This window comes from Nocardia sp. NPDC058633 (genome assembly GCF_042717045.1).
Classification (GTDB): Bacteria; Actinomycetota; Actinomycetes; order Mycobacteriales; family Mycobacteriaceae; genus Nocardia.
This window is the reverse complement of sequence record NZ_JBHXRA010000016.1, coordinates 135341-189464: the sequence shown is the minus strand read 5'-3', so window position 1 is coordinate 189464 and position 54124 is coordinate 135341. Positions and strand designations below refer to the sequence as shown.

General features: G+C 66.5%; 52 protein-coding genes and 4 tRNA genes (1 of these 56 only partly in view). 27 read left to right on the top strand and 29 right to left on the bottom strand.

What is annotated here, in order from left to right; genetic code table 11:
- Positions 1 to 125 precede the first annotated feature (125 nt).
- Entirely contained in the window at positions 126 to 719 is a 594-nt protein-coding gene (locus tag ACFWUR_RS22150) for a DUF4190 domain-containing protein (protein WP_378909233.1), read from the bottom strand.
- A 130-nt stretch (positions 720 to 849) separates the two neighbouring features.
- On the opposite strand from ACFWUR_RS22150, the gene ACFWUR_RS22145 reads away from it, so the two are divergent.
- Entirely contained in the window at positions 850 to 1623 is a 774-nt protein-coding gene (locus ACFWUR_RS22145; RefSeq protein WP_378909231.1) for a queuosine precursor transporter, read from the top strand.
- Between the two features lie 98 nt (positions 1624 to 1721).
- On the opposite strand, the gene tgt is transcribed toward ACFWUR_RS22145, so the two are convergent.
- The 5 genes from tgt to ACFWUR_RS22120 all read right to left on the bottom strand — a co-directional run bounded on the left by tgt (position 1722) and on the right by ACFWUR_RS22120 (position 7866).
- Complete coding sequence (gene tgt, locus ACFWUR_RS22140; protein ID WP_378909230.1) at positions 1722 to 2966, bottom strand: tRNA guanosine(34) transglycosylase Tgt; 1245 nt, start codon at positions 2964 to 2966, stop codon at positions 1722 to 1724.
- A 32-nt stretch (positions 2967 to 2998) separates the two neighbouring features.
- The gene (locus ACFWUR_RS22135; RefSeq protein ID WP_378909229.1) at positions 2999 to 4903 is read right to left on the bottom strand and encodes an ABC transporter ATP-binding protein; all 1905 of its coding nucleotides are present in this window, start codon (positions 4901 to 4903) and stop codon (positions 2999 to 3001) included.
- The gene (locus ACFWUR_RS22130) at positions 4900 to 6633 is read right to left on the bottom strand and encodes an ABC transporter ATP-binding protein (RefSeq protein ID WP_378909227.1); all 1734 of its coding nucleotides are present in this window, start codon (positions 6631 to 6633) and stop codon (positions 4900 to 4902) included. The genes ACFWUR_RS22135 and ACFWUR_RS22130 overlap by 4 nt, the downstream gene beginning before the upstream one ends.
- A gap of 83 nt (positions 6634 to 6716) precedes the next feature.
- On the bottom strand, positions 6717 to 7193 hold the full coding sequence (locus tag ACFWUR_RS22125) for an RrF2 family transcriptional regulator (RefSeq protein ID WP_378909225.1): 477 nt from the start codon (positions 7191 to 7193) through the stop codon (positions 6717 to 6719).
- A gap of 76 nt (positions 7194 to 7269) precedes the next feature.
- Entirely contained in the window at positions 7270 to 7866 is a 597-nt protein-coding gene (locus ACFWUR_RS22120; RefSeq protein WP_378909224.1) for a TetR/AcrR family transcriptional regulator, read from the bottom strand.
- 200 nt (positions 7867 to 8066) lie between these two features.
- Between ACFWUR_RS22120 and ACFWUR_RS22115 the strand changes: the two genes are divergently transcribed.
- On the top strand, positions 8067 to 10361 hold the full coding sequence (locus ACFWUR_RS22115) for an MMPL family transporter (RefSeq protein WP_378909222.1): 2295 nt from the start codon (positions 8067 to 8069) through the stop codon (positions 10359 to 10361).
- 179 nt (positions 10362 to 10540) lie between these two features.
- Positions 10541 to 12826, top strand: a complete 2286-nt coding sequence (locus ACFWUR_RS22110) for an MMPL family transporter (RefSeq protein ID WP_378909221.1) — start codon at positions 10541 to 10543, stop codon at positions 12824 to 12826.
- 46 nt (positions 12827 to 12872) lie between these two features.
- On the opposite strand, the gene ACFWUR_RS22105 is transcribed toward ACFWUR_RS22110, so the two are convergent.
- The gene (locus ACFWUR_RS22105; protein WP_378909220.1) at positions 12873 to 13121 is read right to left on the bottom strand and encodes a hypothetical protein; all 249 of its coding nucleotides are present in this window, start codon (positions 13119 to 13121) and stop codon (positions 12873 to 12875) included.
- Positions 13122 to 13238: 117 nt separating this feature from the next.
- Positions 13239 to 13373, bottom strand: a complete 135-nt coding sequence (locus ACFWUR_RS22100; RefSeq protein ID WP_378909218.1) for a hypothetical protein — start codon at positions 13371 to 13373, stop codon at positions 13239 to 13241.
- A 70-nt stretch (positions 13374 to 13443) separates the two neighbouring features.
- On the opposite strand from ACFWUR_RS22100, the gene ACFWUR_RS22095 reads away from it, so the two are divergent.
- Positions 13444 to 14412, top strand: a complete 969-nt coding sequence (locus ACFWUR_RS22095) for a GlxA family transcriptional regulator (RefSeq protein WP_378909217.1) — start codon at positions 13444 to 13446, stop codon at positions 14410 to 14412.
- Positions 14413 to 14428: 16 nt separating this feature from the next.
- Here ACFWUR_RS22095 and ACFWUR_RS22090 read toward each other — a convergent pair.
- From ACFWUR_RS22090 to ACFWUR_RS22080, 3 genes are all read right to left on the bottom strand, one after another.
- Positions 14429 to 14519, bottom strand: a tRNA-Ser gene (locus ACFWUR_RS22090).
- 46 nt (positions 14520 to 14565) lie between these two features.
- On the bottom strand, positions 14566 to 15000 hold the full coding sequence (locus tag ACFWUR_RS22085) for a nucleoside deaminase (RefSeq protein ID WP_378909251.1): 435 nt from the start codon (positions 14998 to 15000) through the stop codon (positions 14566 to 14568).
- 11 nt (positions 15001 to 15011) lie between these two features.
- Complete coding sequence (locus ACFWUR_RS22080) at positions 15012 to 15551, bottom strand: tRNA adenosine deaminase-associated protein (RefSeq protein WP_378909216.1); 540 nt, start codon at positions 15549 to 15551, stop codon at positions 15012 to 15014.
- A gap of 58 nt (positions 15552 to 15609) precedes the next feature.
- Between ACFWUR_RS22080 and ACFWUR_RS22075 the strand changes: the two genes are divergently transcribed.
- On the top strand, positions 15610 to 16557 hold the full coding sequence (locus tag ACFWUR_RS22075; RefSeq protein ID WP_378909214.1) for a prephenate dehydrogenase: 948 nt from the start codon (positions 15610 to 15612) through the stop codon (positions 16555 to 16557).
- Between the two features lie 118 nt (positions 16558 to 16675).
- On the opposite strand, the gene ACFWUR_RS22070 is transcribed toward ACFWUR_RS22075, so the two are convergent.
- Genes ACFWUR_RS22070 through ACFWUR_RS22060 form a run of 3 tightly spaced genes read right to left on the bottom strand, consistent with a single transcriptional unit; the run spans position 16676 to position 20902 of the window.
- Positions 16676 to 17293 carry a putative glycolipid-binding domain-containing protein gene (locus ACFWUR_RS22070; RefSeq protein WP_378909213.1) on the bottom strand — a complete coding sequence of 206 codons (618 nt, stop codon included), beginning with the start codon at positions 17291 to 17293 and terminating at the stop codon, positions 16676 to 16678.
- A gap of 49 nt (positions 17294 to 17342) precedes the next feature.
- A complete protein-coding gene (locus ACFWUR_RS22065) occupies positions 17343 to 19202 on the bottom strand; it encodes an ABC transporter ATP-binding protein (RefSeq protein ID WP_378909212.1) in 1860 nt (619 codons plus the stop codon).
- A complete protein-coding gene (locus ACFWUR_RS22060) occupies positions 19199 to 20902 on the bottom strand; it encodes an ABC transporter ATP-binding protein (RefSeq protein ID WP_378909210.1) in 1704 nt (567 codons plus the stop codon). Before ACFWUR_RS22060 ends, ACFWUR_RS22065 begins: the two co-directional genes overlap by 4 nt.
- Before the next feature lie 451 nt (positions 20903 to 21353).
- Between ACFWUR_RS22060 and ACFWUR_RS22055 the strand changes: the two genes are divergently transcribed.
- Both ACFWUR_RS22055 and ACFWUR_RS22050 read left to right on the top strand, forming a co-directional pair.
- On the top strand, positions 21354 to 22487 hold the full coding sequence (locus ACFWUR_RS22055; RefSeq protein ID WP_378909250.1) for a DNA cytosine methyltransferase: 1134 nt from the start codon (positions 21354 to 21356) through the stop codon (positions 22485 to 22487).
- Between the two features lie 212 nt (positions 22488 to 22699).
- Positions 22700 to 23107 carry a very short patch repair endonuclease gene (locus tag ACFWUR_RS22050; RefSeq protein WP_378909208.1) on the top strand — a complete coding sequence of 136 codons (408 nt, stop codon included), beginning with the start codon at positions 22700 to 22702 and terminating at the stop codon, positions 23105 to 23107.
- Between the two features lie 30 nt (positions 23108 to 23137).
- Here the strand turns inward: ACFWUR_RS22050 and ACFWUR_RS22045 are convergent, their stop codons facing one another.
- Positions 23138 to 23266 (bottom strand): hypothetical protein, encoded by a 129-nt coding sequence (locus tag ACFWUR_RS22045; RefSeq protein WP_378909207.1) that lies wholly within the window; start codon positions 23264 to 23266, stop codon positions 23138 to 23140.
- 147 nt (positions 23267 to 23413) lie between these two features.
- Here ACFWUR_RS22045 and ACFWUR_RS22040 point away from each other — a divergent pair, with 147 nt between their 5' ends.
- Positions 23414 to 24100: a DUF998 domain-containing protein gene (locus tag ACFWUR_RS22040; RefSeq protein ID WP_378909206.1), complete on the top strand. Its 687-nt coding sequence runs from the start codon at positions 23414 to 23416 to the stop codon at positions 24098 to 24100.
- Here ACFWUR_RS22040 and ACFWUR_RS22035 read toward each other — a convergent pair.
- Positions 24087 to 25667 carry an esterase-like activity of phytase family protein gene (locus ACFWUR_RS22035; RefSeq protein ID WP_378909204.1) on the bottom strand — a complete coding sequence of 527 codons (1581 nt, stop codon included), beginning with the start codon at positions 25665 to 25667 and terminating at the stop codon, positions 24087 to 24089. The genes ACFWUR_RS22040 and ACFWUR_RS22035 overlap by 14 nt on opposite strands.
- Positions 25668 to 25752: 85 nt before the next feature.
- Here ACFWUR_RS22035 and ACFWUR_RS22030 point away from each other — a divergent pair, with 85 nt between their 5' ends.
- Together ACFWUR_RS22030 and ACFWUR_RS22025 are read left to right on the top strand one after the other, a co-directional pair.
- Entirely contained in the window at positions 25753 to 26148 is a 396-nt protein-coding gene (locus tag ACFWUR_RS22030) for a RidA family protein (RefSeq protein WP_378909203.1), read from the top strand.
- Between the two features lie 143 nt (positions 26149 to 26291).
- Positions 26292 to 27017 (top strand): maleylpyruvate isomerase family mycothiol-dependent enzyme, encoded by a 726-nt coding sequence (locus ACFWUR_RS22025; RefSeq protein ID WP_378909202.1) that lies wholly within the window; start codon positions 26292 to 26294, stop codon positions 27015 to 27017.
- Positions 27018 to 27334: 317 nt separating this feature from the next.
- Here the strand turns inward: ACFWUR_RS22025 and ACFWUR_RS22020 are convergent, their stop codons facing one another.
- Complete coding sequence (locus ACFWUR_RS22020) at positions 27335 to 28084, bottom strand: hypothetical protein (protein WP_378909200.1); 750 nt, start codon at positions 28082 to 28084, stop codon at positions 27335 to 27337.
- A 1061-nt stretch (positions 28085 to 29145) separates the two neighbouring features.
- Here ACFWUR_RS22020 and ACFWUR_RS22015 point away from each other — a divergent pair.
- The gene (locus ACFWUR_RS22015; RefSeq protein WP_378909199.1) at positions 29146 to 29427 is read left to right on the top strand and encodes a hypothetical protein; all 282 of its coding nucleotides are present in this window, start codon (positions 29146 to 29148) and stop codon (positions 29425 to 29427) included.
- A gap of 6 nt (positions 29428 to 29433) precedes the next feature.
- Here ACFWUR_RS22015 and ACFWUR_RS22010 read toward each other — a convergent pair whose 3' ends face one another.
- The 6 genes from ACFWUR_RS22010 to ACFWUR_RS21985 form a co-directional block, all read right to left on the bottom strand.
- The gene (locus ACFWUR_RS22010; RefSeq protein ID WP_378909197.1) at positions 29434 to 29640 is read right to left on the bottom strand and encodes a hypothetical protein; all 207 of its coding nucleotides are present in this window, start codon (positions 29638 to 29640) and stop codon (positions 29434 to 29436) included.
- A 48-nt stretch (positions 29641 to 29688) separates the two neighbouring features.
- Positions 29689 to 30372, bottom strand: a complete 684-nt coding sequence (locus tag ACFWUR_RS22005; RefSeq protein WP_378909196.1) for an HAD family hydrolase — start codon at positions 30370 to 30372, stop codon at positions 29689 to 29691.
- Positions 30369 to 30716 (bottom strand): hypothetical protein, encoded by a 348-nt coding sequence (locus ACFWUR_RS22000; protein ID WP_378909195.1) that lies wholly within the window; start codon positions 30714 to 30716, stop codon positions 30369 to 30371. The genes ACFWUR_RS22005 and ACFWUR_RS22000 overlap by 4 nt, the downstream gene beginning before the upstream one ends.
- A 334-nt stretch (positions 30717 to 31050) precedes the next feature.
- Positions 31051 to 31123: transfer RNA gene (locus ACFWUR_RS21995), tRNA-Arg, on the bottom strand.
- 39 nt (positions 31124 to 31162) lie between these two features.
- Positions 31163 to 31252: transfer RNA gene (locus ACFWUR_RS21990), tRNA-Ser, on the bottom strand.
- A gap of 93 nt (positions 31253 to 31345) precedes the next feature.
- Entirely contained in the window at positions 31346 to 32062 is a 717-nt protein-coding gene (locus ACFWUR_RS21985; RefSeq protein WP_378909193.1) for a dienelactone hydrolase family protein, read from the bottom strand.
- Between the two features lie 89 nt (positions 32063 to 32151).
- On the opposite strand from ACFWUR_RS21985, the gene hisC reads away from it, so the two are divergent.
- The 4 genes from hisC to ACFWUR_RS21965 all read left to right on the top strand — a co-directional run bounded on the left by hisC (position 32152) and on the right by ACFWUR_RS21965 (position 36130).
- Entirely contained in the window at positions 32152 to 33228 is a 1077-nt protein-coding gene (gene hisC / locus ACFWUR_RS21980) for a histidinol-phosphate transaminase (RefSeq protein ID WP_378909192.1), read from the top strand.
- A 263-nt stretch (positions 33229 to 33491) separates the two neighbouring features.
- Positions 33492 to 34652, top strand: a complete 1161-nt coding sequence (locus ACFWUR_RS21975; protein ID WP_378909191.1) for a nitric oxide synthase oxygenase — start codon at positions 33492 to 33494, stop codon at positions 34650 to 34652.
- 169 nt (positions 34653 to 34821) lie between these two features.
- Positions 34822 to 35601 carry a DUF2382 domain-containing protein gene (locus tag ACFWUR_RS21970; RefSeq protein WP_378909190.1) on the top strand — a complete coding sequence of 260 codons (780 nt, stop codon included), beginning with the start codon at positions 34822 to 34824 and terminating at the stop codon, positions 35599 to 35601.
- 160 nt (positions 35602 to 35761) lie between these two features.
- Positions 35762 to 36130, top strand: coding sequence for a nuclear transport factor 2 family protein (locus tag ACFWUR_RS21965; protein WP_378909188.1), 369 nt, complete (start codon positions 35762 to 35764; stop codon positions 36128 to 36130).
- Between the two features lie 43 nt (positions 36131 to 36173).
- On the opposite strand, the gene ACFWUR_RS21960 is transcribed toward ACFWUR_RS21965, so the two are convergent.
- A tRNA-Ser gene (locus ACFWUR_RS21960) sits at positions 36174 to 36261 on the bottom strand.
- Positions 36262 to 36343: 82 nt separating this feature from the next.
- On the opposite strand from ACFWUR_RS21960, the gene ACFWUR_RS21955 reads away from it, so the two are divergent.
- Positions 36344 to 37330 carry an NAD(P)H-quinone oxidoreductase gene (locus tag ACFWUR_RS21955; RefSeq protein WP_378909187.1) on the top strand — a complete coding sequence of 329 codons (987 nt, stop codon included), beginning with the start codon at positions 36344 to 36346 and terminating at the stop codon, positions 37328 to 37330.
- Positions 37331 to 37397: 67 nt separating this feature from the next.
- On the opposite strand, the gene ACFWUR_RS21950 is transcribed toward ACFWUR_RS21955, so the two are convergent.
- Positions 37398 to 38600 carry a cysteine desulfurase-like protein gene (locus tag ACFWUR_RS21950; protein ID WP_378909185.1) on the bottom strand — a complete coding sequence of 401 codons (1203 nt, stop codon included), beginning with the start codon at positions 38598 to 38600 and terminating at the stop codon, positions 37398 to 37400.
- Between the two features lie 86 nt (positions 38601 to 38686).
- Here ACFWUR_RS21950 and ACFWUR_RS21945 point away from each other — a divergent pair, with 86 nt between their 5' ends.
- The 6 genes from ACFWUR_RS21945 (at position 38687) to rsgA (ending at position 44295) form a co-directional block, all read left to right on the top strand.
- Positions 38687 to 39265: a bacterial proteasome activator family protein gene (locus tag ACFWUR_RS21945; RefSeq protein ID WP_378909184.1), complete on the top strand. Its 579-nt coding sequence runs from the start codon at positions 38687 to 38689 to the stop codon at positions 39263 to 39265.
- Positions 39266 to 39565: 300 nt separating this feature from the next.
- A complete protein-coding gene (locus ACFWUR_RS21940) occupies positions 39566 to 40393 on the top strand; it encodes an ABC transporter permease (protein ID WP_378909248.1) in 828 nt (275 codons plus the stop codon).
- Positions 40394 to 40405: 12 nt separating this feature from the next.
- Positions 40406 to 41248 carry an ABC transporter ATP-binding protein gene (locus ACFWUR_RS21935; protein ID WP_378909182.1) on the top strand — a complete coding sequence of 281 codons (843 nt, stop codon included), beginning with the start codon at positions 40406 to 40408 and terminating at the stop codon, positions 41246 to 41248.
- 50 nt (positions 41249 to 41298) lie between these two features.
- On the top strand, positions 41299 to 42333 hold the full coding sequence (locus ACFWUR_RS21930) for a glycosyltransferase (RefSeq protein ID WP_378909181.1): 1035 nt from the start codon (positions 41299 to 41301) through the stop codon (positions 42331 to 42333).
- Positions 42334 to 42398: 65 nt separating this feature from the next.
- The gene (locus tag ACFWUR_RS21925; protein WP_378909179.1) at positions 42399 to 42935 is read left to right on the top strand and encodes a hypothetical protein; all 537 of its coding nucleotides are present in this window, start codon (positions 42399 to 42401) and stop codon (positions 42933 to 42935) included.
- A 328-nt stretch (positions 42936 to 43263) separates the two neighbouring features.
- Positions 43264 to 44295 carry a ribosome small subunit-dependent GTPase A gene (gene rsgA, locus ACFWUR_RS21920; RefSeq protein WP_378909178.1) on the top strand — a complete coding sequence of 344 codons (1032 nt, stop codon included), beginning with the start codon at positions 43264 to 43266 and terminating at the stop codon, positions 44293 to 44295.
- 156 nt (positions 44296 to 44451) lie between these two features.
- On the opposite strand, the gene ACFWUR_RS21915 is transcribed toward rsgA, so the two are convergent.
- Both ACFWUR_RS21915 and ACFWUR_RS21910 read right to left on the bottom strand, forming a co-directional pair.
- The gene (locus tag ACFWUR_RS21915) at positions 44452 to 46350 is read right to left on the bottom strand and encodes a glycosyltransferase (RefSeq protein ID WP_378909247.1); all 1899 of its coding nucleotides are present in this window, start codon (positions 46348 to 46350) and stop codon (positions 44452 to 44454) included.
- A gap of 109 nt (positions 46351 to 46459) precedes the next feature.
- Complete coding sequence (locus ACFWUR_RS21910; RefSeq protein ID WP_378909176.1) at positions 46460 to 47008, bottom strand: GtrA family protein; 549 nt, start codon at positions 47006 to 47008, stop codon at positions 46460 to 46462.
- 204 nt (positions 47009 to 47212) lie between these two features.
- On the opposite strand from ACFWUR_RS21910, the gene ACFWUR_RS21905 reads away from it, so the two are divergent.
- Positions 47213 to 48181 carry a glycosyltransferase family 2 protein gene (locus ACFWUR_RS21905; protein WP_378909175.1) on the top strand — a complete coding sequence of 323 codons (969 nt, stop codon included), beginning with the start codon at positions 47213 to 47215 and terminating at the stop codon, positions 48179 to 48181.
- Positions 48178 to 49701: a DUF2142 domain-containing protein gene (locus ACFWUR_RS21900; RefSeq protein WP_378909174.1), complete on the top strand. Its 1524-nt coding sequence runs from the start codon at positions 48178 to 48180 to the stop codon at positions 49699 to 49701. The genes ACFWUR_RS21905 and ACFWUR_RS21900 overlap by 4 nt, the downstream gene beginning before the upstream one ends.
- A gap of 39 nt (positions 49702 to 49740) precedes the next feature.
- Here the strand turns inward: ACFWUR_RS21900 and rfbB are convergent, their stop codons facing one another.
- Complete coding sequence (gene rfbB, locus ACFWUR_RS21895) at positions 49741 to 50742, bottom strand: dTDP-glucose 4,6-dehydratase (protein WP_378909173.1); 1002 nt, start codon at positions 50740 to 50742, stop codon at positions 49741 to 49743.
- Between the two features lie 325 nt (positions 50743 to 51067).
- Between rfbB and ACFWUR_RS21890 the strand changes: the two genes are divergently transcribed.
- Positions 51068 to 51778 (top strand): hypothetical protein, encoded by a 711-nt coding sequence (locus ACFWUR_RS21890; RefSeq protein WP_378909171.1) that lies wholly within the window; start codon positions 51068 to 51070, stop codon positions 51776 to 51778.
- Positions 51779 to 51954: 176 nt separating this feature from the next.
- Here ACFWUR_RS21890 and ACFWUR_RS21885 read toward each other — a convergent pair whose 3' ends face one another.
- On the bottom strand, positions 51955 to 53001 hold the full coding sequence (locus ACFWUR_RS21885) for an alpha/beta hydrolase (RefSeq protein WP_378909169.1): 1047 nt from the start codon (positions 52999 to 53001) through the stop codon (positions 51955 to 51957).
- Positions 53002 to 53244: 243 nt separating this feature from the next.
- On the opposite strand from ACFWUR_RS21885, the gene rfbA reads away from it, so the two are divergent.
- Positions 53245 to 54117, top strand: a complete 873-nt coding sequence (rfbA, locus tag ACFWUR_RS21880; RefSeq protein WP_378909168.1) for a glucose-1-phosphate thymidylyltransferase RfbA — start codon at positions 53245 to 53247, stop codon at positions 54115 to 54117.
- 3 nt (positions 54118 to 54120) lie between these two features.
- Positions 54121 to 54124, top strand: the 5' portion of a protein-coding gene (locus ACFWUR_RS21875) for a dTDP-4-dehydrorhamnose 3,5-epimerase family protein (protein WP_378909166.1). Its footprint extends 548 nt past the window's final position; 4 of the gene's 552 nt are visible here — the first part of the coding sequence; it begins with the start codon at positions 54121 to 54123; its stop codon lies off the right edge, out of view.

Genomic DNA, 54124 nt, shown 5'->3' with positions numbered 1-54124 from the left:
CGTTGCTCCTCGGACAACGAACTTCGCGCACGCATGAAACTGCTCCCCGGAGGTCGGATCTGAATTTCTCAGTCCAACTTCCGGGGAGCAGTTCATTCCGGAAGCGCCCCTGGTGTTTTCGGATGTCAGTAGGTCGTGGACGAATCCAGTCCGCCGGCGATGCCGAGCACGACGAAGAAGAGAATGTAGAGCGTCCAGCCCACGATCGCGGCGACACCGATCCAGATGCCCGCCTGCGCCATCCCCTTACCCTCGCCGCCGCGCTCCTTGATCTGGTTGAGCGCCATCACGCCGAGGATGATGCCGACAATCGCGCCGAGGCCACAGCTGCACAGGCCGACCAGCGAGGAGACGAGCGCGCCGATCGCCAGACCGTTGGTGCCCTGCGGCTGCGGGTACTGCCCGTACGGCTGGTACGCGCCCGCGGCCGGATAGCCGCCGTAGGCGGGCGGCTGCCCGTAGGCGGGCGGCTGCTGCGGATACTGCGGCTGGCTGGGCTGCTGGTATTGCGGCTGCGACGGTGGCTGCTGCGGATACTGCGGCTGCGAAGGTGGCGGCGCCGACTGCTGCGGGTACTGCGGCGACGACGGATAAGGGGAAGGCTGCGACGGCTGGGCGGTCGGATGCTGCGGCACCGAACCCGGCGCGCCGGACTCCGGAGACACGCCGGAGCCGCCGTACTGCTTCCACCACTCGTCGGAATCGCCGGGATTCGTCATAACGACAGCGTACTGGTTCGTTCGAGCGCTGGGGCGCTCGCGGCGGAGCCCGCGGGCCCGCCTCGGTACGGACATATCGGGTTTGCCGGGTCCGGGTGGTGGACAGGGTGTGCCTTGGGAGAATAGGGCCGTGACTGATACGAACTCGCTCGACAAACCCGCCCAATCTGGGCACCCCGCGCCGGAGCATGCGGCATTCGCCCAGGTTGCGCGGGGGTTCTATCCGGTAATCGTCGCCCTGTTCACCGCGACGCTGATCATCTCCAACATCTGCGCCACCAAGGGCGTGGAGTTCTTCACCGACAGTTCGGTGATGCTCGGCCCGATCCAGATCCTGCCGATCGCGACCGACGGCGCCTTCTTCCTGTTTCCCCTGGCCTACATTCTCGGCGACGTGCTCAGCGAGGTCTACGGCTTCCGCGCCACCCGCCACGCCATCTACACCGGTTTCGGCGCGCTGCTGCTGACCGTCGGCTGCTTCTACGTGGCCATCCAGCTTCCCGCCGCCGGCTTCTACGAAAACCAGGAAGCCTTCCGCACCGTCCTCGGCACCACCCCCCAGCTGGTGCTGGCAGGCCTCGCCGGCTACTTCGTCGGCCAGCTCCTGAACTCCGCCACCCTGGTGCTGATCAAAGAACGCACCAAGGAGAAGCACCTGTGGGCCCGCCTGATCGGCTCCACCGTCGTAGGCGAGTTCGCCGACACCCTGATCTTCTGCTCGATCGCCGCCACCGCCATCGGCATCAACACCTGGCAATCGTTCATCAACTACGTCATCGTCGGCTTCCTGTGGAAGACCCTCTGCGAGGTGCTCGTCATGCCGATCACCTACCGCGTCATCGCCTTCCTCAAGAAGACCGAACCCACCTACGCCCCCGCGAAAGCAGCGGCCCTCCACGACTGAGCCCCGCCCCATATCTCCCCCGCCACCCGTGCGGCGGCCACGAAGTGGCCGGTCCGCGGCCGGGTCGCCGACACGCGCGCGCCAGCGGTCGGCGACCCCTACACCTTGATCCGCCCCCGCCACTGCCCCAAGAACTCCTTCTTGAACTCATCGAAATACCCACCCTCGATGCTGCTCCTGATCCGATCGACCAGCCGAATCGTGAAGCGCTCGTTGTGAATCGTGCACAGCGTCGCCGACAGCATCTCCTTGGCCTTGAACAGATGATGCAGATAGGCGCGGGTGTAGTGAGCGCAGGTGTAGCAGTCGCAGTTCTCGTCGATCGGCGTGAAGTCCCGACGGAACCGCGCGGTGTTGATGTTGAACCGCCCTTCGTCGACGTAGATCGCCGCATTGCGCGCCACTCGCGACGGATTGACGCAGTCGAACGTGTCGGCTCCGTTCTCGATCGCCGTGAACATGTCCTCCGGCTCGCTGATTCCCAGCATGTGGCGGGGCTTGGCCTCGGGCAGCTCGTCGCAGCACCAGCCGACGATGGTGCCGAGGTTGTGCTTTTCGAGGGCGCCGCCGATGCCGTAACCGTCGAATTCCGTTCCGCCACTGCCCCGGATCGTCTCCAGCTCCCGACAAGCCTTGCGCCGCAGGTCTTCGTACTGCGCACCCTGGATCACCGCGAACAGCGCCTGATACGGCCGATGCGCGCGTGCGGCGGTGAGTCGTTCGTGTTCGTCGATACAGCGTTGCGCCCATTCGTGTGTGCGCTGCAGTGACTTCTCTTGGTATCCGCGGGTATTCATCAAGGTGGTGAGCTCGTCGAAGGCGAACATGATGTCGGCGCCGAGTTCGTGCTGGATCCCCATCGACACCTCGGGTGTGAACCGATGCTTCGAACCGTCCAGGTGCGACCGGAAGGTGACCCCGTCGTCGTCGACGGTGGCCAGCCGCTCCTTGCCCGCCGCGATCACCTCGTCGGACCGGATGTCCACGGCCTCCATGGCGAGGACCTTCTTGAACCCGACGCCCAGCGACATCACCTGGAATCCGCCGCTGTCGGTGAAGGTCGGCCCCGGCCAGTTCATGAACTTCCCGAGCCCACCCGCTTCGTCGACCACATCAGCGCCCGGCTGCAGGTACAGGTGATAGGCGTTGGCCAGCAGCGCTTGGGCCCCGATCTCCTTCATCGTCTCCGGCAGGACGGCCTTCACCGAGGCCTTCGTTCCCACCGGAACGAAGGCCGGCGTGGCGATCTCGCCGTGCGGGGTCGAGATCACCCCGGTCCGACCATGCCTGCCCCCGTCGAGACGGGTGCCTACTTCGAAGGAGAACTCGCTGCTGTCGGCCACCGCCCCATCGTGCCAGGGCGCGGACGGCGGTTCTATTGGGCTGCGGCGAACTGGGCGTTGTACAGGTTGTAGTACGCCCCGCGCTCGGTGAGCAGCCGTTCGTGGGTGCCGTGTTCGACGATGCGGCCCTTGTCCATCACGACGATCAGGTCCGCGTCGCGAATCGTCGAAAGCCGGTGCGCGATCACGAAACTGGTGCGGTCGCGGCGCAGGGCCGCGGTGGCGTGCTGGACCAGCGATTCGGTGCGGGTGTCGACCGAGCTGGTCGCCTCGTCCAGGATCAGGATCGACGGCTTCGCCAGGAACGCGCGCGCGATGGTGATGAGCTGCTTCTCGCCCGCGCTCACCCCGCCGCCTTCCTCGTCGATGACCGTGTCGTACCCGTTGGGCAGCGAGTGCACGAACCGGTCGACGTAGGCAGCGCGGGCCGCGGCCTGGATGTCGGCTTCCGACGCCGTCGGGTTGCCGTAGGCGATGTTCTCGCGGATCGTGCCCTTGAACAGCCAGGTGTCCTGCAAGACCATGCCGATGCGCGAGCGCAGGTGATCGCGGGTGATCGTGGTGATGTCGACGTCGTCGATCGCGATGGTGCCCGCGTCGAGTTCGTAGAAGCGCATCAGCAGGTTCACCAGCGTGGTCTTGCCCGCGCCGGTCGGACCGACGATGGCCACCACGTGACCGGGATCGGCGACGAGCGAGAGCCGTTCGATGACGGGTGATTCCGGGTCGTAGCCGAAGGAGACCGCCTCGAACTCCACCCGCCCACGATCCACCGGGCGTGAGTTCTGCACGACCGGATCGGCGCTCTGCTCTTCGGCATCGAGGATCTCGAAGATCCGCTCCGCCGAGGCGACCCCGGATTGCAGCAGGTTCGCCATCGCACCGATCTGGGTGAGCGGCTGACTGAACTGGCGCGAGTACTGGATGAAGGCCTGCACTTCGCCGAGCGAGAGGTTGCCGGTGGCTACCCGCAGCCCGCCGACCAGCGCGATGAACACGAAGTTCACGTTCCCGAGGAACATGATGGCCGGCATGATCAGCCCGGAGATGAACTGTGCCTTGAAGCTCGCGTCGTAGAGCTTCTGGTTGCGCTTGTCGAATTCCTCGCCGACCTCGCGGCCGCGACCGAACGCGGTGATGATCTCGTGGCCGGTGTAGGCCTCTTCCACCGACGAGTTCACTTCGCCGGTGAATTTCCACTGGTCCACGAAGTGCGGCTTGGATCGCTTGGCGATCTGCGCGGTGACCACGATCGCGGCGGGCACGGTGAGCAGCGCGATCAGCGCCAGCAGCGGCGAGATCCAGAACATCATGATCAGGATGCCGACCACGGTGAACAGTGAGACCAGCAGCTGGCTCATCGTCTGCTGCAAACTCTGTGAGACGTTGTCGACGTCGTTGGTGACGCGGCTGAGCACGTCACCGCGCGGTGCGGTGTCGAAGTAGCGCAGCGGAAGCCGGTGCAGCTTCTGCTCGACCTCGTCGCGCAGGCGCTTCACCGTCCGGTTGATGACGAAATTGAGCAGGTAACCCTGCAGCCAGCCGAACACCGAGGCGGCCACGTACAGCGCCAGCACCAGCATGAGCACTCGGCCGACGGCGTCGAAGTCGATGCCGGTACCGGGGATCACGTTCATCGCCGAGAGCATGTCGGCGCGCGTGGTCTCGCCCTGGCTGCGCAGCAGTTCGACGGTCTGATCTTTGGTGAGACCCGGCTCGAGCTGCTTGCCGACGAAGCCGTCGAACACCAGGTTCGTCGCCTTGCCGAGCAGGTACGGGCCCAGCGTATTGAGTACGACGGAGGTGATCACCAGCGCGACGATGACGCCGACGGTGAATCTCTCGGGCGCCAGCCTGCTCAGTAGTCGCTTCAGCGACGGACGAAACGACTTGGCCTTCGTCCCCGGCGCTCCGGGAACGGCTCCACCTGGCCTCATCGGGCTTCCTCCACGCTCAGCTGGGATTCGACGATCTCGCGGTACTCCGAGCAGCGCTGCATCAATTGGTCATGGGTACCGATGCCTGCCATCGCACCGTCCTCGAGGACGACGATCTGGTCGGCGTCGCGAATCGTCTGAATTCGCTGGGCAACGATCACCACCGACGCGTCGGCGGTCTCGGGCTCTAGCGCGGCACGCAACCGAGCGTCGGTGGCGACGTCGAGCGCGGAGAACGAATCGTCGAACAGGTAGACGCGCGGTTTGCGCACCAGCGCGCGGGCGATACACAGCCGCTGGCGCTGACCGCCCGACACCGTGGTGCCGCCCTGGGCTACCGGAGTATCGAGACCCCGCGGCATGTCTCGCACGAAATCGGCCGCCTGGGCGACCTCGAGCGCGTGCCAGAGTTCTTCGTCGGTGGCGTCGGGCTTGCCGTAGCGCAGATTGGTCGCGACGGTGCCGGAGAACAGGTACGCCTTCTGCGGCACCAGCCCGATCCCGCCGCGCAGGAGTTCGAGGTCGAGGTGACGTACGTCGGTGCCGCCCACGTAGACCGCGCCGTCGGTGACGTCGATCAGACGCGGGATGAGGTTGATCAGCGTGGTCTTGCCCGCGCCGGTCGACCCGACCACGGCCGTGGTGGTCCCGGGCGCGACCTGGAAACGGATGCCGCGCAGCACCGGCTTCTCCGCGCCGGGGTAGGCGAATTCCGCGAACTGCACGTCGACCGTGGCCGGGTCGCCTTTGAACGCCTGCGGCAGTCGCGCCGGGCGAACCGAGGACTCGGTCTCGAGCACCGCACCGATCCGGTCGGCGGACACGGCTGCCCGGGGGGCCATCATCGCCAGGAAGGAGGCCATCATGACGGCCATCAGGATCTGCATGACGTAGGACAGCATCGCGGTGAGCGAGCCGATCTGCATCGTGCCGTTGTCCACGTGGTGGCCACCGAACCAGATCACTCCGACGGCGGTCAGATTGCTGATCAACATCACGGTCGGGAACATCAGCGCCATCAACTTGCCCACGCGCAGCGATGCGTCGGTGAGCGCGGTATTGGCCATCCCGAAGCGCCAGATCTCCTGGCGCTCACGCACGAACGCGCGCACCACCCGGATACCGGTGATCTGCTCGCGCAACACCCGGTTGACCCCGTCGATGCGCTCCTGCATCTGCCGGAACCCCGGCACCATCCTGGCCACGATCGTGCCCATGGAAATCGCCAGGGCGGGCACCGCGATCAACAGCAGCCACGACAGGCCGAGATCTTCGCGCAGCGCCATGATGACGCCACCGACGCACATGATCGGCGCCATCACCAAGATCGTCACCGACATCACGATGAGCAGCTGGACCTGCTGAATGTCATTGGTCGAACGGGTGATCAGCGACGGCGCGCCGAACATCCCGACCTCCCTGGCCGAGAACGTCTCCACCCGGTGCAGCACGCCACCGCGCATATCGCGACCAGCGCCCATCGCCGCCTGCGCGCCGAAGTACACCGACGCCGACGAAGCCACGATCTGCACGCAGCTGACCGCGAGCATCCACAGACCGGTGGTCCAGATGAAACCGATGTCGCCCTTGGTGACCCCGTTGTCGATCAGGTCGGCATTGAGACTGGGCAGGTAGAGCATCGCGATAACCGAGATCAGCTGGAGTGCGATGACACTCGCCAGCTGGGCGCGGTACGGAGCCAGATAGGTCCGTAGCAGGGAGATCAACATGATGGTCGAAGGCTACAGCGCACGGGTGAGCAGCGCCCCGCACTTTTACCCACCCTGTGGATAACTTCGGGCCTGTGGATAACTCAGGCGCCCGCAGGTGTGCGCGGTGCGCGACGAACCCACGCGCCGGGGTCGGCGACAAGGTCACCGATGAAACCGGGCAGTCGGTCGAGCGCGATGTCGGCGATGGACACGTTCTCCAGCACAGCCCGGATATTGACCCGCAGTGCGATCCACACCTGCTGCAACGGTTCCGCGGCGCCCGGATACCGCACATCCTCGGGGCGCTGCCCGCGTACCGAAGCCAGCGGCGACTCCACCGCGCGGATCACATCCGCCACCGAGATCTCCGTCGCAGGCCTGCCGAGGCGATACCCGCCGTCGGGCCCGCGCCTGCTCAGCACGAGCTCGGCGCGACGCAGTTCGGCCAGCACCGTCTCGAGCACCTTCGGTGGGATCTGCGCGGCGGCGGCGATGGCCTCGGACTTGACGACTCCATCGGCCGCGGCGAGCTCGAGTAGCGTTCGCACCGCGTAATCGACTCTGGCGGTGATATGCACGGTGTCAACCTACGCGGTGCGCCGAACCGGCGCGGTCGGCGGCCGGAGCCCGACCGTCACCACGCGGTCCGTCCGCTCATGCCGCATCGGTACAGGCGGTCAGTACGCAGGTCGCCGCGTCGAGGAGGGTCCGCTCGACGACCTCGTCGGTGGCGCCGGGTGCCAGCTCCGAGGACAACAGCGCCACCCCGAGCACCTCGATCGCCGCCGCGGCCCGTAGCTGGGATTCCTTGCTCGGCTGCGGCCCGGCCAGCCATTGCCGCAGCTCACGGTTGGGTTCCATCAGATCGGGGTAGCGGTCGGCGATGGCGTTGACGATGGCCGCTGTGTCGCGCACGCAGAGCGCGCCCGCGTCGCGGTGGCGGATCATGCCGCGCAGATAGGTGCGCAGGACCGCGCGGATGCCCTCGTCGTTGTAGGGAACAGCGTCGATGTCCTCGACGATGTCGCGCATGTGATCGATGATCGGGTCGATGATCGCGAGGAGCAGATCGAGCTTCGACGCGTAGTGGTAATAGAGCGAAGCCTTCGTGATTCCCACCACATCCGCGACCTCACGCAGGCTCGTCTGCTCGAAGCCTTTGGCGGCGAACAGCGCGACCGCGGCGTCACGGATCGCCTGTTTGGTACCTCCACCTGCGGTGACGGTGTCGGCGATATCTCGGGCGGGCATGGCGGAAATCCTCCCATGATTCGGCGTGACGGATCCGGCGCCCCCAATATTGAGGTTGCTCCTCCACTTAACTACTAGGTAGTCTACCTACCGCACGGTAGGCAGAAAACGATGTTGTGGAGACGGGTCCCGCAGGGGTGGCCCGTGAGTGCTGTCTACGAGCCCTGATCCCACCCGTTCTTCGCGCTAGGAGCACACGCGTGTCCGTATACCTGTACAGATGGGGAAAGTTCGCTTTCCGCCGTAAATGGATTGTCTTGCCGGTCTGGCTGCTGCTGTTGGTGCTGCTCGGCGGCCTCGGCGCCACACTGAGCAAGCCGATGTCCAACGATTTCAGCATGCCCGAGCTCCCGTCGGCCCGCGCCAACGAGATCCTCGACAAGCACTTCGAGGGCATGTCCAAGCAGTTCTCGATGGATGCCGTCACCGGCACCTACGTGATCGGCGCACCGGAGGGCCAGAAGCTCACCGACCCGGCCAACCGGGCCGCGATCGACGCGTTCATCGCCAAGCTCGGCGAGATGTCGATCGTCGATCACGAAACGAAACTGGTCAGCCCGATCGCGGCCACCGAGGAGATGGGCTGCCTCGCCGACCCGGACCCGTCGAAGTGCTCGTCCGCCCCGCTCAACGTGTTGAGCGAGACCGCACCCGACACCGTCGGCGTGCTCAGCGTCCCGTTCACCATCAAGGCGATCACCGACGTGACCGACGCCGAGCGCGACGCCGCCTTCGAGGTCGGCGCCGACGCCCGCAACGCGGGCCTGACCGTCGAGCTCAGCGGCTCGATCGCGATGAAGCAGGAACAGCCGAGCGGCAAGTCCGAACTGATCGGCATGGGTGTCGCGCTGATCGTGATGGTGGTGGTCTTCGGCGCCATCGTCGCCGCGGTGGTGCCCATCATCACGGCCATCGTCGGCCTCGGCGCGGCGACCTCGCTGATCATGCTCGGCACCTCGGTCATGGAAGTGCCCGGCTTCACCACCTTCCTGGCCTCGATGATCGGTATCGCGCTCTCGATCGACTACGCGCTGTTCATCGTGTCCCGATACAAACACGAACTGGCCGTGCGTGACTCGGCTGAGGAAGCCGCGGGTACCGCGCTCGGTACCGCCGGCTCGGCCGTGGTGTTCGCCGGGCTCACCGTCATCATCGCCCTCGGTGCCCTCGGCATCGTCGGCGTGGAGTTCCTGACCTTCATGGGTCTGGGCGGCGCCATCGCCGCCGCGTTCGCCGTGCTCACCGCTGTCACGCTGATGCCCGCGCTGATGGGCGCCTTCGGTAAGACGCTGTTCAAGCCGAAGCTGCCGATCGTGGCCCAGCACGACCCCGAAGACGACAACTCGGTGACCAACGGCCAGCGTTTCGCCAAGCTGATCGCCAAGGCCCCGTGGGTCGCGCTGGTTCTGGCGGTGGCCGTGCTCGGCGCGCTCGCGGCACCCGCCGCCGGCCTGAACCTCGGCCTGCCCGGTGACGACAGCATGCCGAAGACCTCCACCATCCGTAAGGCCTACGACCTGCGGACCGAAGGCTTCGGCGAAGGCAGCAACGGTGTGCTCATGGTCGCCGCGGACTTGAGTGCCACGCCCGAGGGCGAGCGTGAGGCCGCGGTCGGGGCGCTGCGTGCCAAGCTCGAGTCCTACGAGGGCATGGATTACGTCACCGAGCCGGTGTGGAGCAAGGACAACCAGGGCGCCATGCTCAACGGTGTCCCGAAGTCCGGTCCGAACAACCAGGACACCAAGGATCTGGTCGCCGAAGCACGCGGCGCGGAAGCGGATCTGGCCGCGCAGTACGGCATGCAGTACGGCATCACCGGCACCACCGCCATCTACGCCGATGTCGACCATGTGCTGCTCAGCAAGATCCTGCCGTACCTGGCGATCGTGGCCGGTGCCGCGTTCATCCTGCTGATCCTGGTGTTCCGCTCGATCCTGGTCCCGCTCACCGCCGCGCTCGGGTTCCTGTTGTCGATGGGTGCCACCTTCGGTGCGACCGTGCTGATCTTCCAGCAGGGCAAGTTCGGCCTGATCGAGGATCCGCAGCCGCTGGTGAGCTTCCTGCCGATCATGTTGATCGGCTTGGTGTTCGGCCTGGCGATGGACTACCAGGTGTTCCTGGTGACTCGCATGCGCGAAGAGTTCGTGCACGGCAAATCGCCCAAGGACGCCATGGTCTCCGGCTACCACCACGGCGCTCGCGTGGTGACCTCGGCCGCGATCATCATGATCTCGGTGTTCGGCTCCTTCATCCTGGAAACCGACGTCACCGCCAAGTCGTTCGGTTTCGCGCTGGCCGCCGGTGTGGCGATCGACGCGTTCATCGTCCGCATGATCGTCGTTCCGGCTTTGCTGGTGATCATGGGCAAGTGGGCGTGGTGGATGCCGAAGTGGCTCGACCGCATCGTGCCCGATATCGACGTCGAAGGGGCGAAGCTCGAGCAGCTGCGCAACGAAAGTTCCGAAACGGTGAAGCACCCGGTTTCGGTAGGCTGACCCGCGCCTGAACAACACGGCCCCGCAATCCACCACCGGATTGCGGGGCCGTGCTGTTTTCGGTATCCGTGCTGTTGGCGGTGCTTGATATCGCGGTTGCTGGGCAGCAGACTCAGGGCTAGTTCGACCCGGCTGTACCTCCGATCCGCGCTCTGCACCGATCCACGAGGAGAAGAACCGTGTCCATCTATCTCTACCGGTGGGGCAAGCTGGCCTTTCGCCGCAAATGGATTGTGCTGCCCGTCTGGTTGCTGCTCTTCATGGTGCTCGCGGGACTGGGTTCCTCGTTGCAGAAGCCGATGACCGATGACTTCAGCATGCCGAACCTGCCGTCGGAGCGGGCCACCGAAATTCTCGACAAGCACTTCCCCGGCATGTCCGAGGCGTTCGCGTTCGACGCGGTGACCGGCACCTATGTCGTGGGCGCGCCCGCGGGCCAGAAGCTCACCGACCCGGCCAACCGCGCCGCGCTCGACGGCCTGATCGGCGAACTGAACCAACTCGACATCGTCGACCATGCCGAGCCCATCGTGAATCCGATCACCGCTACCGAGGAAATGGGCTGTCTCACCGGGCAACCCGACCCGTCGACATGCAGTGGCGCGCCGTTGAACGTGCTGAACGAGTCCGCACCCGACACCGTGGCGTTCTTCAGCGTCCCGTTCACGATCTCCGACTTCGCCGACATCACCGCCGACGAACGCGAAATCGCCTACAAGGCGGGCGACTCCGCCCGGGCCGCCGGTCTGACAGTCGAGATCAGCGGCACCATCGCCATGGAACAGGAGATGCCGAGCGGTAAGTCCGAAATGATCGGCATGGCAGTGGCATTGGTGGTGATGATCGTGGCGTTCGGCGCGATCGTCGCCGCGTTCGTGCCGATCATCACCGCGATCGTGGGTCTCGGCGCGGCGACTTCGCTGATCTTCCTGTCGACCTCGGTGCTGTCGGTGCCGAGCTTCACGACGTTCCTGGCCTCGATGATCGGCATCGCGCTCTCGATCGACTACGCGCTGTTCATCGTCTCTCGCTACAAACACGAACTGGTGGTGCAGGATTCGGCCGAGGAAGCCGCCGGTACCGCCTTGGGCACGGCCGGTTCGGCGGTGGTGTTCGCCGGGCTCACCGTCATCATCGCGCTGGTCGGGCTGAGCATCGTCGGGGTCAGATTCCTGACGTTCATGGGTCTGGGTGGTGCCATCGCGGCCGCGTTCGCCGTGCTCACCGCCATCACGTTGATGCCCGCGTTGCTCGGCGCGTTCGGTAAGGCGCTGTTCAAGCCGAAGCTACCGCTGATCGCCCAGCACGATCCCGAGGACGACAGTGTCGTCACCAACGGCACCCGGGTGGCCACGGTGATCGCCAAGTTCCCCGCGGTCACGATGATCCTGGCCATCGTGGTGCTCGGCCTGCTCGCCGCACCGGCACTCAACCTGAACCTCGGCCTGCCCGGCGAGGACAGCCTGCCCAAGTCGACCACCGTGCGTAAGGCCTACGACCTGCGCACCGAAGGCTTCGGCGAGGGCAGCAACGGTGTGCTCCAGGTGGCCGTCGATCTCAGCGACACCCCTGCCGACCAGCGTCCGGCGGCGCTGAATGCCCTGCGTGACAGGCTGCGGTCCTACCCCGACATGGATCTGGTCACCGAACCGCAGATGAGCGAGGACGGGGCGGGCGCGCTGATCAACGGCATCCCCAAGTCCGGGCCCAACGCGCAGTCCACGAAGGATCTGGTGCAGTCGGCGCGCGATGCGGAATCAGATCTGAACGAACAGTACGACATGTCGTACGGCATCACCGGCACCACTGCCATCTACGCCGATATCGACCATGTGCTGTTGAGCAAGATCGTTCCGTACATGGCGATCGTGGCCGGTGCCGCGTTCATCCTGCTGATCCTGGTGTTCCGCTCGATCCTGGTTCCGCTCACCGCGGCGCTGGGCTTCCTGTTGTCGATGGCGGCCACCTTCGGCGCGACCGTGCTGATCTTCCAGGAAGGCAAGCTCGGGCTGATCCAGGATCCCCATCCGCTGGTGAGCTTCCTACCGATCATGTTGATCGGCTTGGTCTTCGGCTTGGCGATGGACTACCAGGTGTTCCTGGTGACCCGCATGCGCGAGGAATTCGTGCACGGCGCCGACCCCACCGAGGCCGTGGTCAAGGGCTATCACCACGGTGCGCGCGTGGTGACCTCGGCGGCGATCATCATGATCTCGGTGTTCGGTTCGTTCCTGCTGGAATCCGATGTCACCGCCAAATCGATGGGCTTCGCGCTGGCCGTCGGCGTGGCCTTGGACGCGTTCGTCGTCCGGATGGTGCTCATCCCCGCTTTGCTTGTGCTGCTGGGCAAGTGGGCGTGGTGGATGCCGAAGTGGCTCGACCGCATCGTGCCCGATATCGACGTCGAGGGCTCGCGGCTGCGCGAGATCCAAGCCGAACGGCGGGAGGCCGCGCCTCTACCGTGAGACGCGGTGCCGATGGCCGGGGAACTCTGGTTCCCCGGCCATTTCGCTATTTACTCGGTTGCGGCACTTGGCATTCGGTGACGCGCGGATTGAGCCCGATGTAGTTCGCCGGGCCCGCCGCGGCGGTGACCGCGATGGTCGCCCAGTCCGAACACTGCTTGGGCAGGTGCGCGAAGTGGTGCCGCTGACCAGCGGCGAGCAGCCCGACGGCAACCCAGCCGAGCACGACGAGAACCAGAAGTTTTCCCCCGAGCCCGATCCCGGACTTCGCGGGTGGCGGCTGTCGCCCGCGCATATTCATCGTTCCTTCCCGGATTCGGTGTCACCCAGTCTATTACGCAAGGAATACACCGCAGGTCGGGACAGGTGAATACCAGGCTACAGATCGTGCCCGCTGTCCGAACTCCGACCGCTACCGGGGGTTTCGCACGCTCGGGTCGTGCGGCTTACGGCATTCGCGCCGGGCCGCGGCAGGTGGGCGGATGCCGTGCCTGACCGCGTTCGCGGCGTGGATTCCGATGGCGAAGTCCTTCAGTTGCTTCAACATGTCTCCATGGTCCGACGTGCGCTTCATCGGGAGAAGTGGCGTAGATGACTACTATCGCTAAGATTTAGACATGAGTTCTGTTTCCGTGCTGGCCTACGACGGGATGACGGCGTTCGAAGCGGGCATCGTCATCGAGGTCTTCGGCCTGACCTGGCCCGATATCGAGCAGCCCTGGTATCAGCTGAAAATCTGCACCGAAACTCCCGACCCCGTCCGCGTGATCGGCGGCGCCACCCTGACCAGCCCCTACGGTCTCGCGGAGTTCGCCGCCGCCGACACCGTCGTAGTCCCGAGCGTCGCCGACCCCCGCGCACCGACCTCGCCGGAATTGATCGACGCGCTTCGCCGTGCGCACAGCAACGGCTCGCGCATCGTGTCGATCTGCTCGGGCGCCTTCGCCCTCGCCGCCGCGGGCCTGCTCGACGGCCGCCGAGCCACCACGCACTGGCGCTACGCCGACCTGCTGCGCGACAGATTCCCCCTGGTCGAGGTCGACCCCGACCCCCTCTACACCGATGAAGGCGACATCCTGACCAGCGCGGGCTGCGCCGCCGGCCTCGACCTCGCCCTCCATCTGGTCCGCACCGATCTGGGCGCATCCGTGGCCAACGCCGTCGCCCGCCGCCTCGTCATCCAGCCCCACCGCACCGGCGGCCAAGCACAGTACATCGAATCCCCCATGCCTCCCGAACCCCTCGACGCCCCCATCGCCCGCAGCCTCTCCTGGGCACTCCAACACCTCGCCGACCCGATCGGCGTACCCGACCTGGCAAGGGTGGCGGGCCTCTCGCCGCGCACCTACCTGCGCCACTTCGTCCGCGAAACCGGCGCGACCCCGAGCAAATGGCTGATCGCCCAGCGGATTCAAGCGGCACTGGTGATGCTGGAGACCGGCGACGCGCCGATCGAGGAGATCGCCATCGCAGCCGGCTTCGCCACCCCGGTCACCTTCCGGCACCACTTCACCCGCGCGGTACGCACCTCACCGTCGTCCTACCGGCGCGCCTTCCGAACAAGGAAAAGCCCTCCACCTGCGTGAACAAGTGGAGGGCTCGTGGCGGTGGCGGAGGGATTTGAACCCTCGGAGGGGGGTTACCCCTCACACGCTTTCGAGGCGTGCTCCTTAGGCCGCTCGGACACGCCACCGCCGACTACGGTACCGGAGTGGGTGCGAGATTGTTAAATCGGCTGGTCAGCGTTGGTTTTTGAAGAAAGCGTCCAGGAGGGCGACGCAGTCCGGTTCGAGGACGCCGCCGCGGACTTCGGGGCGGTGATTGAGGCGGCGGTCGCGGACTACGTCCCAGAGGGAGCCGACGGCACCGGTTTTGGGTTCCCAGGCCCCGAAGACGACCTTGCCCACGCGGGCCAGCACCAGCGCGCCCGCGCACATGGTGCACGGCTCGAGGGTGACGGCAAGGGTCGCGCCCTCGAGGCGCCAGCCGTCGCCGTGCACAGCGGCGGCCGCGCGCAGGGCGAGTACTTCGGCGTGGGCGGTCGGGTCGCCGAGGGCTTCCCTGGCGTTGGTGGCGCGAGCCAGTTCGCGGCCTCGCGCGTCGAAGACGATGGCGCCGACCGGCACATCGCGTGGGTCGGCGTCGGCTGCGGCCGCCAGCGCGGCCCGCATCATCTCCTCGTCGGTCACCTCGGCATTTTGTCCAGAACCGCGGCGAACTCGTCGGCGAAGCCGAGGCGCTGGGCGATCATGCCGAGCTGCTCGTCGGGGTAGAGGTCGGTTTCGGCGATGATCACGCTGAGGACGGGTTCGGGCAGGCCGAGGTCGGCCAGGACACCGAGGTCGCCCTCTTCCCACGGTTCGACGTCGTCGAGGTCGTCGGGGTCGATGTCGGGGATCTCGACATTGAGCGCGTCGAGAACGTCGGCGGCGATGTCGTAGTCGATCGCCGCGGTGGCGTCGGAGACGAGCAGACGGGTGCCGCTCGGCGCCGGACGCAACACGACGAAGAATTCGTCGTCGACGTCGATCAGGCCGAACACCGCACCTGAGCTGCGCAAAGCCTTCAGTTCGGTCTCGGCGGCCGACAGATCGTGCAGGGCATCGGAGCTGAGCGGACTGACCCGCCACGTGCCTTCTTCGCGGACCACGGCCACTGCGAACCCTTCGACGTCGAAGTCGTCATCCGACGTCGCCCTGTTCGTGCCCGAGCGCTGTGCTGCCATGGACCAAACGGTAGTCTGTCCCACCCCTAATGATGAACTCGTGTGCCAATCTGTTCCGATGAGCATCGACGAGCGTGGGGCTGTTTGCGTCCTCGGCACCGGCCTGATCGGCGGTTCGCTGCTGCGCGCCGCCGCCGCGGCGGGGTATGTGGCGTTCGGCTATAACCGCTCCGAATCCGGGGTTTCCGCGGCACGCCGGGACGGATTCGATGTGTCCGACGACCTGTCCGCGGTGCTGATCCGCGCCGCGGGGGTCGACGCGCTACTGGTGATCGCGGTGCCGATGCCCGCGGTCGACTACCTGCTGGCCGACATCGCCACGCTCGCACCCGGGTGCCCGCTGACCGACGTCGTGAGCGTGAAGGGCCCGGTGCTGGACGCGGTGCGAAAGCACGGGCTGGAGGCCCGGTACGTGGGCGGTCATCCGATGACGGGTACCGCCGAATCGGGTTGGGCCGCAACCGATGCCGGCTTGTTCGCGGATGCGGTGTGGGCCGTCGGGGTGGACGAGGGCACCCAAGCGGAACCGTGGTCGCGCGTGGTGCGACTCGCGTTGGACTGCGGTTCGCTGGTGGTCCCGGTCCTCGCCGAGGAACACGATCAAGCCGTGGCGCGGATCTCGCATCTGCCCCATGTGCTGGCCGAAACGCTGGCCGCGGCGGGGGCCGCGGGCGGGAAGCTGGCACTCGGACTGGCGGCCGGTTCGTTTCGCGACGGAACCCGCGTCGCGGGCACCGCCCCCGATCTCGTGCGCGCCATCTGCGAACCGAACGCCGCCGCGCTGGGGCGGGTGCTCGACGAGGCCATCGAGACACTGGTCACCGCCCGAGATCGCCTGCGGGTGAATGGCGACCTCCGCGAACTTGTCGAGGTGGGTTACCGCGGCCGCACCGCCTACGACGACCGCACGCACTGGGAGATCACCGGTATCACCCCGGGCACCGGCGACTGGCTCGGCGAACTGCATCGCGCAGGTCAGGACGGTGGGGTGCTCCGCGCGCTCTGAGTACCGGCTGCGACGCGGCGCACGGAACGGTGAGTCCGCGGCGGGGGCCGAGCCCGGAATCGTGGGCGCCGCTGTGTTCAGCACACCGTATCCCGTTGTGCCGGGGCTACTTTCCGCGTCAGGCGCGTTCGGCCAGTCCCGGGTAGTCGAGGACGAAACCTTCCGGATCGACCTTCAGCGTGGCACTCGAGACCGGAGACAGGACGTTGATGCCGTCGGACGCGCTCGAATAGGTGAGCTCGGCTTCCTGCACCAACAGGTCGGGTAGTCGCACGTAGACGACGGGGACCTGGACGTCACCGACGGCGTTCTGCAAGCCGAACCGACGGATCGGCAAGGTGTTGAAGAACGGGCTCAGCACCACGTCGACGTCGACGGCGCCACCGAAGGTGGACCGCACGTGGGTGCCGCCCGCGTCGACGAGCCAGTAGTTCTCCTCGTCGCGCGAGATCGAGGCGTGGCGTTCACCGGCCGCGGTGGTGGTGCGCAACGACAGCCGCCGCGTGGCGCCTGCCTCGTCGGTGACCAGGTCGTAGGACGCGCTGAACGCCGGATGCTCGTCGCCCGCGCTGCCGATCAGTCGGCCTGCCGCCCTGATCCGATTGCCGTTCACCGTCACCCGCACCGACTCCATGCGGGTGTTGTCATGGGCACGCCAGGTGAGCACCGCAGGCCACCGGGAGGCCGGTTTGATCTCGGTAGGGCCGTCGGTAGGGCCCGGGGCTGGGGTCGTCACCTCTCTACGGTAAGCGACACCGGCCCCGGCGCTGTACAACACGAGCGCATCACACCAGCGAATCCCGCCAGGCGGCGTGCAATCCGGCGAAGCGTCCCTGGCCCGCGATCAGCTCGGTGGGCGCGCCGTCCTCCACGATCCGGCCACCGTCGAGCACCAGCACCCGATCGGCAATGGCCACGGTGGACAGCCGATGCGCGATGATCACGGCCGTGCGGTCGCGCAGCAGCGTCTCCAGCGCGTGCTGAACCAGCCGCTCACCGGGGATATCCAGGCTGGAGGTGGCCTCGTCGAGCACGATCACCGCCGGATCGGCCAAGAACACCCGCGCGAACGCCACCAACTGTCGCTGCCCCGCCGAGAGCCTGCCCCCGCGCGTGCGCACGTCGGTGGCGTACCCGTCGGGTAGCCCGGCGACGAAGGCGTCCAGCCCCACCGCGCGCGCGGCCGCGGCGACCTCGGCATCGGTCGCGTCGGGCCTGCCGAGCCGGATGTTGTCGGCGATCGTGCCGGAGAACAAGTAGGCCTCCTGCGTGATCATCACGACGTGCCTGCGCAACTCGGCGTCGGCGAAGTGGCGCAGATCCACACCGTCGAGCGTGATCACGCCACCGCTCGGGTCGTAGAACCGGGTGAGCAGTTTCGCCAGCGTCGACTTGCCCGCGCCCGTGGCACCGACCAGCGCCACCACCTGGCCTGCCGGGATCTGCAGATCGAATTCCGGCAGCACCGAGGCGGCGTTGTAGCCGAACCGGACCTGGTCCATCCGCACCGCGCCACTCGCCCGGTCGAGCACCACCGGGTGTTCGGGTTCGGCGACGGACGGTTCCTCTTCGAGCACGCCGGAGATCTTCTCCAGGGCCGCGGCGGCGGATTGGTAGGAGTTGAACACCTGCGCGAGTTCGTCGAGCGGACCGTAGAACTGATCGAGGTAGAGCAGGTACGCGGCGAGCACACCGATCGCGAGGTTGCCCTCCATCACCTGCCAGGCACCGACCAGCAGCACGATCACGGTGGTCAGCTTGCCGATGAAATTGGACAGCCCGACGTAGTCGCCCATTCCGCGGACCGCGGTGGTCGTCGCCTTCTGGTACGCCGAGTCCTCGACGCCGAGGACCTCCTGGTTGCGGCCTTCCCGACGAAATGCCTGCACCGCGCGCATGCCGCTCATCGATTCGACGAACTGCACGACAACGCGCGAGATCGCCCCGCGCGTGCGCCGGTAGCCCGCCCGCTGACGCCGCTGCGCCCATCGGGTGACGAGCACCAGCGGCACGAAACCGATCAGCACGATCGAGGCGAGCAACGGGTCGAGCCAGATCAGCAGCGCCGCGATGGTGACCACCGAGATCACCGCGCTGAGTGCCTGATTCAACGCGCCTTCGAGCAGTTCCTGCAGGGCTTCGATGTCGCTGGTGAGCCGGGTGACGACCTTGCCGGAGGTGTATTTCTCGTGAAACGACACACTCAATCGCTGCGTGTGGCCGAACGCGCGCACCCGCAGGTCGAACAGCACCCGCTGACTCAGCGACCCGGAGGCCCGAAGGAAGGCGAACGTGGTGAGCCCCGAGAGCAGTGTCACCGCGACGAAGCCGGCTACGGTCGCGACCATCGGCGCCCAATTGCCTTGGCGGCCCGCGTTGATGCCGTGGTCGAGTCCGTAGGCGATGAACAGCGGCAGCGACACCTTGGCCACGTTGTCGAGCAGGATCAGGACGAAGGTCGCGATCGCCTGCTTGCGGTAGGGACGCACCAGGTCCAGGAGCAATCGTCGGGAACGCCCGGCCAGCACCAGGTTTCCGGTTCCGGTGACGGCGTCGTCTTCTTTGGCGATACCGCGCCAGTCGGCGGCCAGATCGGATTCCTGCGTCGGCACCGCCTTTTCCAGCGGCACGGTCTCGATGCTCATGATTGACCTCCCATCAGTTCGCGGTAGTGGCTGTTGGTGCGCAGCAGCTTCTCGTGGCTGCCCTCGGCGACGATGCGCCCGTCGGCGAGCAGGGCGACACGGTCGGCCAGCGCGGCGGTGGAGGGCCGGTGCGCGACGAGCAGGGTGGTCGCACCGGAGAGCACCGCTCGCAGCCGGGTCTGCACGCGCTCTTCGGTTTCCACGTCCAGCGCCGAGAGCGGATCGTCGAGGACCATGATCCGCCCGCTCACCGCGGTGTCACCGGTGAGCACGGCTCTGGCCAGGGCCAGACGCTGACGCTGTCCGCCGGACAGACTCATGCCCTGCTCACCGATGCGGGTGTCGAGCCCCCACGGCAACGCGTCGACGAACTCGGTCGCCTGCGCGATGTCGAGCGCCAGACGCACATCGGCGTCGGTGGCGCGCGAGTCGCCCAGTGCGACGTTTTCGCGCACGCTGGCCGAGAACAGCACCGGTTCCTCGAAAGCCACCGTCACCACCCGGCGCAGCTCGACCAGGCGCAGGGTCGCGATATCGACGCCGTCGATGGTGATGGCGCCGCCACTGACGTCGTAGAGCCGGGGAATCAGCTCGAGCAGCGCGGTCTTGCCGCTGCCCGTCGCGCCGACGAGCGCGACCGTCTCACCAGGCCGAATACGCAGCGAGATCTCTTCCAGCACAGTGTGTTCCGGGCCGTCTTCGGATCGCGGGTAGGCGAAGCGGACACGGTCGATGACCAGTTCGCCGTGCAGCACGGCCGGCAGCGTCACCGGGCGCGCGGGGTCGGTGATGTCGAGCGGGGTATCGATGATCTCCCAGAACCGGTCGGCCGCGGTGCGTGCCTCGAACAGCTCCGACAGCAAGAAACCGAGCCAGATGATGGGCCACTGCAAGAACGTGGCCAGCGTGATGCTCGCGATGAGCGTGCCCATCGTCATCGACCCGTGCGCTACCGAGTAGCCGCCGACCCCGAGTGACACCGCGATCGCCACGGTCGGCAGGGTCACCAACGCCGCCCACAGTGTGGCGTCGAGGCGCACCTTCTCCATTTCGGTGCGTTGCAGTTCCCGGGACAGGGCGGTGAAGCGGGCACCGAAGAATTGGCCGCGACCCAGCGCCTTGAGCACCCGCACGCCCTGGGCCGACTCCTGGGCGATGGTGGCCAGGTCGCCGGACTGGTCCTGCGAACGCCGCGAGGCCACCTCGAACCGGCGGACGAACCGTGCGCAGAACATCGTCAACGGCAACGACGTCGCCGTGAAGATCAGTCCCACTTGCCAATTCATCGCGAACAGCACGATCAACCCCGTGGGCATGATCACGCCGTTGACGATGAGGAACGGGCCAGCGAACGCGACGAACCGCCGCATCACCGACAGGTCGTCGACGGCGCGCGAGAGCAACTGACCCGACTGCCAGCCGTCGTGGCGACCGATCGAGAGCGCCTGCAGCTGTGTGAAGAGCTTGGCGCGCATGGTGATCTCGAACATCGTCGAAGGCTTCGACACCAGCCACCGTCTGCCCCACATGCCGAACGATTCGAGCGATCCGAGCGCGAAGATCAGCGCGACCGGCGCCAGCAGGCCGACGAAATCGCGCCGCGCGATCGGTCCGTCGATCACCCGCGCGATGACGAGCGGGATCGCGATCGCGGTGCTCGCGGTGATGATCGCCAACGCGTTCGCCAACAGCAGCGGCACTCGATACGGCCGGAGAAAAGGCAGAAATCGCCACAGCGACCGCATTCCCCCACTCGATCGCGGCGCCGGCCGCTCCGATCTGTCGGCCTCCGATTCGGCGGCCGCCCGCTCTGATGTGACAGACAAAACTCCCCCTTGATGCCCGGTCGGCTGGTTGGTTTCCGGAACGGACGCACGGTGATGTTCGCACCGGGGTCCGACAAGTTCGGTTCGTCCAGAGTCCCAGAGCACCCGACCCCGCTGCCACCGATTTTCTCGGCTCGACGCCGCCTAGCGAGGCCACCGCAACACCGGCCCCTCAGCACGGGTCGTTCGCGGCCGGCCCGCTGTTGGGCAGCCCGATACAATTCGCCGCAGGCGCGAGTAGCGGGTCGCCGAACAGCGGGCCGATCAGGGGCCGCGAACTCGAGCGCGCCAGCGCTCCACAAGCACAGGAGTCTCGTTGACGCGGATGGTCGGGTTGTTCGCCGGGATCGGCGGGCTCGAACTCGGTCTGAGCGGGCATGGCTGGTCGTCGGAGCTGCTCTGCGAGATCGATCCCGGTGCTCAGGGTGTGCTCGCCGCACGATTCCCCGACACCGAACTGCACGGCGACATCACCCGGTTGCGATCCCTTCCCGCGGGCACCGAGCTGGTCGCGGCGGGTTTTCCGTGCCAGGATCTGTCGCAGGCCGGGCGCACCGCGGGTATCACCGGTCGTCGATCCGGCCTGGTGGACGAGGTTTTCCGGCTGGTCCGCAGGCAGCGTGGGCCGCGGTGGTTGCTGATCGAGAACGTGCCGTTCATGCTGCAACTGAACCGGGGCGCGGCCATGCGCCACATCACCACCGCGCTGGAGGAGCTCGGGTACACCTGGGCGTATCGGGTCGTCGACGGTCGCGCGTTCGGCTTGCCGCAGCGGCGTCAGCGCGTGCTCATGCTGGCCTCGCGCACCGAGGACCCCCGCCAGGTGTTGTTCGGCGACGACGCCGGACCCCGTGACTACGGCGACCCGGACCGCGATCCCTGTGGTTTCTACTGGACCGAAGGGGTGCGCGGCCTCGGCTGGGCGGTGAACGCGGTGCCGACCCTCAAGGGTGGCTCCGGTCTCGGCATCGCCAGTCCGCCCGCCATCCGACTGCCCGCGGGCGAGATCGTGACGCCGGGCATCGTCGACGGCGAACGATTACAGGGCTTCGACGCCGACTGGACCGCCCCCGCCCTCGATGTCGCGGGCGTGCGCCACGGTCATCGATGGAAACTGGTGGGCAACGCGGTGAGTGTGCGCATGGCGAACTGGGTCGGGCAACGCCTGGCGGCGCCGTCGGACCCGCTCACCCTGGGCGAGCCGATGGCCGCGGGCCGACCATGGCCGAGTGCGGCGTGGGGTCACGCCGGCGTCGTCCACAGCGTCGCGCTGTCGACCTGGCCGGTCCACGAACCCTACGAGGACCTCAAGAACTTTCTCACCGAGCCTCGCCTGCTCTCCCCCCGTGCGACGGCGGGATTCCTGCGTCGCACCGAGATGGGAAACCTTCGCTTCCCGCCCGGCTTCCTCGACGACGTTCGCGACCACCTCGACCGCATGGGCGGCTGGGCGGCATGAGCGCCGGGTCGCCAGGTCCACGGCAACCACGCGACCCGGTCGCCGGCAGCGTGCGGCGGACAGGCGACCAGGATTCACCCGACCGAACTCGGGCACAGAGCCCCGCTGAGACCTCGTCCGCATCGATTCCCGAGCAGGACTCACCGCCGAAGAAAACCCCGGCTCGAACTGCGTCCACCGAGGCCGCTACGTCGTCATCCGCGCGAAAGCTCGTGACCGATTCGGCGACCAGCGCGCGCATGTCCAGACAGCGGCGCGCGAATACCGCTCCGGAGCTGGCCCTCCGCCGGGAACTGCACCGCGCGGGCCTGCGCTATTTCGTCGACCGCGCGCCCATCAAAGGTCAACGTCGACGCGCCGACGTGGTGTTTCCGCGGCTGCGTATCGCCGTCTATGTCGACGGCTGTTTCTGGCATCGATGCCCCGAGCACGCGACCGATCCGAAGAACAACGCCCAATGGTGGGCCGACAAGTTGGCCGGCAACGTGGCCCGCGACAGGGCCACCGACGCCGCGTTGACGGCGGCAGGGTGGCAGGTGGTGCGGGTGTGGGAACACGAAAACCCGCACGCGGCGGCCGAGCAGATCACCTCACTGGTGCACCGTTCCGAGCCCAGCTGAGCGCACTGTGGTCGTCGGCGACGACGGTCTTCAGCGACGACGCGGCGTGCGTTCGGCGCGAACCCGTACCCGTGCGCGCGACGCATCCGCCGCGACGAAACCGGACACGGTCAGCGCCAGGATCGTGGCGAAACTTGCCAGCGCGATCACGTAGCTCATCAAAGACCTCTCCGTTGGTTACCAACCACCCTGCACGGTGAACCTGACAGCAACCTGTGCGTGCCGGTGACCTGTGATGAAACCACGTCCCCCGCCATCGACGCGCCTGATCACGGCGGTAAGGGTCGCACACGCACAATGGTCGATGTGACCGAATCCGCACGGCACACCCGTGGCTACTCGTCGCTGATCGCGCTCGCGATCGCCGTCGCGGGCCTGTGTTATTCGTCCTGGCTGCTGGAATTCGCGCTGCCGATCGACACCGACCCGGTCAATGATTTCCTCAGCGAACTCGACGCGGAGGGCAAGCCCTACCGCGAGGTCTTCGGCACCGCCGACAAAGTGGTGGGCCTGTTGCTGATCCCGGCGGCGCTGGGCGGATTGTTCGTTTTCCGGCGCCGCCGGTTGACCACGATCGGCTGGACAGCCCTGCTGTGTTTCGGCGCGTCCACGATCGCCGACACCCTGCTCCCGCTGCGCGACTGCGCCCCCGGTGACAGCGCGTGCGGCGGCGACAGCGGACTGTTCCCGCAACTGCACCAACCGCACGCGCTGACGAGCACCCTGGCCGTCACCTCGATCGCGGTGGCGGCGTTCGCGTTCAGCGCCGCCGCCTACCGCTATCACCGCTGGCGAATCCTGCGCGAGTTCGGCGTCGTCGTGCTGGTCCTCGGGTCGGCGGCCACCATCTGGATGATGGTCGCCGACAACCTGTCCGGCTCCTACGCACTGGGGATCGCCCAGCGCGTCCAGGTCACCGCCATGTCGCTGTGGCTGCTGGCCCTGGCCGCCGCGGTCCTCGTCGAGGCACGCGAGCGGACTACCCGACGGTGATCTTCACCGTGTAGCCGTCGATCTTCGCGGGCAGCTTGGTGGTGTCGACCACGAGCACCTCGCCGGTGTCCTGCACGCCGTTGGGCAGGGTCTTCGGCTTCAGGCCGAACGGGGGCTGTTCGCCCTCGCTGTCGGCCAGGCCGAAGTCGCTGTCGTTGGCGATATAGACGGTCTTGCCGCCGTCGAGGGTGGCGATGCCTTCGATCTTGTCGTGACCGAAGAACAGGCCCTTCTCGTCGAGCGCGGCGACCAGTGCGGACAGGTCGAGGTTGCTCTTCTTCGCGACAGGGGTGACCCCCACCTTGGTGAGAGCAGCGACGGCGTCGGCGGTCGAAGTGACGCCGACCAGGGTTTCCAGCGGCTTGCCCTCGATCAGCAGGCCGCCTTTCTCCGCGTCGTAGATCGCACCGGGCACGGCGGACTGCGGGCCGACATCGGTCGCGCCCGCGATGTCGACGGTCCAGATCTTCTTGTCCGAGTCGGGTGCGAGTTTGCCGTCGCGCTCGGCGACCAGGAAGGTGGTGGCGCTCAGCGCGGTGATCTCCGAGACCGCGACCTTGGACTGCTTCGGGTTCTCGAGGGGGTACAGGAATTCGCGCTGCGCCCTGGTCTTCAGATCGACGGTCACGATGCGCGTGAACGGCACCTCCTTGGCCGACCCGCTCAGGCCGGGGGTGTTGAGCGCGCTCTGCACCACGCCGACCAGCGTGTTGCCGTCGGGGGTGATGGTCAGCCCCTCCATCCCCTGGTTGGGGGTGCGTAGCGCGATCTCCTTCGGCAGGCCGTTGCCGGGCGCCAGCCGCTCGATTTCGGTGCCCTCGGCGTCGAAATGCACCAGGAACGGACCGTATTCGTCGGAGACCCAGAAGGTGCCGTCGGCCAGCGCGACCAAACCTTCGGGGTCGATGCCGTGATCGGTGGGCGGCAGAACATTGCCCTGTAGGTCCTTGATGGTCTCGCCGGTGTCGGCCGAGATGTCGACCTGACCGTTGAACGGCGCACCCGACTTGCTGCGCAGCTCGATGCTCGACCGCAGCACCGCCTTGTTGTCCACCAGCTCGAACCGGCCGATCTTGGGCACGAAGCTCGGTGTCGGCGAGAGCTTTTCGTTCTTGGCCGGACCGTCGACATTGGGGCCACGGTCGGTGAGTCCGTAGAACTCGTCGGCGCTGCCCGGCACCGGTGTCCAGGCCGAGCCGAAGCCGCTGCCCTGCACCGTGGTGCCGCCGAACTCGCCGAGCACCGGAATGTCGGTGGTGTGGAGACGAACCGCGTCGGTGGTGGTGACCGTGAACTGGTCGAGGCCGCTGTAGCCGGCGCTCGGGGTGTAGACGTAGGCGCCGTCGACGCGGCGGGTGATGTTGCCGTGCTCGGGCTCGAGGCTGACGCCGAGCACGGCGCTGGTGCCTGCCATGGCGGTAAGGTCGTCGAGCGTGATCACCAGCGGCTGGTCCTTTGCCGTGGTGAAGCCGGCAGCGGGATCCGGCGATGAGCAGCCGGCCACGACGGCGGCAGCGCACAGAGCGGCGGTGAGTGGGAGGAGGCGTAGACCTGGACGTGCGTTCACCTGCCATGCATACCGCCGCGAGCCGACCAGCGCACGACCGGCAAATGAATTGTCCTCCACCATTCGATAGATCATTCTGGCAACCATGACCACAACTCGGGTGAACATTTCCTCAGCCTCCGATTTCGAAGATGTCGTCGGGTATTCGCGGGCGGTACGGGTCGGCAATCAGGTCGTCGTCAGCGGCACCACGGCCGCTGTTTCCGGCGGTGGCGCGGTCGGCGGCGACGACATCGGCGCACAGACCCGTGAGGTCTTGGCCCGCATCGGCGCCGCTCTCGAGCAGGCCGGGGCGAACCTGCGCGACGTGGTTCGCACGCGCATGTTCGTCACCGATATCGCCCGCTGGCCCGAGGTCGCGGCCGCCCATGCCGAGGTGTTCGGCACGATCCGCCCCGCGGCCTCGATGTACGAGGTCACTGCGTTGATCGCGCCCGATCTGCTCGTGGAGATCGAGGCAGACGCGATCATCGCTGGCTGAATCGTCACACGCGTGGGCGCAGGCCTTCCGGCATCGATGGCCGTTTATGCCCAGTTGTCCACAGGCTCAGAGTTATCCACAGGGCAGTTTTGTCGCCGTCGTTATCGCCTGTCCGCCGACGACGGCGAACTACTCTCGAATCCGTGACCAGCGAAACGGCTACTCCCACCGACCTGCTCGACCAGGTCGTCGCCTCCACCGCGCGCCTCGACACCGCGATCGGCACGCTCACCGATGCGGCGTTGACCGAACCGTCCCTGCTACCGGGATGGACCCGCGGTCATGTGCTGGCCCACCTGTCTCGCAACGCCGACAGCCTGCTGAACCTGCTGCTGTGGGCCCGCACCGGCATCGAGCTCCCGCAGTACCCGAGCGTCGAGGTCCGCGATGCCGATATCGAAGCGGGTGCCCCCCGCCGGCTCACCGTGCAGCATGCCGACTTCACCGCCGCCGCGCACCGCTGGTGGGCCGTGGCCACGACAATGTCGGCCGCCGACTGGCAGGCCGAGGTCCGCAACCGCCAGGGCGGCACCCTCACCGCCGACAAGATCCTCTGGATGCGCCTGCGCGAGACCGAGATCCACCACGTAGACCTCGATATCGGCTACACCCCCACCGACTGGCCCGCCCCCTTCGTGGCCCGCCTGCTCCCCGAAGCCATCGCCGACCTCGCCGCCAATCTCCATCCCGAAGCCACCCCCACCTTCGACATCCAAACCACCGACACAGATTTCATCGCCACGGTAGGACCGGGTCGCCCGCACCACACCGTCCTCGGCCCCGCCACCGCCATCCTCAGCTGGCTCCTGGGCCGCACCCCCGGCACCGACCTCACCGGCCCCCTACCGCCGCTCCCCGCGTGGAAGTAACCACCCCGTCCAACAAGAAATCCGGCCCGCACCGGCTGGTGCGAAGTGGATTCTGTTGCGCCCGCAGGGATTGGAACCTCTAGCCTCTTGGTAGTTCCGTCGCTCCGCGGCTGTCCACTGTCCTACGCCAAACCTACTTCCACCAGCGTGTTCCGCGATCGACACTACGGGTCTGTCTGCCGTTGTTTGCCCGAATCGGCGGGGGTTTGTAGTGGGAAAGTAGTGAGTGAGTCATGTTCTCCGGCTCGGCGACCGTACCGACCGCACTTGGTACTACGCAGGATTAGTCCGCCGTGGTCGCCCGCCCTGCTGAAGAACTATTCCGACAAAGGCCGGTTACTAGCTGCGCGGCGGGTAGCCCAGGGTGGATCCTCAAGCATCGCTTCGATTTGGGTCTTATCGAGAGTCTTCCTGATCTCCGGATTCTCGTGAAGAAAGATGAGTGTCGATATCAGGGAGTTGAGTGAGGCACCCCAAGCCACTGCGGAGAACTCCCACTCCTGCCCAGGGCGTATCACCGTAAAGCCGCGGATTTGCCTATGGACTGTCACGCCGTAGTTCCGGCACTCGATCCGGATGGAGTCGATACCTGGCCGGTGGTCCGTGATGCGGATGCGTAGCATATCCGCCCATGCGCATTCACTATCATTGAAAATAGTAGTGACCCGAATCGAATCGGGACTCATGTGCACGAAGGCGCGCTTGGCCTGTAGGACTGCAATAATCGGGGCCAGTATGGCGAGGATGGCGCCGACGACACCCCCCAGTACTGCCTGGGGGAGGCTGTGCTGGTAGCCGATGACGATCATGGGTGGAGAAAAGGCCAGGCACGTCAAGAAGGTGGGCATTGCGATAACCGGCCGATAACGCAATGACAGCGCGCCGAGCTTCGCGGTTGTTGTAACCACCGGGCGACGCATCATTCGCACACTGATCGAGTGCGATAATGCGATCGCCGCAAGTACTGCGAACATCAGGCCGAGGCCGCGTAGATCGTCGGCGCCGACTGAATGCCCTACGGCCGCGATCGTTAGGGCAATCGCAAGGGAGCCGGCGATGGTGAGCATCCCCGGTATTCCAGGCGCATCCATCGAGTGACGTACCCATACGTAGGAGGCCGGGGCTCCATCGCTTCCTGGCCCTGATTCTTGGAATCTCATTTATAGCTTCCTGTGGTACACGCGCGGAGGAGTGCACCAATCGGCGTTTCCTGGTGTAACCCAAATTTGTCGCGCCCGCAGTATCATCTCCTTGATAGCGCACCGGGCAATTTAATCAGCTTAGGTCCTGAATCGTCGGCAGAGCGCCGACATTGGCCCTGCTCTGGGGTGGGTTGCACACAGGGCTGGCTCACCGCCTGCCCGATGCGGCCTGCCGTTCACGCGCGGAGGCTCACAGGTCAAGGGTTGCTCAGCAATCAGCGAAGCTGACGACGCCATCGGCGCCCTCGAGGTGTGAGGGGCGCGGGATCACAAAGCAGGCCAACCCAGAACAGGGCCACGCGGCCACCGGTCGCGATACCACCAACCTCACCGCGGATTCCGTTCAGCAATTTGGGCGCACCTGGTGAGCGGCTGGCGATCGGGAGCTATGCCGGCCTTTTCGGCTGGGACCGGTGACGGTTCGGTGACCACCTGCACGGGTTCGGCAGGCTGGTCCTATGAGGCAAGCGACGAAGTCGTGCGGCAGTACGTATGCGGCTCGGTGTGCTGGTGGCCGTCGATCGGGCTGGATGTCGGCCGATTCGGGCTCGGGAATTCCGTTCAGCAATTCTGACGGGCTGCTCCTGGCCCTCGTCAACGCTCTCGGGTCGATGCTGTCTGAGCTGTCAGGAGTCCTGGCGTCTGCCGATAGCGCGTGCTCGTCGCCGACGTGCCGCCGCGCCGGGCGGTGAGGTACGAGCAAGACCGTTGCGCGGCGTCTGCGCGGCGGCGGCGCGCACGCGCCGCCGCAGGCGCCCTTGACTCTATATAGCGAAATTCAGCAACCACTCCGTGAAAGTGACTGACGTTGAACAACTCGGGACGTTCACTGGCTGCCCTGGGATGTGACCGACCTCAAGCTGCGACCGCACATTCTGCGGTGGAGCGTGAAATCAGGGTGCGGTCCCACTGGCTGCCCTGGCAATATGGCCGGAATGTCGGATCTGCTGTGGCACGAGGTCAAGAACTTCTTCGACCCCAACCTGATGGGTACGCTGCCGGATCTGCGGGTGCCCGACGCCACGCTCGAGGACTGGCAAGCAATGTTCGACCTGATCCGGTCCAACGGGTGGGCATGGGACTACGCGGAAGACGACACCGTGCGACCGCTACCGGCTGCGGCGGAGGTGCTGCCACGACCTGTCGATGCGGAGGAGAGTGTCAGGCTGCGGGTCTGGCCCACACCGGGGGTGCAGGTGAACTTTTGACTGATGTCAGCCACAGAGATCGATTTCGACGTCGACCTTCGCGAGCTGCAAGGCCAGGCGGGAGTGGACACCCTGTGCGACTTCGTATGTACGATCGGCCGTCGACTGGGCAAGCCAGTGTTTATGAGCGCCGAAGGTCAGTACGGGCACCCACTGCTCGGGTTCGACCCGGCAGCCGACCGGATGGTGTTGCTGGCAGACCCAATCGATCACGGATAGATCAGCTCGGTGATGAGCTGAATGTGACGGGCGCTGCGTTGTCTACTGCGAGATGGATTCGCCGCGAACGGCTTCCAGCAGCACCGACATGCTGGTGATCGTCACAGCAGGGGCAAAGGGGGCGAACCGCTCAACCTTGCCAGGCTTGTTCGCGTAGGCGACGGCAGGCAGTGTCGCGGAGTCGGCCGCGAGTAGGTCGGTGACTGAGTCGCCTGTGAAGCTGGCCGCCCTGGCGTCTGTTCGCAGACCGGCTAGCGCGGCTACGAGTAGGTGTGGGCTCGGCTTGAGCGGGGTAGCGGCCGACGTTCTTGCGTAGATGCCGGAGACGTAGGCCTGTAGTCCGTGGGTGCGGAGGTACACGTCGATGGCCACATCCGAGTTGTTGCTGACGATTGCGACTGAACCGCCATCCCTTCCCGCGGCTTCACGAATGACGTCGTGTGCGAAAGGGGTTGGCGTGGCGACGGCTACGGCTTCAACCTCGAGGCGGGTTAGTTCGCGTTCGGTCGCCACGGCGACCTCCTCGGAGATCTGGGCGGCGTAGTGGAGGAGCTCGAACGGGTCGGAGGTGGCCCCGAGATGATCGGGGAGAGTGGCGCCCATTGCATCCCCGAGTTGTTCAGCAACGTGTCGGCTGGAGATGCCAGCGAACACACCGCACACCGGACCGTCGAAGTCGAGCAGGAGGCAGGGGCGGTCTGCGATCAGTCGGCGGAGGTCGTTCACAGGTGGTAGTCCTGAGCGACCGAGTTCCAAATGCTGTCGAACCACATCAGTGACTGGGCTACGAACTGACTGCCTGTGGAGTCGGGGTCGACATCGCGAGCGTGGTGGAACAGGGTCGCGTCCTTGCCCATGAGATCCCACATTGCGACGCTTTCCCCTTCGAGCGGCACCGTGTGCTCAACGACCGGGTAGTAGCCGGAAAACGCCTGCTCGCCGTTGAGGACGTAGAGCTTGAACAGCGATACGGCCGGAAAGGTCCTGATCTGCGCGGATGCGTTGGTGACCAGACCCAGCCGCCCGAACTCCTCGACTGACTCCACGATCGCGCTTCCGTGGCGTTCCATGATCAAATCTCAGCCGCATCTGACGTTCTGTCAATCCCACTGACACAGGAGTTGGTTCCCCGCGGTGCTTTCCGCCCGCATGTCGCGACGGTGGTCGTCCTGACCTCGGTCCGGCTCGAGCACGAGCCCCAGTTGTCGCATGCGAAGCCGGATACAACCGAGCGGCACTACCTCGAACGGCGAACTGTCGGACCGGACGCGAGAAGAGCCCTCGACCAGTTCGCACAGGGAAAGTAGTGGATCGTTTGTAAGGGGAAAGTAATGGATCTGGCGAGATTCCCCCGAAACGTAAACCGCCCCTCACCAGTAAGTCCTGGTGAGGGGCGGTTCTTTGTGCGCCCGAAGGGATTCGAACCCCTAACCTCTTGATCCGTAGTCAAGTGCTCTATCCGTTGAGCTACGGGCGCATGGTCTTGCATCTTCAGTTGTACCCAGCGAACTGGGTGTGGCGGAGGCGAGAGGATTTGAACCTCCGGTCCCCGTGAAGGGACAACTCATTAGCAGTGAGTCCCATTCGGCCGCTCTGGCACGCCTCCTGGAGCCTTCTCTTTCGAGGGCACCGGTCCTTGTCGAACCGCCGGGAATGAAGATTACACGAGCGGTGGTAGTAGTCCAAAACGCCTGGTCAATCAGCGTAAGTTGCTGTCGAACCAGTCGTAGATACGGGTCTGGGAATCGATGCGGATGGCGGTGGCCGCGTCGTCGTCGGGGTCGGGGCGGTCGGCGCGGTGGCTCAGGCCGGGATAGGAGATGGTGAGACTGGCCACATTCGCTTTCGCCGTGGCCTCGCGTAGGCGTTCGACCGCTTCCGGCGGGGTGGCCGGGTCGTCGGCGCCGAAGAGGCCGAGCCAGGGGGCTTGGAGGTCGGCGGCGATGTCGATCAGGGCGGCGTGCTGATCGGGGAGCGGTTCGATGATGCCGGGGGCGGCCACGCTCACCGCGGCGCCGATCGGGCGGGTCGCGGCGACGAGGAAGGCCGCGGTGCCCGCGCTGTCGAAACCGAGGACGCCGATGGTGTCGGGGAAGACTCCACGGGCGGTGAGCCAGTCGAAGCCGGCGTCGAAGTCGTCGAAGAGTTCCTCGCCGAACACCTCGTGCACCTGCGTATCGGCGATGCGGTCGAACAGATGTGGCGCGACGACGATCCAGCCCTCGACCGACAGCGCCCGCATCAGGTCGAGCAGCTGGGGCGAGAAATCGCGGGATTCGTGCAGGACGACGATGCCGCCGCGGGCCACCCGTTCGGGCTCGACCACCGTGATCGGCACGCTGGTGCGGCGCGCGAGGGCGGACGTGTCGACATCCACCGGCCGCAGGGGGGCCACATCGTCGTAAGTGCCCGGCATAAACCCAGCGTAGGCGGCAGAACTTGACTTGGGTAGGCCTACCCGGCCGCGCCGCATGTCGCGCCGGGCGATCATCGTAGGGTGGAGGCGTGACCGCGCACATCCGCCCCGACCTCGCCACCATTCCGGCCTACGTTCCCGGCCGCAACCACCCCGATGCGGTGAAGCTCGCGTCCAACGAGACCACCTTCGGGCCGTTGCCGAGCGCGGCCAAGGCGATCGCGGAGTCCGCCGAGCAGGCCAACCGGTACCCGGACAACCAGGTCGGCGAGCTGCGGGCGGCGCTGGCCGAGTTCCTCGACGTCACGGTCGCCCACGTGGCGGTCGGCTGCGGCAGCGTGGCCCTGTGCCAGGAACTCGTGCAGATCACCTGCGACGCACCCACCGACGAGGTGGTGTTCGCGTGGCGCTCGTTCGAGGCGTATCCGATCGTCACCCAGGTGGGCAACGCGACCGCTGTGCGGGTGCCACTGACCGAGGGGTACCTGCACGATCTGGACGCGATGGCCGACGCGGTCACCGAGCGAACCAAGCTGATCTTCGTCTGCAATCCGAACAACCCCACCGGCACCGCGCACGGGCGCGCCGAGTTGGAGCGGTTCCTGGATCGGGTGCCCGCGCACGTTCTCGTGGTGCTCGACGAGGCCTACTACGAATACCTGCGGCTGACGCCCGAGACGCGTCCCAACGGTGTCGAGATCGGTCGCTCCAGGCCGAATGTGGTTGTGCTGCGCACGTTCTCGAAGGCGTACGGTCTGGCGGGGCTACGCGTGGGCTACGCGATCGGTGATCCCGAGGTGATCGCCGCGCTACTGAAGGTGCACATCCCGTTCAGCGTGAACCGGATCGCGCAGGCCGCAGCGATCGCCTCGCTGCAGGCGCGCGGCGAACTCCTCGATCGCACCGATGTGCTGGTGGCGCAACGGCATCGGCTGCGTGACGCGCTGCTGGCCGCGGGCTACGAGGTGCCGCCGAGCGAGGCCAACTTCGTGTGGTTGCCCCTGGGCGAGCGCAGCATCGAGTTCGCCGAGGCGAGTGCTGGTGCGGGCGTACTTGTTCGGCCCTTCGCCGGTGACGGTGTCCGGGTGACGGTCGGCGATCCGCACGAGAACGAGCAGTTCCTCGACTTCGCCACCGCGCCCGAAACGGCGGCCCGATTCCGTTAGTCCGGGACACGGTCAGCATCCCTTGACGTGGGTTGCGTTGGGATTACCGCGAATTCGAGCACACTGTCAGCACACCGGTCGTAGGCTGACCACAAGCTGATTTCGGTGTTCGAACAGGAAAAAATGCACGCGGCCACGATCGACCGATTATGTGGTCGGCGCGCGCCACCGGTCGAGTGAATGTGTTCTCGGCGGGCAATCTTCCCGCATCGGAGGGTGCACCCGCACGGCCCCGCACCCTGCTGCCCGACCGGAGATGTACCGTGAATCAAGGATCTCGCCCCGCCGTCTGTGAAAACGCAACCCCTGCAGTCAGTTCGGCCGCTGACGTCGCGATCGCCGGGCCGCCGCCGGACGAGCTGGAGCGCCGTCTACGCGACTGCGACGAGTTCTTCCGCTACCCCGAACTCGGCCACCTGCCCGCCCAGCGTCGTCTCGGCGCACTCGCCGAAATGCGCGATACCGGCACCTACGTCCAGACCGCCGAGGAGATTCTGATCGGTGCGAAACTGGCGTGGCGCAACCATGCTCGCTGCGTCGGCCGCAAACATTGGCGATCGCTGAAACTGCTCGATGCCCGCCTGGTTACCTCCGCGCGTGAACTCTCCGAGGTGTGCTGGCAGCATTTGCGGCTGGCCACCAATGGCGGCGCGATCCAATCGATGATCACGGTGGGCCCGGCGCGTGACCTCGGCGGTGGTGAATACCGGATCGAGAGTTCGCAGTTGATCCGCTACGCCGGATACCGCAACGGCGACGGCACCGTCACCGGCGATCCGGCCAATATCGCGGCCACCGAGCGGGCGCTGGAGCTGGGCTGGCGCGGGGCTCGCACACCGTTCGACGTGCTGCCGGTGCTGATCAGGACGCCCACCGAGGACGTGCGGTACTTCGACGTTCCGCGCGAACTCGTCCGTGAGGTCGACCTGATCCACCCCGACTATCCGTGGTTCGCCGCGCTCGGCCTGAAATGGCACGCGCTGCCCGCTGTATCGAATATGGATCTGGAGGTGGGCGGCGTTTGCTACCCCTTCGCTCCCTTCAACGGCTGGTATGTCGGCACCGAGATCGGCGCGCGCAATCTCAGCGATGCCGATCGCTACAACATGCTGCCCCTGATCGCCGACATGATGGGTCTCGACACGTCATCGGTGCGGACACTGTGGCGCGACAAGGCACTGATCGAGCTCAATCATGCTGTGCTGCACAGCTTTCGCCTATCCGGTGTGCACATGGTCGACCACCACACCGTAGCCAAGCAGTTCTGCGATCACGTCCAGCGTGAGGAGGCCGCCGGGCGCGCCTGCCCGACCGACTGGAGCTGGGTCAATCCCCCCATCTCCTCCGGCCTCACCCCCACCTTCCACCGCTACTACGACGCACCGGACCTGGACATTCGACCGAATTTTGTCCGTCGAGATTGATCTACGGCGGGTTGTTTGGCTCGAACCCGGCCGGGTATTTGCTGTCACGTAGCCGAATCCGGTGCGCCGGACGCTACGGACCGACTGATCACCCAACAACCCAGCGAGACCGACGAACGGACACCACCCTGTCCGCGATCGGCCTCGCGCCAGGTAGGAGGGAATCACCATGAGCAAAGCAACTCTGGAATCGCTGATCGGCGCCACCGCCTATGACGACCACGGCGACAAGATCGGCAAGGTCAAGCAGATCTACATCGACAACAGTTCCGGCTCGCCGACTTGGGCGGCCGTATCGACCGGCATGTTCAGCCACGACTCGCTGGTGCCGCTGGCAGGCGCCGAGCATCAGGCCGACGACGACACCCTGAAGCTGCATGTCGACAAGGAGCAGGTGAAGTCCGCGCCGCACCTCGACGACGGCGGCCGGATCAGCGCCCAGTCCGAGCAGGAGCTGTTCAAGCACTATCACGTCGACCCAAGGGCGGCGGGCTGGAATACCTATGGCCGCCAGCAGATTCGCCCCGGCGACGAATCTCCGATGACCCACGGAAACCCGGCGCAGGCCAGGCACACCGACGACTCGATGGTGCGCTCGGAGGAGCAGTTGCGCGTCGACACCGAGACCGAGGAAGTCGGCACCGCACGGCTGCGCAAGTACGTGGTCACCGAGGAACAGACCTTCAAGGTGCCCGTCACGCACGAAGAAGTGCATATCGAACGGGAGCCGATCACCGGCGACCGCACCGGCCGCACCACGATCGGCGAGGACGAGCGCGAGGTCACCCTGCACGCGGACCAGGTGCACGTGCAGAAGGAAGCCGTTCCGGTGGAGCGGGTGCGACTCGCGGTCGACGAGGTCACCGACGAGCAGACCGTCTCCGACACGGTCCGCAAGGAGCGTGTGGAAACCGAGGGCGTCGACGACCGACGCCGCAGGGAGCCCTGAGCCCCCGCGCTACGTTCGATCAGTCGAACCAGCCGCCCACCATTCGGTGGGCGGCTGGAGGTCCCCAGCGGGTTACGCACTGCCGCAGGCGGGCGTAGGGTTCTCGGTACGGGCCGAATCGCCCTGGTCCGGCTCGTTCCGACGAGCGAGGGAGACCGAGATGAGCACCGCGTCCAGTTCGGGATTCGATGCCGAAGCACTGCGCCGTGGGATCGAAAGCCGCGATGCCGCAACACTGCTGACGCTCTACAGCGACGATGCCGAGATCCGCATGGTCGACCACCGCGACCAACCGAGCCATCCCCGGGTGATGCACGGCCGCTCGGCGATCAGTGCGATGTTCGACGACGTGTGCGCCAGGGAGATGACCCACTCCCTCGACAGTGTCCTGATCGACGGCGACCACCTCGCCTTCGTGGAATCGTGCCGCTACCCCGACGGCACCCGCGTCCTGGCCCATTCGATGGCCGACCTGCGCGACGGCCGCATCGTCGACCAGACGTCGATCCAGGCGTGGGACGAAGGGTAGTCAGCTGCCACTGCCGACCAGCGGTGGCCCGACCTGGGAAGATTGGCGGAGACGGAGGGATTTGAACCCCCGATGGTTTTACCCATGCTCGCTTTCAAGGCGAGTGCATTCGGCCGCTCTGCCACGTCTCCCTGCCCTGGATCGTAGCCGATCCGCAGATCAGCGGCGGCGTGGGTTCTGGTTACGCGGCGCCTGCGGGGGGAGGATTGCGCTATGTATGCGATTCACATGAACGGGTTCGGTGGGCCGGAGGTCATGGAGTGGACCGTGGCGGTCGACCCGGAGCCGGGGCCGGGCGAGGTGTTGGTTGAAGTTGTTGCGGCGGGGGTCAATCGGGCTGATGTGATGCAGCGGAAGGGGTTCTATCCGCCGCCTGCCGGTACCAGTTCGGTTCTCGGGTTGGAGTGTTCGGGCACGATCGTGGAATTGGGTGCGGGGGTGCAGGATTGGCAGGTCGGCGATCGGGTGTGCGCGTTGCTGGCGGGGGGTGGGTACGCGCAGTTCGTGGCGGTGCCGGTCACGCAGCTGTTGCCGATTCCGGAGGGGATGGACGCTGTGGCGGCCGCGGGATTGCCGGAGGTGGCGGCGACGGTGTGGTCGAACCTGGTGATGACGGCGGGGTTGCGCTCGGGGCAGCTGGTGTTGATCCATGGTGGAGGCGGCGGGATCGGGACGCACGCGATCCAGGTGGCCCGGGGGCTCGGGGCCCGGGTGGCGGTGACGGCGGGGTCGGACGCGAAGCTGGCCAAGTGTGGCGAGCTGGGCGCGCAGATCCTGATCAACTATCGGACCGAGGACTTCGTCGCGGTGCTGGCGGAGCAGGGCGGTGCCGACGTGATCCTCGACAACATGGGGGCGAAGTATCTGGAGCGCAATGTGGAGGCGCTGGCGCCGTACGGCCGGCTCGTGGTGATCGGGATGCAGGGCGGCACGACGGGGTCGCTGGATATCGGCGCGCTGCTGCGCAAATGGGGCACGGTGCATGCGACGAACGTGCGCAGCAGGCCGACGTCGGGGGTCGGTAGCAAAGCCGAGATCATCGCGGCGGTGCGCGCGCACCTGTGGCCGCAGGTGGCCGCGGGTGAGATCGTGCCGGTGATCTCCGCCGAGTTGCCGATCACCGAGGCCGCCCGCGCGCACGCGATGCTCGACGACTCGGAGACGTTCGGCAAGGTGGTTCTGCGGGTGACACCGCGCTGAGCGTTCACAGATCGCCGGAACTGTCGCCAAGTCGACCGTTTCGGCGAATAGTGTGCGACCAGCGCGGTTATTCGAGTGCGCTGAGCGCCCGGCCCAGCTGGTCGATCTCGTGGCGGGTCGTATAAGGCGCCAGACCGATCGTGACGGCTCCGCCCTCGTCGTTCACGCCGAGCGCGTCGAGCAGCCGACTTCCGCCGTGTACCCCGCTGACCGTGCCGATCCTGGCATCGGCCAGCTTGGCCGCTACCTTCTCCGCCTGCATCCCGGCCATCGTGAAACTGACCGTCGGGATGCGGGTGGAGGCGCGGCCGATCACGGTGAGGTTGTCGACCTTCCCCAGCACCTGCATGAGGTGGTCGAAGAGCTGGTCGTGATAGTCCTGCAGCGAGGTGATCGACATCTCGAGACGTTCGCGGCGGGTGCCGGTGGCGCGTTCGTCGAGTCCGGCGAGGAAGTCGATCGACTCGGTGAGCCCGGCCAGGAGGGCGTACTGGTGCCCGCCCACTTCGAGGCGTTCAGCACCCTTGGCATAGGGGTTCAACGACATCGACGGGATGCGGTCGAGGAACGCGGGATCGCGGAAGACCAGCGCGCCCACCTGCGGGCCGCCCCACGACGGTGCGCTCAGCGCGACCACGTCGGCGTTGAGTTCGTCGATGTCGATGAGCGCGTACGGTGCCGCGCCGAACGCGTCGGCCACCAGCAGTCCGCCCACGTCGTGCACCCGATCGGCCGCTACCCGAACACCGGGCGCCGAACCCACGATCGGCGACGCCGCGGTGAGCGCGACCAAGCGCGCGGTGGGGCCGATCAACTCCTCGAACTGCCACGACGGCATCTCACAGGTCTCGATCTCCACCTCGGCCCAGCGCACGTGCGCGCCGTACCGGTTGGCGATGCGCAGCCACGGGGCGACATTGGCCTCGTCGTCCAGGCGGGAGAGCACGATGCCGGTACCGAGGCCCAGCCGTGAGCTCAGCGATTCGGCCAGCCAGGCCAGCAGTACCGCACGATCGGGCCCGAGTACGACGCCGGCCGGATCTCCGCCGACCAGATCGGCGACCGCTTCCCTGGCGGCGTCGAGGATCGCGCCGCTGCGCGAAGCCGCACCGTGGCGGCCGATATGGGAAAACGAGGAGGTGCGGAAACCCGTTGAGACGGCACGCGATACCGAATCGGGAACCAGCATTCCCGCCTGCGGGTCCAGATGGATCCAGCCGTCGCCCAGGGACGGTATCAGGCCCCGAACCCTCGCGACGTCATAAGTCATGGTGGCCACTTTAAGGGCAGGGGGCGTCCCGGTGTAACCGCGTGGGGGTTTTAGCAAGAACCCGACACACGCGCAATGATGGGGACATGACGCACTCGGAGGATGTCCCAGAATCCGTCGTTGTGATCGGTCCCGATGGCCGTCCAGTGACCGTACCCGCCGACGCCGACAGCGCGTCCGCGTTCACCGCGCAAGTCGTCCCCGACGACGAGAAGGCCGCGAGCGAGCCGGCCGAGTCGCTGGCCGACATGGTCGAGCAGCCCGCCAAGGTGATGCGCATCGGCACGATGATCAAACAGCTTCTCGAAGAGGTGCGTGCCGCTCCGCTCGACGACGCCAGCCGTTCGCGCCTCAAGGAGATCCACAAGTCTTCGGTCCGCGAACTCGAACAGGGTTTGGCGCCGGAACTGCGCGAGGAACTCGAACGCCTCACCCTCCCCTTCACCGACGACTCGGTGCCCTCGGACGCAGAACTGCGCATCGCCCAGGCTCAGCTCGTCGGCTGGTTGGAGGGCCTGTTCCACGGCATCCAGACCGCGCTGTTCGCCCAGCAGATGGCCGCCCGCGCCCAGCTGGAGCAGATGCGCCAGGGTGCGCTGCCGCCGGGAATGCACGCGGCCGACGCCAAGACCGGCGGCCACGTGGGCGGCGGTCAGTACCTGTAAACCCCCCGAGTCTCTTGTTCGCGGCCCGCCTCGATCTGGACTGGGTGGAGGGTGCGACGAAGGAGTACCCGGCGGGAGGGAAGATCGAGGCCCCCCGGGGCCGCGAACACCCGGCGCCAGCCGGAAAACAACACTGTAAGGTCGGGGACCGTGCCCGCCGCTGCCGCTCGTCCTGATTCGGTCTCCGATCGCAGTGACGCGCGTACCGAAGAGAGCCCCGTGCATTCCGAAGACACCCCCACCGACGCCGAGTCGGCCGAAGTCGCCGCCACCGACGCACCGCCGCAGGTGAAGACACCGATGGTGTCGGATTCGCAGACCTTCGGGCGTGCGTTCAAGGACATGCGCGACGGTCTACATCAGCGCGAGCTGTGGTTGTCGCTGGGCTGGCAGGACATCAAGCAACGCTACCGCCGGTCGGTACTCGGTCCGTTCTGGATCACGATCGCGACCGGTTTGCAGGCGCTGGCGATGGGGCTGCTGTATTCGACCCTGCTGAATCAGCCGATCAGCGAATACCTGCCATATGTGACCGTCGGCCTGATCGTGTGGAACGTCATCAGCGCCTCGATCCTCGAGGGCTCCGATGTGTTCATCGCCAACGAGGGACTGATCAAACAGTTGCCATCGGCGCTGAGCGTGCACGTGTATCGCCTGGTCTGGCGCCAGTTCCTGTTCTTCGCCCACAACGCGGCGATCTACGCGGTGTTGCTGATCGCGTTCTCGATCTGGCGCAACCTGGATCTCTCGTTCCTGTTGGTGATCCCCGCGATCCTGCTGCTTTTCCTCAACGCGATGTGGGTGACGATCGTCTTCGGCATCTTCTCCACCCGCTACCGCGACATCGCCCCGATCCTGGGTTCGATGACGCTGATGCTGTTCGTGCTGACCCCGGTGATGTGGTCGACGAAGGCGCTCGAGGACTCGGTCGGCGGGATGAGCGACCGGGCCAAGCTGATCGAGATCGTCCCCACCTTCCACTACCTGGAGATCGTGCGCGCTCCCCTGCTCGGTGAGCCGTCGGAATGGCACCACTGGGCGATCGTCGGTGCGATCACCGTCGTCGGCTGGGTTGTCGCGATCCTGGCGCTCAAGCAGTACCGTGCCCGCGTCCCGTACTGGGTTTAGGAGCAGTTCTCGATGAGCCGTGTGAGTATCGAAACCCATGAGGCGTGGGTCGAGTTCCCGATCTTCGACGCCAAGTCCCGGTCGCTGAAGAAGGCGTTCCTCGGCAAGGCGGGCGGCGCGATCGGGCGCAACAGCTCCGATGTGGTGGTGGTCGAGGCGCTGCGCGACATCAACCTGTCGCTGAAAGAAGGCGACCGTGTCGGGCTCGTCGGGCACAACGGCGCGGGCAAGTCGACGCTGCTTCGCCTGCTGTCGGGCATCTACGAACCCTCGCGCGGCAGTGCGCGCATCCGCGGCCGGGTGGCCCCGGTGTTCGACCTCGGCGTCGGCATGGACCCGGAGATCTCCGGCTACGAGAACATCATCATCCGTGGCCTGTTCCTCGGGCAGACCCGCAAGCAGATGATGGCCAAGATCGACGAGATCGCCGACTTCACCGAGCTCGGCGAATACCTGTCGATGCCGCTGCGCACCTATTCCACCGGCATGCGGGTGCGGCTGGCGATGGGTGTGGTCACCTCGATCGACCCCGAGATCCTGCTGCTCGACGAGGGCATCGGCGCGGTCGACGCGGAGTTCATGAAGAAGGCGCGCACACGACTGCAGTCGCTGGTGGCGCGGTCGGGCATCCTGGTGTTCGCCAGCCATTCCAACGAATTCCTCGCCCAGCTCTGCGATACCGCGATGTGGATCGACCACGGTCAGATCCGCGAACAGGGCGGGATCGAAGACGTTGTGCGAGCGTATGAAGGGCCCGAGGCGGGTAATCACGTGGCACAGGTGCTGCGCGATCTGGAAACCGAGGGCGCCGACGGCGCGGCGGGCGAGAAGAAGCTGGAGCAGAATCAGGTATGAGCGGTCGACGTGACGAGGCTGCCCCGGCTGCCGTGCCGGGTGGATTCAGCATGACCGACCGCCTCGAGGCGACTCCGGCACCTGTCGAGCCCGCCGCGGTGCTGCCCGATGACGCCGCATCAGCGGTCGTGCTGCCCGATGACGCGGAACTGCCCGCCGGGGCCGAACCCGCCGACCTCACGACCGAGACCGGCCCGACCGCGCGGATCATCGCGGTGGTCGTCACGCACAAGCGCCGCGAGTTGCTCGCCGAGTCGCTGAAAGTGCTTGCCTCGCAGTCGCGTCCGGTCGACCATCTGATCGTCGTCGACAACGCCAACGAGGACGCGGTGGCCGAACTGGTCGCCCAGCAGCCGATCGAGGCCACCTACCTCGGTTCACGCCACAATCTCGGCGGCGCGGGCGGTTTCGCGCTCGGCATGCTGCACGCGCTCACGCAAGGTGCGGATTGGGTGTGGCTGGCCGACGACGACGGCCGACCCGACGGTACCGAAGTGCTCGCCACACTGATCGATTGCGCGCGCAGGCACAACCTGGTCGAGGTGTCGCCGGTGGTGTGCGATATCGACGAGCCGAATCGTCTCGCGTTCCCGCTGCGGCGCGGTGTGGTGTGGCGGCGGCTGCGGTCGGAGCTCGGCGACGAGGACTTCCTGCCCGGCATCGCGTCGCTGTTCAACGGCGCGCTGATCTCGGCGAAGGCCGTGGATCTCATCGGCGTGCCCGACCTGCGGCTGTTCGTGCGTGGTGACGAGGTGGAGGTGCATCGCCGCCTGGTCCGCTCCGGGCTGCCGTTCGGCACCTGCCTGCAGACCGCCTACCTGCACCCCAACGGCGCCGAGGAATTCAAGCCGATCCTGGGCGGGCGGATGCACACCCAGTACCCGGACGACCCGGTGAAGCGCTACTTCACCTACCGCAATCGCGGCTACCTCATGTCGCAGCCCGGTATGCGCAAACTGTTGCCGCAGGAGTGGATCCGCTTCTCCTGGTTCTTCCTGGTGACCCGCCGCGATCCGGCCGGGCTCAAGGAATGGTTCCGGCTGCGGTCGCTGGGCCGCAACGAGCACTTCGGCAAACCGGACTAGGCCCCTGAAAATAGGGGGCTATTCCCTATGGGAATAACCAGTCGGTTCGCCCTACGATTCGAAATGTGACTTTCACTAAGAGTTTCGCGTCCGCCGCCGCCACCGTCCTCGCCGGTGCCGCGTTGTGTTTGGCAGCGCCGGGCACCGCGCACGCCGCCGACCCGTGCCAGCTCGGCTGGTCCAATGTCGGCCCACGCACCTGCGTGATGAACGAACTACGGACCGCGCCGGTGGTGACCCTCGGCAACGGTGTCTGCGTCGGCATCCTGAACGTGGCAGGCACCGCGTTCGACGGCCCACTCGCCGAATACACCCCAGCCCCGGGCGCCTCGCACGCGATCTCCCTGCGGATCTCCCAGGGCTTCTCGCCGCTGGGCAACTGGGCGCCGACCGTGCTCGCCTGCGACGTGACCGCCGTCATCGACTGGCACAACCTGGACAGTGGCGCCACCGGCTCGGTGACCCGCTTCATCCCTGCCACCAAGACCAGCACGTACCCGGTCCAGGACGTGGTCGCCTACACCGGTCCCGGTCGGGTCCAGCTCACGGTCCGCACCGACAAGCCCAATATCGCGCAGTCGACCGAGGTCTTCGTACCCTGATCCGCACCGCGCGCACTTGTCGCCCGCATTCGTACGGCAGGCACCGCCAGTCGCGTGCGTGCGTACACCACTGACCTGCGCATACCTCCGCTGATCCTCACCGAAAGGCGCCGGATCAGCGGAGCGGGAAAAGGGGTTGCGGCGACCTGCGGTGGTCGGGCAGAGTCATTGTCGAACGTTGGAGAGGAGGTGGATGTCCGTGAGTACACGCGTGTGGATTGCCGTGGCCGGGGGGCGCGATCGTGCGCCTGCCCAGGTTGCTCCGGACATCACCTCTCCTCGCTGAACCCCTCGTTCGGGTTCGGCACCCGACGAAGGACTTCTTACGATGGTCGACTACGACCTGCTCGTCCCTTACGGCTGGACCGAAGCCGTAGCTGCTGAATATCTCCCCCTGCTCGGCGACCTCGTGCCCGCGCGCATCGTGCGGATGGATCGCAGCGAGTGTGACGTCGTCGCGCCGACAGGACCTGCCAGAGCGGCCTGTCCGCGCGACATCACCGGACTGTGCACCGGCGACTGGGTCGGTCTCGATGCCGAAGGCACTGTGCGACAACTGCTCCCACGGCGCTCGGCGATCATGCGATCGTCGGTGTCGGGGCGCTCCGTGGCCCAGGTGCTCGCCACCAATGTCGACACCGTGTTGATCTGTTCCGCCGCCGACGGTGATGTCGATCTGGGGCGGATCGAACGGATGCTCGCGCTGGCTTGGGAGAGCAATGCCCAGCCGGTTGTGGTGCTCACCAAAGCCGATGCGGCGGACTATCTTCCGCTCGACGAGGTGCGAGCGGTCGCGCCCGGCGCCACCGTGGTCGCGGTGAGCGCCACCGTGGCGGTCGGCCTCGATGTGCTCACCGCCGTGCTCAGCGGCACCGTCGCCCTGATCGGGCCGTCCGGTGCGGGCAAATCCACCCTCGCCAACGCGCTGCTCGGCGCGGAAGTGTTCGCCACCAACGCGGTTCGCGCGGTCGACGGCAAGGGGCGCCACACCACCGTGCATCGTGAGCTGCGACCGCTACCCGGCGGCGGCACGCTCATCGACACCCCCGGCCTGCGCGGCATCGGTCTCTACGACGCCGCCGACGGCATCGGCAAAACCTTCAGCGACATCGAATCCCTCGCCGCCGACTGCCGTTTCGCCGACTGCGCCCACGAGACCGAACCCGGCTGCGCGGTGCGGGCCGCCCTCGCCGACGGCACCGTCACCGAACGCAGGCTGACCAGCTATCGCAAGTTGGCCAGGGAGAACGAATGGATGGCCGCCCGCACCGACAAGCGCTTGGCCGCCGAACGCGAACGGGTATGGCGCGATATCAGCAAACAACACCGCAAGCGATACCGCGAACGAGGCCGCCGCTGATCCCCCCACTCGCTCGTAGCGGCCCCCGTCCGACTACGACCAGCAACCGATAGCGGGAGCCAACTTGGACAATCGATCACCAGGCCGTCAGGGAGACATCGCCCGAGAGCGAAAATCCCTGAGGGCCTGGTGATCTTGATCCGAGGCCGTTGGGGGTTAGGTGGGGTCGATGCCGTACAGGCGGGCCCAGTTTTCGCGGCTGGTGAGTTCGGGGACTGCGGCGCGGTATTCGGTTTGGAGGGCGGGCAGTTCTTTGCGGAGTTTGCGCAGGGTTCGGTAGGCGCGGATGAGCAGGGCGCGGGCGCGGGCCTTGTCGCGGCGACGCACGCGCACGCCGGACTGGGAGGCGTCGGTGACGACCACGTGGTCGAACAGGCCGATGTGCCACCAGTGCGCGTCCTCGCGGGTGACGCCGATCAGTCCGGGCTGGGTGCGGCCGGTCCACTGGGTGATCGCGCGCTTGATCAGGATCAGGGTGATGCGGCTCGGTTCGCCGCCGGCCCGGCGCACCGAGATGTCGGCGGAGTTCACCGGCGGGGTGGCCGCGGGGTGCTTGATCGTTTCGGGGTAGTCGTTGCGGGTGGAGCGAGCGGCTGCGAGCGCGTCGATACCGCCGTCGCGCAACGCCTTCGGGCCCTTCATGAAGTCCTCGATGCCCTGCAGGGTGGTGTGCACAAGGCCGTACTGCATGCCGACGAGGTGCTCGGCGATGTAGCGGAAGAACTCGCGGGTGATCGCCTTGCCGTCGAGATCGGTGTGCAGGGCGCCGACGATGAGCGAGTTACGGGTGGAGAAGTAGCGCGCCCAGTCGTCGTAGTCCTTCCAGTAGAAGTCGGCATGCCACACGGCCGCGTTGGGGAGCGTGACGGTGACGAAACCGTGCTCGCGCGCCCGGATGCCGTACTCGACGTCGTCCCACTGGAAGAAGATCGGCACCGGAAGGCCGATCTTCTTCACGACCTCGGCCGGGATCAGGCAGGTCCACCAGGCGTTGTAGCCGGCGTCGACGCGACGCTCCTGGTTCTTCTTGAGCATGGAGGTGTTGCGCAGCGCCTTGGGCACCTTCTGGCCGTGCTTGAGCTCGTGCAGGTGCACCTCCTCCGCACCGACATTGAGGTAGTCGGGGTTGAGCAGGAACAGCATCTGCGCGCCGACCAGGGTCGGTTCGACGGTCAGGTTCGCGAACGCCTGTAGGCGCAGGACGGTCTCGGGCTCGCAGAGGATGTCGTCGTCCATCAGGATGACGTCGGCGTGCTCGTTGGCCGCCGACACCTCGTACAGGCCACGGGTGAAGCCACCGGCACCGCCGAGATTGGGCTGGCGGATGTAGCGCAGCTTGTCGCCGAAATCCGGGCGGACCTGCTGGAACAGCGGGCGGTTCTCGACCAGGTCGGTGCCCTGGTCGACGACGTAGACCGCGTCGATCGCGGCCAGCACGGTCGCGTCCGAGGCCAGCGCGGCGACGGTGTGCGCGCAGTCCTCGGCCCGGTTGAAGGTGCAGATCGCGATGGCGACCGGGCGTACCTTCTCGGGCGCCTGCGCGGTCCAGGCCAGTTCGGTGATATCGAGTTCGCCCCCGACGGCGTCGAACTCGAGCCACAGCGCGCCGCCGTCGACGTACTGGTCCAGCGGCGCGGTGAGCGAGACGTATCCGCTGCTGGTCGCCACCAGCGAGGCGATGATGCGGCGGTGCCCGGCGATATCGGAGGCGACCAGCCGCACGTTCGCCCGGTGGGCGACCGCCAGTTGGGCTCCCACCGAGACCTCGGTGACGGTGGTCCACCGCTGCCAGTAGCTGGCGGCGAGCCTGCCGAAGTAGGTGTTGGTGTGCGCGGTGGCGCCCTTGGGCAGGTGCAGCGAGTGCCGCTCGCGGACGGCGGCACCCCCCTTGACGACGGCGTAGAGGTCGTCGTTCACCCGCGCCGACGGTCCGGTGAAGATGCCTCGGGCCAGCACGAGCCGCTCGGGCGCTGAGTGTTCACCCCGCAACGATGCGGGCGCGGCCTCGCGCCGATCGTTCGACTCGGTCACGGCTTTGGTAGCCGACTGCTCCATGAAGTCCTCGAAATTCTCGGTATCGACTGCGCCGGCGCACGCAGTCACGTAAAGAAGGGCGTCGCGGCGGGCGGGGCGAGGATATCAATCGCGCGGCACCCGTGCGTCGTCAGTGAGGCGTTGCCGCACCCCGCGCGTGTTGCTCATCGCTTGCCGATGAGCCGGTGAAAACGAACTTGCCGTAGGCCCAATAGCGGAATACGACTGCCATCGTCTGGCCGATGATGGTGGCGGAAATGTTGTCCGCCAGCGGTGACGACAGATCGAGCACATAACGCGAAAACCCGAGGCAGCCGAGTTGCAGGAGGATCGCTACCACATTGACGATCGCGTACAGGAGATATTCGCGAACGGGGCTGTCGGACTTGCGGTGGGAGTAGGTCCACCACTTGTTCCCGAAGTAGGTGACCACCGTCGCCACCACGATCGCGATGATCTTGGCGAGAAGCGGCGAGTGATAGAGCACACCTTCGGAGAAGGAGAATCCCCCACCCCAGAACACCAACAGGTTGTAGGTCCCCGCATCGACGAGAAACCCGACCGCCCCGACAACGAGAAACGCCGCACCCTGCCGCAAACCCGCTATCACCTTCGACACGAAGGGAACAGCAGGCGGTTCAACTGATTGCGACACGCCCTGACGGTAGCCAACCACCACCCCCGGCCCCTAGGGAGGGCGGCCGCGCAGTGGCCGGTTCGCGGCCGGGTCGCCGGTCAGCCGCCGTTGCGTAGGCGACGAAGGAGCAAGCAACGGTGGCCAACCGGCGGCCCCTCGGGGCCGCGGACACCCGGGCACCAGCCCGGCAATAATCCTGTAGCCTCCCGGTGTCCCACTGCTGCCTAACTCCGAGGATTGACCCGGGTGGACTCCACCGAGCTTCGTATTGCCGCCGTGGTCCCCTGCCACAATGAAGAGGCCGCGGTCGCCAAGGTCGTTGCCGACCTCAAGGCCGCTGTGCCGGGGATCGTCGTCTACGTCTACGACAACCTGAGCACCGATCGCACCGCCGAATGCGCCCGCGAGGCCGGGGCGATCGTGCGCTTCGAGAACACCAAGGGCAAGGGCAATGTGGTGCGCCGTGCCTTCGCCGACATCGAGGCCGATGTCTATCTGATGATCGACGGCGACGACACCTACGAGGCGTCGGCCGCTCCGCTGATGATCAAGACGCTGCTCGACGGCCCCTACGACCACATTCTCGGCGTGCGTAAGCAGGACGCCGACGATGCCAGCGCCTACCGCAGCGGCCACGAGACCGGCAACAAGGTGCTCAACGGCGTGGTGGGCAAAGTGTTCGGCGAGAACGTCGAAGACATGCTGAGCGGGTTCCGGGTGTTCTCGCGCCGGTTCGTGAAGAGCTTCCCCGCGGTGTCGCGCGAATTCGAGATCGAGACCGAGCTGACCGTGCATTCGCTGCACCTGCGCGTTCCCCAGACCTCAGTGTCCGTCGGTTTCCGCGACCGCCCCGCGGGCAGCGAATCCAAGCTGCGCACCTACCGCGACGGCACCAAGATCCTCGCGCTGATCCTCGGCCTGGCCCGCCATGAGCGCCCCGTCGCGTTCTACGGCCTGTTCGGCACGGTGGCGTGGCTGATCTCGGTGATCCTCACCGTGCCCATCGTGATCGAGTTCTACAACACCCACGAGGTGGCGCGGTTCCCGACGCTGTTCCTGGCCTTCACGCTGCTGCTGCTGGGCAGCCTCGCCTGGACCGCGGGCCTGATCCTGGACGGTATCCGCCGCTCGCGCCACGAGACGGCGCGACTTGTCTACCTGCGCTATTCGGCCGTCGGGGTAAGCGAGGACGTCGCGGCCGGAGAGCGTCGGTGACCACCTCTGTCGAGCCCGAGACGACTGTCGAGCTCACCAAAACTCCGGCGCGTCAGGATCGAGCACTGGCGCCGGTGCGCGCGCTGACCCAGCGCTTGGGCGCCGCGACCGTCGCGTTCGCGATCGTCGCCACGGTGTTCGGCGCCGTGTTCGCCGTGCTCACGCCCGCGTTCTGGGGCCACGACGAGATCACCCAGTTCGGCCGCGCCTACCAGGTCGCCCACGGTGGGGTGTTCCCCCAGCGCATCGCCGACGATCGCGGTGTGGCCTACGGCGGGCAGATCCCGGTGAGCGTCGACGAGCTGATGGGCTACGCGTTCCGCGACTACAACGACAACCCCGACGAGCCCGACGCGATGGTGGCTGATCCCGGCGCCTACGACCGGCTCGGCTCGGCGGAGGTCTCCTCGGCGACCCGGCAGATGTGGTTCACCAACACCGCCGCCTACTCGCCGGTGCCGTATGTGCCTGCCGCCGTGGGTATTCGGGTCGGCGAGGCCCTCGGGCTCGATGTGGGTGGCATGTATCTGCTGACCCGTCTCGCCGGGCTGGTCGCCTACGTGGCGGTCGTCGGGTTCGGGCTCTACGCGCTGCGCGAGCGGCGTAGCCAGTGGCTGGTGTTCACGGTCGCGGTGCTGCCGATCGCGCTGTTCCAGGCGGGCACCGTCACCGCGGACACGCTCACCAACGCGCTCGCCATCATGGTGTCGGCGCTGCTGCTGAAGGCGCTGTTCGTCGGTGATCGACTGCACCGGTTGGAAACCGCCGCGCTGCTCGCCGCGACGATCGCGCTGCCGCTGAGCAAACCGACCTATGTGCTGTTGGCGATGCTCGTTGTCGTGGTGCCCGCCGACCGCCTCGGTTTCGCCGGAAAGCTGAAATTCGTTCCGTGGGCATTCGCGGTAACGGGCGGCGTGCTGTTTCTCGCCTGGACGAAGATCGCGGCGCCCACCGGCGACGGCATGGGCCTGATGCGCCCGCCTCATCAGTGGGGTCAGGTGCGCCCCGCCGATCAGCTGAAGGGAATTCTCGGCGATCCGGTGCAATTCGTGCACGTGTTCGGCGAGAGTATCGCGCTGCGCGACCATCGCTGGTTCAACCAGTTCTTCGGTGAACTCGGTTTCGCGTATGTGGACGTGCCCGCCATTTCGATGCTGGCGTGCCTGCTCGCCTTCGCGGTGAGTTTCGGCATCGTCGACCGGATGAGCACGGCCACCGCCACTTTCCGTCGCACGCTGATCGTGGCGCTCACGGTGCTCGCGAGCGTGGCCATGATCTATGTGACGCTGTACATGTCGTTCACGCCGGTCGATTTCTATCTCATCGACGGTGTGCAGGGCAGGTATTTCGTGCCGCTGGCGATCATGGGTCTGGCCGTGCTCGCGCGCGTTGTTCCACTGCGACTGACGAATTCCGACGGGGTGACTCCGACGCGCGGGACCGGGATCACCGTGGCCTGCGCGTCGACTTTCGCGCTCATCGCCACTGCCGCGACCTATTACACCGTCGTCTGGGGATGATTCCCCAGACGACGGTGGGGAATTGACGACGGTGGGGAATTACAGCGTCTTTTCGCCCGCGGCCGCGTAGGCGCGTTCGGTATCGGCCTTCTTCGGCCGCCACCACTGCTCGTTGTCGCGGTACCAGGCGACAGTGTCGGCCAGGCCAGCGCGGAAGTCCGCGTAGCGCGGTGACCAGCCGAGTTCGGAGCGCAGCAGGCTCGCGTCGATGGCGTAGCGCTGGTCGTGGCCGGGGCGGTCGGTCACGTGATCGAAGTCCGTGGGATCGCGATCGAAGGCTCGCAGAATGAGCTGGACCACGGTGAGGTTGTCGAGTTCGCCCTGCGCGCCGATGAGGTAGGTCCGGCCGGTGCGGCCGCGCTCGAGGATGTCCCAGACCGCGCGATTGTGGTCGTCGACGTGGATCCAGTCGCGCACCTGATGACCGGCGCCGTAGAGGCGCGGGCGCACACCGTCGATCAGATTGGTGATCTGGCGGGGGATGAACTTCTCCACGTGCTGGTAGGGGCCGTAGTTGTTCGAGCAGTTCGACAGGGTCGCGCGGACACCGAAGGACCTGGTCCAGGCGCGAACCAGCATGTCGCTGCCGGCTTTGGTCGCCGAGTACGGGCTCGACGGGTTGTAGGCGGTGGATTCGGTGAAGCCCGGCTCGTCGGGGGTGAGATCGCCGTAGACCTCGTCGGTGGAGATGTGGTGGTAGCGCACGTCGTGGCGGCGCACGGCCTGCAGCAGCGAGTAGGTGCCGACGATATTGGTCTGCACGAACGGCCACGGCTCGGCCAGTGAATTGTCGTTGTGGGATTCGGCCGCGAAATGCACGACCGCGTCCACGCCGCTGACCAGATTGTCGACCAGATCGAGATCGGCGATATCGCCGTGCACGAATTCGATCCGATCCGCTACCGGATCCAGCGACGCTCGGTTGCCCGCGTAGGTGAGCGCGTCGAGCACGGTCACCTGGACATCCGGGCGCGTGGCCACGGTCTGCTGGACGAAATTTGCACCGATGAACCCGGCCCCGCCGGTTACGAGCACTCGCACTCGGTCAACGATACGGGCATTCCGCGAACCCTCGTAACGAGAGCGGGACCGTTTTGCGTTGCTGGAACGTCTCTGTCCTGTGACCCGGCGTATATTTACACAGTGATCTATGTCACATTACCTGTAAGTAGGTTAAGTCTTGGAGTCGGTTTTCCTGAGAAAAACCCCGGTCGACGCTCAGGTTTCTATCAGCGCACTGGCATCGGGGTATCAATGGTGAACATAACTTGAACTAACAGTCACAGCAGGTTCACCTCCGGTTAGCTGCGAGCGCTTTTGATCTACGAGTCCCCTCCGCACGCTCCAACTTTGAGGTTCATCCAAAATGCTGATGAGGAAATTCGCCGCCACTTCGGCGCTGCTGATCGCTGCCATGGGCGTTGCCGTCGGCACCGCCCACGCCGAGCCGGCCGCCGCCGCTCCGCTGCCCGTCAACCTGGCCTACGAGATCGACGAGCAGGCGGGCACCCTCAAGCTCACCGCCGACTCCGGTTCGCTCGTCGCCGAGAACGGCAAGCTGACCGTCAAGGCGAACGACGGCACCGTGATGGCAGGCATCCCGCTCGCCACGCAGATCTTCGACCACGAGTTCCCGGTTGCCGCCCAGGTCGCCGACGACCGCACCGTGACCCTGAAGCCGGAGCTCGACGAGCAGAAGGCCGTCTACAAGCCGGTCGCCCTGCCCTTCGAGGCCCAGGCCGAGTTCAAGAACGAGTACGAGCGCGAGAAGGCCGCCTACTCCCGCATGAAGGACAACATCGGTCTGGCCGCCACCGTGGCCGGTCTGACCACCACCGTCATCGGCGGCCTCATCGGCTGCATCGGTGGCGCCGCTCTCGGCACCGCCGCTTCGGCTCCGGTTGCCTTCCTGCTGGGTGCCGGTCCGGTCGTCGGTTGCATCGTCGGCGCTGCCGCGGGTGCGTCCTTCCTCGGCATTGTCGGCACCATCGCGATCACCGTCCCGGTCGCGATCGTCGAGGTCGTCAACTACTTCGGGATCATCAACTCCCCCTTCGTGCCCCCGGCCAAGAAGTAACGCTCACGGCAACGTAGGACTGTACGAAAGCGGCCCCGGCCCGGAGAGAATCCGAGCGGGGGCCGCTTTCGTGTTTCCAGGCCAAGGGCCGAGGGGCATGCGAGACCGCAGGCCCCCGGCCCGAGTCGGCTCGTCCGGCCGATCGCGATCAGGACCGTCCGAGCCGGTTCGGTGGCCTATGCCGTACGGGCCCGCGCGGCCGGTTCCACCGCGGAACGAACGAACTTCGCCACCCGCCCCAGCGCCGACCGGCTCTCCGGCATGCCCGGCAGAATGCTCATGAACGCGTGCACCTGCCCGCGCCACAGTTCCAGGGTGTGGGGCACGCCCGCGGCGGTGAGCCGATGGGCCATCAGTTCACAGTCGTAGCGCAGGAGTTCGTCCTCGGCGGCGATGAGCAGCGTGGGCGGCATCCCGGCCAGGTCGGCGTTCACCGGTGACAGCGCCGGGTCGAGCGGACCCTCGTGCTCGGCACCGAGCCGCACCACCGCTTCCAGACCCGACAGCGGGATATAGGCATCCCGGCTGGCGTTCACGTACCCCTGCTTGGCCCGGTAGTCCAGGTCGAGCAGCGGACTCAGCCCCACAAGGCCCGCGGGCAGCGGCAAACCGAGTTCACGGGCGCGGATCGCGGTCGCGAAGGTCAGGAACCCACCCGCCGAATCACCGGCGATCACGATGCGCGCCGGGTCGGCGCCGTGGCGCAGCAGCCAGCGGTAGGCGAGCACACAATCGTCGATCGCGGCGTCGATCGAACCGGGCAGCTGCCGGTATTCGACATTGAGGACGGGCAGCCCGGTGCGCCTGGCCAGTCCGGCCGCGATGGGCCGGTGGGTACGCAGACCGCAGACCGCGAACCCGCCACCGTGCAGGTAGAGCACCGCGCCGTGGCGCAGTGCGCGCGAGCCGCCCGCGGGGCGCAGCATTTCCATCAGGAACCCGGCGAACTTGATCTGCTCGCGTTCGACGCCCTGCGGATCGGGTCGCAGCCGGGAGAGCAGGTCCACCGCGACGGCTCCGACGGGAATGGTGGCCCGATTGATCGGTACGGTGCGCAGCAGCGGCCCGACCAGGCCGATGCAGGCGCCCATCAGCACCCGCGAGGCGGTGCTGGACCGGCCGGAGTTGACGATGATGCCCGGTTCGGGTCTGGCGGTGGCGGAGCCGATCGGGGCTACGGGCGCGAGCCCACCCATTACTCCGGTGATCTTCGTGGCAACCATCGCGCACCTACCTTTACAGCTGGCGCGTCGACCTCTGACCAGGCGTAACCCCCGGATCGGATGTCGGCGCTGACATCTAACACAGTGATGTTTCACACATCGAGGCTCACATAATCAGATGTGCGACGTGTCTGTCTCAGTTATCGCCCGACACGCCCGGTCACCAAACCTTCGTGACCAATTCGCCGACGTGTCGGAACCTCCCCGACTCCGAGGAGGACAGGACTGGCAGACTTGCCACCTATGCGCGGAATCATCTTGGCGGGCGGCACCGGCTCACGGTTGCACCCGATCACGCGCGGGGTGAGCAAGCAACTCGTCCCGGTCTACGACAAACCCATGGTCTACTACCCGCTGTCCACCCTCATGCTGGCAGGGATCGACGACATTCTGGTGATCACCACGCCGGAGGACGCCGACGCGTTTTCCCGCCTGCTGGGCGACGGCAGCCAGTTCGGTGTCGCGATCAGTTATGTGGTGCAACCCGAACCCGACGGGCTGGCCAGCGCTTTCGTGCTCGGGGCCGACCACATCGGTACCGAACCGGCGGCACTGGTCCTCGGCGACAACATCTTCCACGGACCCGGCCTCGGTGCCAGCTTGGAACGCTTCCACGCCATCGACGGCGGTGCGGTGTTCGCCTACTGGGTGAAGGACCCCACGGCCTACGGCGTGGTGGAGTTCGACCACGGCCGCGCGGTCTCCATCGAGGAGAAGCCGAAGGTCCCGCGCTCGAACTACGCCATCCCCGGGCTCTACTTCTACGACAACGACGTGGTCGAGATCGCCCGCGACCTGAAGCCGTCGGCGCGCGGGGAGTACGAGATCACCGACATCAATCGCGCCTACCTCGAGCAGAACCGGCTCAGTGTCGACGTGCTCGCACGCGGCACCGCGTGGCTCGATACCGGCACCTTCGACTCCCTGCTCGACGCCGCCAATTACGTGCGCACCATCGAGGAACGTCAGGGCCTCAAGATCGGCGTGCCCGAGGAGGTGGCGTGGCGGCGCGGCCTGATCTCCGACGAACAGCTGTGCAAGCTCGCCGAGCCGATGGTGCGTTCGGGCTACGGCCGCTACCTGCTCGACCTGATCGACCGAGGAAAAGACTGGTAGCGCATGG

Coding starts and splice junctions, on each gene's coding strand:
- ACFWUR_RS21955 (WP_378909187.1), top strand. CDS start 36,344: ATGTATGCGATTCACATGAACGGGTTCGGTGGGCCGGAGGTCATGGAG.
- ACFWUR_RS22085 (WP_378909251.1), bottom strand. CDS start 15,000: ATGATGCGGGCCGCGCTGGCGGCCGCAGCCGACGCCGACCCACGCGAT.
- ACFWUR_RS22120 (WP_378909224.1), bottom strand. CDS start 7,866: ATGCCCGCCCGAGATATCGCCGACACCGTCACCGCAGGTGGAGGTACC.
- ACFWUR_RS22065 (WP_378909212.1), bottom strand. CDS start 19,202: ATGAGCATCGAGACCGTGCCGCTGGAAAAGGCGGTGCCGACGCAGGAA.
- ACFWUR_RS21965 (WP_378909188.1), top strand. CDS start 35,762: ATGAGCACCGCGTCCAGTTCGGGATTCGATGCCGAAGCACTGCGCCGT.
- ACFWUR_RS21970 (WP_378909190.1), top strand. CDS start 34,822: ATGAGCAAAGCAACTCTGGAATCGCTGATCGGCGCCACCGCCTATGAC.
- rsgA (WP_378909178.1), top strand. CDS start 43,264: ATGGTCGACTACGACCTGCTCGTCCCTTACGGCTGGACCGAAGCCGTA.
- ACFWUR_RS22055 (WP_378909250.1), top strand. CDS start 21,354: ATGGTCGGGTTGTTCGCCGGGATCGGCGGGCTCGAACTCGGTCTGAGC.
- ACFWUR_RS21890 (WP_378909171.1), top strand. CDS start 51,068: ATGCTGATGAGGAAATTCGCCGCCACTTCGGCGCTGCTGATCGCTGCC.
- ACFWUR_RS22135 (WP_378909229.1), bottom strand. CDS start 4,903: ATGAGGCCAGGTGGAGCCGTTCCCGGAGCGCCGGGGACGAAGGCCAAG.
- ACFWUR_RS22030 (WP_378909203.1), top strand. CDS start 25,753: ATGACCACAACTCGGGTGAACATTTCCTCAGCCTCCGATTTCGAAGAT.
- rfbA (WP_378909168.1), top strand. CDS start 53,245: ATGCGCGGAATCATCTTGGCGGGCGGCACCGGCTCACGGTTGCACCCG.
- ACFWUR_RS22000 (WP_378909195.1), bottom strand. CDS start 30,716: ATGGAACGCCACGGAAGCGCGATCGTGGAGTCAGTCGAGGAGTTCGGG.
- ACFWUR_RS21940 (WP_378909248.1), top strand. CDS start 39,566: ATGGTGTCGGATTCGCAGACCTTCGGGCGTGCGTTCAAGGACATGCGC.
- ACFWUR_RS22015 (WP_378909199.1), top strand. CDS start 29,146: ATGGCCGGAATGTCGGATCTGCTGTGGCACGAGGTCAAGAACTTCTTC.
- ACFWUR_RS21915 (WP_378909247.1), bottom strand. CDS start 46,350: ATGGAGCAGTCGGCTACCAAAGCCGTGACCGAGTCGAACGATCGGCGC.
- ACFWUR_RS21935 (WP_378909182.1), top strand. CDS start 40,406: ATGAGCCGTGTGAGTATCGAAACCCATGAGGCGTGGGTCGAGTTCCCG.
- ACFWUR_RS22105 (WP_378909220.1), bottom strand. CDS start 13,121: ATGCGCGGGCGACAGCCGCCACCCGCGAAGTCCGGGATCGGGCTCGGG.
- ACFWUR_RS22130 (WP_378909227.1), bottom strand. CDS start 6,633: ATGTTGATCTCCCTGCTACGGACCTATCTGGCTCCGTACCGCGCCCAG.
- ACFWUR_RS21930 (WP_378909181.1), top strand. CDS start 41,299: ATGACCGACCGCCTCGAGGCGACTCCGGCACCTGTCGAGCCCGCCGCG.
- ACFWUR_RS22075 (WP_378909214.1), top strand. CDS start 15,610: ATGAGCATCGACGAGCGTGGGGCTGTTTGCGTCCTCGGCACCGGCCTG.
- ACFWUR_RS22080 (WP_378909216.1), bottom strand. CDS start 15,551: ATGGCAGCACAGCGCTCGGGCACGAACAGGGCGACGTCGGATGACGAC.
- ACFWUR_RS21985 (WP_378909193.1), bottom strand. CDS start 32,062: ATGCCGGGCACTTACGACGATGTGGCCCCCCTGCGGCCGGTGGATGTC.
- ACFWUR_RS22100 (WP_378909218.1), bottom strand. CDS start 13,373: ATGTTGAAGCAACTGAAGGACTTCGCCATCGGAATCCACGCCGCGAAC.
- ACFWUR_RS22095 (WP_378909217.1), top strand. CDS start 13,444: ATGAGTTCTGTTTCCGTGCTGGCCTACGACGGGATGACGGCGTTCGAA.
- ACFWUR_RS21885 (WP_378909169.1), bottom strand. CDS start 53,001: ATGGTTGCCACGAAGATCACCGGAGTAATGGGTGGGCTCGCGCCCGTA.
- ACFWUR_RS21945 (WP_378909184.1), top strand. CDS start 38,687: ATGACGCACTCGGAGGATGTCCCAGAATCCGTCGTTGTGATCGGTCCC.
- ACFWUR_RS22150 (WP_378909233.1), bottom strand. CDS start 719: ATGACGAATCCCGGCGATTCCGACGAGTGGTGGAAGCAGTACGGCGGC.
- ACFWUR_RS21950 (WP_378909185.1), bottom strand. CDS start 38,600: ATGACTTATGACGTCGCGAGGGTTCGGGGCCTGATACCGTCCCTGGGC.
- ACFWUR_RS22045 (WP_378909207.1), bottom strand. CDS start 23,266: ATGAGCTACGTGATCGCGCTGGCAAGTTTCGCCACGATCCTGGCGCTG.
- ACFWUR_RS22020 (WP_378909200.1), bottom strand. CDS start 28,084: ATGCTCACCATCGCCGGCTCCCTTGCGATTGCCCTAACGATCGCGGCC.